We start from the raw sequence: 56,941 nt of genomic DNA on the forward strand, positions 1-56,941 counted from the left end.
CTTGCGGCTGACCCTACGGTCGGCGAGCTTGGTCGGAACGGACGGAATTCCGAGAGAAATCGCAGTCATGCGCTGAGCATCCCCAAGGTGTGGATCAAGGTCCCGAGATCGGCGGGCTCCGGCCTTCGAGGTTACGGCACCGGAGGCGGCGCGGAGCACACCGCGTACGGGAGTGCCACACAAAAGCGACGGCCCGGACACACACTGTGTGCCGGGCCGTCACTCGTGGTGCATGTGGTGCTCGGTGGGTCAGGAGATCTTGACCGGATTCACGATGTCGGCGACGAGCACCAGCAGTGTGAAGCAGATGAAGACCCCGGCGACGACATAGGCGACCGGCATCAGCTTGGCCACGTCGAACGGGCCCGGGTCGGGGCGCCGGAAGACCCGGGCCAGATTGCGGCGCAGGGCCTCCCAGAGCGCTCCGGCGATGTGCCCGCCGTCGAGCGGCAGCAACGGGAGCATGTTGAAGAGGAACAGCGACAGGTTGAAGCCGGCCAGCAGGAACAGCATCATCGCGATCTGGTTCTGCGCCGGTACGTCCAGCGTCATCACCTCGCCGCCGATCCTGGCCGCGCCGACCACACCGACCGGGGAGTCCGCCGCCCGTTCGCCGTCGCCGAAGGCCGCGTCCCACAGGCCCGGGATCTTGGACGGGAGGGCGATGATCGAGTCGACACCGTTCTCGATCATGTCTCCCATGCGGAGGACCGAGTCACCGAAGGAGAGCGGGACGATCTCGGTCTGGGCGGCGAAGCCGAGGTAGCCGGCCTGCACGAAGTCGCCGGGGACCACTTCGCCCTTGGAGTCCTTCTTCGCCACCAGGTTCTTCTTGAGGACGGCGTGGAGGGTCTTCTCCTGGCCGTCGCGCCGGACCGTGATGGTGGCGGGGCCGATGGTGTCGCGGATCCTGTCGGAGAGCGTGGCCCAGTCGTCGACCTTCTGTCCGTCGAAGGCGACGATCGTGTCGCCCTTCTTGAGCCCGGCCGCCAGTGCGGGCGAGACCGGGTCGGACTTCTTGCACTTGTCGCGGTTCTCGCTCTGCTCGATCACGCACTTCTGGACACCGGCCACCTCGGTGGTCTGGGTCTGGAAGCCGAAGGTCATCGCCACGCCCAGGAAGATCGCGACCGCGAGGACCAGGTTCATGAACGGTCCGGCGAACATCACGATGACGCGCTTCCACGGCTTGCGCGTGTAGAACAGGCGCTTCTCGTCACCCGGTTCGAGCTCTTCGAAGGCGGCGGACCTGGCGTCCTCGATCATGCCGCGCCAGGGCGAGGTGGACCGCGCCTCCAGGCGCCCGTCCGGTCCGGGCGGGAACATGCCGATCATGCGGATGTAGCCGCCGGCCGGGATGGCCTTGATCCCGTACTCGGTGTCGCCCTTCTTCCGGGACCAGACCGTCGGCCCGAAGCCCACCATGTACTGGGGGACGCGGATGCCGAAGAGCTTCGCGGTCGACAGGTGCCCCAGCTCGTGCCAGGCGATCGAGAACAGCAGACCGATGGCGAAGACGACGATGCCCAGAATCGTCAGCAGGACCGTCGTAATACTCATGCGCGCGCCTCCGCTGTCGCTTTCGCCGAGAGTTCACGGGCCCGGGCTCGTGCCCAGGTCTCCGCTTCCAGGACGTCTGCGACCGTGAGCGAAGTTCCCGTGGCGGGGGTGCCGTGTTCGGCCACCACCGCCGTGACCGTATCCATGATTCCGTTGAACGGCAGCCGTCCTGCGAGGAATGCGTCGACACATTCCTCGTTGGCGGCGTTGAAGACGGCCGGTGCGGTGGCGCCGAGGGTGCCGACGTGCCTGGCCAGGCCCACGGACGGGAAGGCCTCGTCGTCGAGCGGGAAGAACTCCCAGCTGGACGCCTTCGACCAGTCGAAGGCGGGCGCGGCGTCCGGGACGCGCCGGGGCCAGCCGAGGCCGATGGCGATCGGGCCGCACATGTCCGGGGGTGTGGCCTGGGCGAGGGTGGAGCCGTCGGTGAACTCCACCATGGAGTGGACGTACGACTGGGGGTGGACCACGACCTCGATCCGGTCGAACGGGATGTCGTACAGGAGATGCGCCTCGATGACCTCAAGGCCCTTGTTGACCAGGGTGGCGGAGTTGACCGTGATGACCGGTCCCATGGCCCAGGTCGGGTGGGCGAGGGCCTGCTCGCGGGTGACGTCCGCCAGTTCGCTCCTGGTCCGTCCCCGGAAGGGGCCGCCGGAGGCGGTGACGACGAGCTTGCGTACGTCGGCGCGGGTGCCGGCGCCGAGCGCCTGGAAGAGTGCGGCGTGCTCGGAGTCGACCGGGATGATCTGGCCGGGCTTCGCCAGCGCCTTGACCAGCGGGCCGCCGACGATCAGCGACTCCTTGTTGGCCAGGGCGAGCGTGCGGCCCGCTTCGAGCGCGGCGAGGGTGGGGGCGAGTCCGATCGAGCCGGTGATTCCGTTGAGCACGGTGTGGCAGTCGCCCGCCGCCAGCTGCGCGGCCGCGTCGGGCCCTGCCAGGATCTCGGGGAGCGGCTCGCCCGTCCCGTACTGCTCCCGCAGCGCCTCGCGGAGGGCCGGTACGGCGTCCGGCGCGGCGACGGCGACGGTACGCACCCGCAGCCGGCGCGCCTGCTCGGCGAGGAGGGCGACCCGTCCGCCCGCGGCGGAGAGCGCGGTGACCCGGAAGAGGTCGGGGTTGCGCAGCACCAGGTCGATGGCCTGGGTGCCGATGGATCCGGTCGAGCCGAGGATGACGAGATCCCGGCGGCCTTCCGCGGCATCGAAGACGAGGTGCGGGTCGGCGAGGGGGGCAGGACTGTCGCTCATGCCCCCCATTGTTGCCGCATCGCCTGTGCGTGTGGACAGTGCGTCCCGTCCACCGGGGCGTTCGGGCCGGACGGGGCACGTCGGCGGATGGACGTGCCCCGTCCGGCGGCGGGTGGTTCAGCGGACGGTCCGGTGGACGTTCTCCCTGGTGGACGGTCCCGGGGTGGCGTCGGCGATCCAGGGTCCTTCGCCGCTCGGGTCGATGACGCCTTCTTCCAGCCAGGTGTACGCGCCGGACAGGACGCCGTCGACCAGGCGCCGGTCCAGGTCGTCGGTGTTGGACCACAGGCGGGTGAAGAGTTCCTCGACGCGGACCCGGGACTGGTGGCAGAACACGTCGGCGAGCCGGTAGGCCTCGCGTCCGTGGTCGTCCGTGGAGCGCAGCAGTTCGGCGCGGACGCAGGCGGCGCTCATCGCGAAGAGTTCGGCGCCGATGTCGACGATCCGGCCGAGGAAGCCCTGTTTGGTCTCCATCCGGCCCTGCCAGCGCGACATGGCGTAGAAGGTGGAGCGGGCCAGTCTGCGCGAGGCGCGTTCCACGTAGCGCAGATGGGCGGCCAGGTCGGGGTGGCCGGGAGGGTTGAACTCCCCGTACGTACGCGGCAGTTGCCCCGGTCCGGTGACGAGGCGGGGCAGCCAGCGGGCGTAGAAGCCGGCCGCGTTCGCGCCTGCCTTCGCCTTGGCGGAGAGGGGTTTGTCGGGGTCGATGATGTCCCCGGCGACCTTCAGATGGGCGTCGACGGCCTCGCGGGCGATCAGCAGATGCATGATCTCGGTGGAGCCCTCGAAGATCCGGTTGATCCGCAGGTCGCGCAGGAGTTGTTCGGCGGGTACGGCCCGCTCGCCGCGGGCGGCGAGGGAGTCGGCGGTCTCGAAGCCGCGGCCGCCCCGGATCTGGACGAGCTCGTCCGCCATCAGGCAGCCCATCTCGGAGCCGTAGAGCTTGGCCAGGGCCGCTTCGATGCGGATGTCGTTGCGGTTCTCGTCGGCCATCTGGGAGGCGAGGTCGACCACCGCTTCGAGGGCGAAGGTGGTCGCGGCGATGAAGGAGATCTTGGCACCGACGGCCTCGTGCCGGGCGACCGGTCTGCCCCACTGCTCGCGGACCGCGGACCATTCGCGGGCGATCTTCAGGCACCACTTCCCGGCGCCGACGCACATGGCGGGCAGCGAGAGCCGACCCGTGTTGAGCGTGGTGAGGGCGATCTTGAGCCCGGCGCCCTCGGGGCCGATGCGGTTGGCGGCCGGGACCCGGACCCGGTGGAAGCGGGTGACGCCGTTCTCCAGTCCGCGCAGGCCCATGAAGGCGTTGCGGTTCTCGACGGTGATGCCCGGGGAGTCCGCCTCGACGACGAAGGCCGTGATGCCGCCCTTGTGGCCTTCCGACTCGGGCACCCGGGCCATCACGACGAGCAGGTCGGCGACGACGCCGTTGGTCGTCCAGAGCTTCACCCCGTCCAGGACGTAGTCGGGCCCGTCCGGGACGGCCGAGGTGGCGAGCCGGGCCGGGTCGGAGCCGACGTCCGGTTCGGTGAGGAGGAACGCCGAGATGTCGGTACGGGCCAGCCGGGGCAGGAAGGTGTCCTTCTGCTCCTGGCTGCCGAAGATCTTCAACGGCTGCGGCACACCGATGGACTGGTGGGCGGAGAGCAGCGCGCCGATGGCCGGGCTGACGGAGCCGACCAGGGCGAGGGCCTTGTTGTAGTAGACCTGGGTGAGGCCGAGGCCGCCGTACTTGGGGTCGATCTTCATCCCGAGCGCGCCGAGTTCCTTGAGGCCGCTGATCACCTCGTCGGGGATTCTCGCCTCGCGCTCGATCAGGGCGCTGTCGATCCTCGTCTCGCAGAACTCGCGCAGCCGGGAGAGGAACGCCTCGCCTCGCCGGACGTCGTCCGCGGGTGGCAGCGGATGCGGGTGGATCAGGTCCAGCCGGAAGCGCCCGAGGAAGAGTTCCTTGGCGAAGCTGGGCTTGTGCCAGTCCTGTTCGCGTGCGGCCTCGGCCACTTGGCGTGCTTCGCGTTCGGTGACCCGGGGCGTGTTCTTCGGTGCGGATGGTGCGGACATGAGGAGCTCACCTCGCCGCGCTGTGAGTGGGTGGACGCGGCCGGTCCGCGGGGGAAGCACCCACGGGTACCAACCGGCTCTACTCGTCCGTATGTACCCGATTCCCGGCACCCCCACCATCCCCAGGGCGCCGATCGGGTCGGGGGCCACTCCACTGACCCGCCTGCGGTGGCGGACACGGCGGAAAGACGGAGATGGCCTGAACCCCCGCACAGTGGGTTCAGGCCATCTCGCTGTCGCCTGCTGTCGTGCTGTCCAGGCGGAACACAGGCGACGTCGGTGGATCGGTCTCGATCCTGTTCGCGGACTACAGGGCGAGGCCGGTGAGGACCAGCACGCGCTCGTAGGTGTAGTCGTCCATGGCGTAGCGGACGCCCTCGCGGCCGACGCCGGACTGCTTGGCGCCGCCGTACGGCATCTGGTCCGCGCGGTAGGAGGGGACGTCGCCGATGATCACGCCGCCGACCTCAAGGGCGCGGTGGGCGCGGAAGGCGGTCTGCAGGTCGTGCGTGAACACGCCTGCCTGCAGGCCGTACTTGGAGGAGTTGACGGCCTCGAACGCCTCGGCCTCGCCGTCCACCTTCTGCACGGACAGCACCGGTCCGAAGACCTCCTCGCAGGAGAGGGTGACGTTGTCCGGGAGCTCGGCGAGCACGGTCGGCGCGTAGGTGGCGCCGTCGCGCTTGCCGCCGGTGAGCAGCTGGGCGCCGGCCCGGACGGCCTCGTCGACCCAGGACTCGACGCGCTTGGCGGCGTCCTCGCTGACCAGCGGGCCGACGTCGGTGGCGGCGTCCGACGGGTCGCCGGTGACCTGGGCCTCGACGGCCGCGACGATCTTCGGGAGCAGCCGGTCGTAGACCGAGGCGTCCGCGATGACGCGCTGCACCGAGATGCAGGACTGGCCGCCCTGGTAGTTGGAGAAGGTCGCGATCCGGGTCGCGGCCCAGTCCAGGTCCTGGTCCGAGGCGTAGTCGCCGAGGACGACCGCCGCGCCGTTGCCGCCGAGCTCCAGGGTGCAGTGCTTGCGGGGCACCGACTCCAGGATCGAGTAGCCGACCGGGCCGGAGCCGGTGAAGGAGATGACCGGGAGGCGCTCGTCCTGGACCAGGGCGGGCATGCGGTCGTTGGGGACGGTCAGCACGGACCACGAACCGGCCGGCAGGTCGGTCTCGGCCAGCAGCTCGCCGAGGATCAGCGAGGAGATCGGCGTGGCCGGGGCGGGCTTCAGGATGATCGGCGCACCGACGGCGATGGCCGGGGCCACCTTGTGGGCGCTCAGGTTCAGCGGGAAGTTGAAGGGCGCGATGCCGAGGACCGTGCCGCGCGGGAAGCGGCGGGTCAGGCCGAGCCGGCCGGTGCCGCCGGCGTCGGTGTCCAGGCGCTGGGCGTCGCCGCCGTTGAAGCGGCGGGCCTCCTCCGAGGCGAACCGGAACACGGAGACGGCGCGGCCGACCTCGCCGCGGGCCCACTTGATGGGCTTGCCGTTCTCGGCGGAGATCAGCTGGGCGATCTCCTCGGTGCGCTCCACCAGACGCCGTACGACGTGGTCGAGTGCGGCGGCCCGGACGTGGGCCGGGGTCGCGGCGAACTCCTCGCGCACGGCGTGCGCGGCCGCGACGGCCTCCTCGATCTGGGCGTCGGTCGGCACGCTGACGGTGCCGACGAGACGGCCGTCCCAGGGGTTGGTGACGTCGAAGCTGTCCTCGCCGGTGGCCTGGCGGCCGGCGAGCCAGAAGGCGTGGGTGGAGGTCATGGAGGTTCCGGCCCTTCGGAGCGGTGGGGATTTCCTGCCCCCACCGTAGGGCCGCACGGCCGTCCTGGCGTTTGTCCGGGGTGGAGCAGTGCGCGCCGGGGACGCTCCGGTTTGTCGGAGGCGGCCGGAACGGATGGCTCCGGTGCGGTGGCTACGCCTCCGGTGCCGACGGGGCGCCGGTCGCCTTGAGCGCCAGCCACAGCTCCATCCGGACGTCCGGGTCGTCCAGCGAGCGGCCCAGGATCTCCTCGACCCGGCGCATCCGGTAGCGCAGGGTGTGGCGGTGCACCCCCAGGTCCGCGGCGGCGGCGTCCCACTGGCCGTGGTGGGCGAGCCAGGCCCGCAGCGAGGCGACGAGGTCGCCGCGTCCCTTGGCGTCGTGCTCGTGCAGGGCGCGGAGCATTCCGTCGGCGAAGGCCCGTACCGCGTCGTCGGCGAGCAGCGGCAGCACCGAGCCGGCCGCCAGTTCCTCGTGCTCGACCAGTGCCCTGCCCCGGCGGCGGGCCACCGACAGGGCCTGCTCGGCCTGCTTGTACGCGGCGGAGACGGCGATCGGGCCGGCCGGTGCGGAGAGGCCCACGACCACCTGGTCCTCCTCCGGCTTGGCCCCTTCGGCGGGCGCCCGCGCCTCCTGGGCCTCCGCGTGGGCCGTGCAGGCGGCGACCGCGGCGCCGCCGTCCGCGGCCAGGACGACGAGCCGGTCGCCCTCGGGGACGGTCAGCAGGGTCTCGCCGGTCCGCAGTGCCGCCGCCTCCATCACCTCGCCGAGCGACGCGGGGGCGGCCGGGTCGGACCCCTCCGCGATGAGCAGCCGGAACGGGGCGTCGAGCAGCCCCCCGTACAGGTCTCCGGCGACGGCCCGGGCGTGGTCCGGCTGGCCGGCGAGCAGCATCCGAAGCACCGCCGCGCCGAGCCGCTGTTCGGCGCCCTGGAGGGACCGGGAGCGGGCGGTTATCAGGGTCAGCAGGGCGACGGCCGAGTGCACGGCGTACCGGTCGGCGGTGCCGAGCGCCGCTCCGGTGCCCACGGCCAGCGCTCCCCTGCCCCGGCGGCCGGTGCCCAGGGACTGGAGTTCGATCCGGTCGTCGGTGTCGCCGACGACGATGCTGGCGGGGGCCGGGCGGTCCCGCAGCCGTTCCACGTCGGGGGTGAGCCGGGCGGCGCGGCGGGCGGCCCATTCGGGGGCGGCGGCGACGACCTGGCCGGCCGCGTCGTACAGCGCGGCCCAGCCGTCGAGGTGGGCGGCGAGCCGGGTGAGGAGTTCGCCGGGTCCGTCGCCCGCGAGGGCGGCCCTGGTCAGTTCCCGCTGCACCTCGAAACCGGCGGTCACGGCCCGGTACTGTTCCTCGGCGATCGCCGAGGAGACGGCCTTGGCGATGGCGATGAACGGGGTGCGGCGGGGTACTTCGAGGAGCGGCAGCTTCGCCTCCTCGGCCGCGTCGATCAGCGCCTGCGGCACTTCGTCGTAGTTGACGCCGACGGCGAAGCCCAGGCCGACGACCCCGGCCCCGGCCAGCCGGCGCACGTACCGCCGCATCGCCTCGGGGTTCTCGGCGTCGAGGTTGGTGGCGGTGACGAGCAGGAACTCGCCGCCCTCCATGTACGGCACGGGGTCGGTCAGCTCGCTGGCGTGTGCCCAGCGCACGGGCGCGTCGAGCCGGTCCGCCCCCGCGCGCACGGTGAGTCTGAGCGCCGAGTGCTGGACGAGCGAGGCGAGAGTGAGGGGCATGGGGACCGCTGGACCTCGGGGAGTCGGTTTTCGCCGTCCCGTATGAACGACTCCTGCCAATTCTGCCAGAGCGGCAGGGTCCGGCATGACCACGGCCAGCGGCGGGGCACGGGCCGTGCCCCGCGCCGCTCAGCCGTTCAGATCCACCAGCAGCGGGGGCACGTGCTCACCGTCGACCGTCGTCATGGAGAGGACCGCGTGGCCCGCGGGCAGCTCGTAGGCCAGTGCGGAGGCGGACCAGCGCTCGCGCTCCACCTGCCGCACGGTGACCGCGTCGACGGTGACCGCCTTGCCGGTGGCGAGCTTGCGCAGCGCGTGCATGGCGCGGGTGAACGGCTGGTCGGCGAAGACCCCGTGCTGGGCCACCTCGCGGACGGAGACCCACTCCTTGCCCCAGGCCTCCGAGAACCGCTTGCCGTCCCAGGTGGTGACACCCGGGAAGATCATGCCGCATCCCACCGCGCCCAGCAGGGCCGCGTGCAGCCCCTCGGGAACGTCGTCGAGGGTGCGCAGCGCGAGTACGGCACCGGCGTTCACCGACCGGAGCCGCCTGATTCCCTGGACGGTCTCGGTGGTGATGGTGTGGGTCGCGTCGTCCAGCACCAGAGAGGCGAAGACCGATCGGTCGGTACGGGCGGCGACGATCGTGTTGAACTGTGCGAGGACGAGGCGGGCCAGCACCCTGGACGCCCCCGCGTGAGCACGTTCCGGAAGGTCGATCCGAACCCTCAGTGGGTGCTGCCCCAGGGAGCGGAGGGAGAAGGGGCGGGCCTCCGCACCGGTGGCGAAGAACCCGGCGAACGCCGGCCGGTCGAGGAGGGCGATGCGATCGGCCAGCAGCGATGCGGGCCCTCCCGGGCCGCCCTCCTGCCGGGTCCGGGTGTCCAGCTCACGGAGCATGGCCGAGTGACCGCCCGTTTCCAGGCAACGACGCAGCTCACCGAGGGTGGACTCGTCCCCGGCCAGCAGTTCCCGCAGCACCGGAACCGCCGGGAAGTGTCCGTGCACGGCTCGATAGGGGCCGAGCAGCTGGGCCAGGACCAGGGCCGCGCGTCGGCCGTCCAGGCCGGGAACATCCCCGGCCAGCCCCTCCGCGAGCGTGGCGGCGGCCTCATCGGGGTCGGTCGCCCCGCCGTACAGATCGAAGTCGTGGACGGACGAGGAATCACCGATCTTCACGACGACGTCGTACGCGTCGTCGGGCCCGAGCTGAGCCCCTGCGGCGCCGACCGCGAGCACCGCCGCCCGGCCCGTCAGGGCCTGAAGCGCCAGACTCTCCACGACCGGACGCACCAGCCTCGCCGTCTTGCCCGCGCCGGGCGGGCCGACCGCCAGCAGGGACGCGCCCAGGACGGCGGTGTCCAGTGCCGTCCCCGAGCCCCTGCGCGCGTACGGATTGCGTTCGTCGTCCGGGCAGCAGCCGATGCGGACCTGGCCGAGCAGCAGGTCGTGGCGTGCGGTCCGGAGCGGGAGGTCCCGGCGCCCCGAGGGGTGCAGGAAGGCGTCCGCCCCCCGGCGCACGACCGTTTCACCGAAGGACACCGGGCCGTCGTGACGGGTCCGCGCCCGCTCCCAGGCACGGTTCACCCGTACGCAGTCCACGTCGTTCATGCGCCCGGCACGCACGGCCGACGTGAGCACCTCCGCCGCGTCGGCGAGACCTGCGGCGCGCAGCTCCGGCCAGGTCGCCGCCTCTGTCCCGGTCGTGGTCGCGGGCGACGGACTGTCCGCGCCCTGCGAGCCGGTGGCCGCCCGCCGCGCCCGAAGACCACGGAGAGCGGCGCCCCAGTGCCCGGCCCGGCCGAACGGCAGCACGACGACGGCGACGGCCAGCGCGTAGGAGCCGTAGGCCGCCAGGGTGGCCAGCAGTTGGTTCCCGCTGAACAGCCAGCCCCTCACCCAGTAGAAGAAGACGTCCAGCAGCGGCACCTTCTGGGTCCAGATCAGCCACAGGGCCAGCAGCGCACCGAAGCCCGAGAGCATCAGCCGGACACGTTCCAGCCGGGGGCCCGCCCAGTACCGGACGAGCCCGGCCCAGTTGCCGACGCGGGCGGCCCACAGCCCCGCGAGCAGCACCAGCAGCTGGTGGTAGAGCGTCTCGATGCTGTACGCGGCGGCCGGGACCGACCCGGCCCGCAGAGTGTCGAAGAACCACCAGCTCCCCGGCGTGACCGCCTCCAGGGGCACCTTCACGTACGGGATCCGGAAGTCCGCCAGCAGCGCCCAGAGCACCAGCCAGAGCACCAGGGCGAGCAGCGGCCCGAGCAGCGAGGGGCGCGGCGGCCGCTCGGCGGCGCGCGGCACATGTCCGTACCGCCAGACGCCGGGCGCGGCGGCGGGGCGCAGGGCGTTCAGCCACTGCGCGGTCGACGGACCGGTCCCGGGAAGCCCGGCCGGCCTCGGCGGGGCGGCCGGCTGCCCGCTCCGGGGAGCACCGATGGGCATCGGCGGGGCGGCGGGCGGCGGCCCGGCCGGGCGCGGCACCGGAGGGCGGGGCACATCGGGCCGGCCGCCCTCCCCCTCGGTACCGCTCGTGCCCCGCGCACCGCGCGCGTCGTCGCTCTTCATGAACCGTTGCCCCCTGACCGGCCGGGTCCGTCCGTCTGCCCCGGTCAATCTAGTGGGCCCGCAGGGCGAGTTCAGCAAGGCACCGGCACCGGACCGCACGGTTTCGCCGCCCGCCCCGCCCCCTCGCTATGTCCGTGGCGGACAACGGCGCGCGACCACCACTCCCGAACGGAACATGCCGTACCCCCGGCCTCGCCCATAGCCTGGCCCAGAAGCGTCCGAAACATCCCCCCAGGAGCCCCTCATGACCGAAATCCCGCAGGAGCGCCGCGTCGTCACTGCCATTCCCGGCCCGAAGTCGGTGGAGCTGCAGGCCCGCCGTCTGGAGACGGTTGCCGCAGGTGTGGGCTCCACCCTGCCGGTGTTCACCGCCCGCGCCGGTGGCGGGATCATCGAGGACGTGGACGGCAACCGGCTGATCGACCTCGGCTCCGGTATCGCCGTGACGTCGGTCGGCGCCTCCGCCGAGGCCGTGGTGCGCCGCGCGTCCGCGCAGCTCGCCGACTTCACCCACACCTGTTTCATGGTCACGCCGTACGAGGGGTACGTCGAGGTCTGCGAGCAGCTCGCCGAGCTGACGCCGGGCGACCACGCCAAGAAGTCCGCGCTGTTCAACTCGGGCGCCGAGGCCGTCGAGAACGCGGTGAAGATCGCCCGCATCCACACCAAGCGCACCGCGGTCGTCGTCTTCGACCACGGCTACCACGGCCGCACCAACCTCACGATGGCGCTGACCGCCAAGAACATGCCGTACAAGCAGGGCTTCGGCCCGTTCGCGCCCGAGGTCTACCGGGTGCCGGTGGCGTACGGCTACCGCTGGCCGACCGGTGCCGAGAACGCCGGTGCCGAGGCGTCCGCCCAGGCCATCGACCAGATCAACAAGCAGATCGGCGCGGAGAACGTCGCCGCGATCATCATCGAGCCGGTGCTCGGCGAGGGCGGCTTCATCGAGCCGGCCAAGGGCTTCCTCCCGGCGATCGCCCAGTTCGCCAAGGACAACGGCATCGTCTTCGTCGCCGACGAGATCCAGTCCGGCTTCTGCCGTACCGGCCAGTGGTTCGCCTGCGAGGACGAGGGCATCGTCCCGGACCTGATCACCACCGCCAAGGGCATCGCGGGCGGTCTGCCGCTCTCCGCCGTGACCGGCCGCGCCGAGATCATGGACTCCGCCCACTCCGGCGGCCTCGGCGGCACCTACGGCGGCAACCCGGTCGCCTGCGCGGGTGCGCTCGGCGCCATCGAGACGATGCGCGAGCTGGACCTGAACGGGAAGGCCAGGCGCATCGAGGAGGTCATGAAGGGCCGCCTCGCCGAGATGCAGTCGAAGCTCGACAACGGCGACATCATCGGTGACATCCGCGGCCGCGGCGCGATGATCGCGATCGAGCTGGTGCAGTCCGGCACGAAGGACCCGAACCCGCAGGCCGCCGCGGCCCTCGCCAAGGCCTGCCACGCGGAGGGCGTGCTGGTCCTCACCTGCGGCACGTACGGCAACGTCCTGCGCTTCCTCCCGCCGCTGGTGATCGGCGAGGACCTGCTGAACGAGGCGCTCGACGTCATCGAGCAGGCTTTCGGCCGGATCTGACCTGTGCGAACCCCGGCGGCCGCGAACCGCGCTCTCGCAGGGGTTACGAGGGGCCCGCGTGAGGGCCTGTGAAGAACGTGTGCGGGGCCGATGGCGGGATCTGTTTCCCGCTGTCGGTCCCCCATCGGCTGCCGTACGGTTTCTGCAGATGAGAGAAACACCCCGCCCGCAGGGGACTGCGGGCGATGCCGGGCCGGAGCTTCCCCAGCGCCGTCCTGGCCGTGCCTTCGCGCACGCGGCTGGAGCCTCCGGCTCCGGAACTCCTCACCGATCGGATGGCCGCTCGCCCCAGACCCCCCGGGGCGTGCGGCAAACCGGTCCGACCGGCCGCCCCGGAACCACCCCCCCCTGTTCCCGGGCGGCCGGCTCATTTCCTCTTCACGGCCCTGTCGGCCGTGTTCCTCCTGGTGCTCTTCGCGCTCACGGCCTGGCAGGTCGCCGCCGGCGGTCCGCTGCGCGGACCGGACGAGCGGGCCGGCCGGGCCGTCGTCGGCCACGGGCCCGCCGGGCCGGCCGAATTCCTCGCCGATCTCGGCAATACGCAGATCGCGCTCCCGGTGCTGGGCTGCGCGATCGTGTGGACCCTGGTGCGCGGTGCTCGCCGTGCTCCGCTGTACGCGGCGCTCGCCATGGGCGCGGTGCCCCTGCTGGTCGTTCCGCTGAAGGCGTGGATCGCCCGTCCGGGACCGCTGACGGAGGCCACCGGCTACTTCCCGTCCGGTCATGCGGCGACGGCCGTGGTGGCGTACGGGGCGGCGGCGCTGCTGGTCGCGCCGTACGTGAGGCGACCGTGGTCGTGGATGATGCCCGTCGCCGCTGTCCTGCTGACCACGGCGACGGGCATCGGTCTGGTGCTGCGCGGCTATCACTGGCCGCTGGATGTGCTGGGCAGTTGGTTCCTGTGCGGGGCGGTGCTGCTGCCGTTGAGGGCTGTCCGGAACTCTCAGCCGCCGAAGTAGGCGTCGAAGTTCTTCGAGAACTCCCCGTTGTTGAAGCGGTCCCAGTTGATCGACCACGTCATCAGTCCGCGCAGCGCGGGCCAGGTCCCGTGGGTGGTGTAGGAGCCGCAGTCGGTCTTCTTCATCAGGCAGTTCAGCGCCTTGGTGACCTCGGCGGGCGAGGTGTGGCCGTTGCCCGCCTGGGTGGAGGCCGGCAGTCCGATGGCGACCTGGTCGGGGCGGAGCGCCGGGAAGACCTTGTTCTGGTCGCCCGCCACCGGGAAGCCGGTGAGCAGCATGTCGGTCATGGCGATGTGGAAGTCCGCGCCGCCCATCGAGTGGTACTGGTTGTCCAGGCCCATGATCGAGCCCGAGTTGTAGTCCTGGACGTGCAGCAGGGTCAGCTCGTCGCGCAGCGCGTGGATGACCGGGAGGTAGGCACCGGCCCGGGGGTCCTGGCCGCCCCAGGGGCCCGAGCCGTAGTACTGGTAGCCGAGCTGGACGAAGAAGGTCTCGGGGGCCATGGTCAGGACGAACTTGTCGCCGTACTTGGCCTTGAGGGACTTCACCGCGGAGATCAGGTTGACGACGACCGGGGTGGTGGGGTTGCGGAAGTCGGTGTCCCCGGTGTTCAGAGAGAGCGAGTGGCCCTCGAAGTCGATGTCGAGGCCGTCCAGACCGTACTCGTCGATGATCTTGCCGACGGAGGAGACGAACATGTCGCGGGCGGCGGTGGTGGCGAGCTGGACCTGGCCGTTCTGGCCGCCGATGGAGATGAGCACCTTCTTGCCCGCGGCCTGCTTGGCCTTGATGGCCGCCTTGAACTCGGCCACCGACTCGACGTTCGGGCACTCGGTGACCGGGCAGAGCGAGAAGCGGATGTCGCCGGAGGTGACCGAGGTGGGTTCGCCGAAGGCCAGGTCGATGACGTCCCAGGAGTCGGGCACGTCCGCCATCCGGGTGTAGCCGGAGCCGTTGGCGAAGCTGGAGTGCAGATAGCCGACGAGCGCGTGGGCGGGCAGGCCGCCTCCCCCGCTCCCGCCGCCGCCCGCCGTGGTGGTGGCCTGGACGGGCGCGGACTTGGCGGACTCCCCTGCGGAGTTGGTCGCGGTGACCTGGAAGCCGTACGCGGTCGACGCGGCGAGCCCGGACACGGTGGCGGAGGTGCCGGTGACCGAGAGGACCTTGGTGTCGCCCCGGTAGACGTTGTAGCCGGTGGCCCCGGAGGAGCCGGTCCAGGAGAGGCCGACGGAGGAGGCGGTGACCGTGCCGGCCCTGAGCCCGGTGGGGGCGGCCGGGAGCTCCGCCGGGGCGCCGCCCGGACCGACGAGGGTGAGGTCGTCGGCGTAGTAGGCGGGGGTGCCGAACCAGCCGTGGGTGTAGACGGTGACCCTGGTGGTCGACGGGCCGGTCCTGAACGTCGTGGTGAGCTGCTTCCAGTCGGCCGACGACTGGGTCCAGGTGGACACGTCGGTGGTACCGGTGCCCTCCGCGCCGAGGTAGACGTAGGAGCCCTGTACCCAGGCGCTCAGCGTGTAGGTGGAGTCCGGCTGGACCGCCACCTGCTGGGAGCACTTGGCGTTGTCGGCGCCGGCCGGGGTGGCCTTCAGCGCCGAAGTGCCGTTGTGGGCCGGGGTGCTGACGGCTGCGCCGCTGTTGCCGGTGCAGCTCCAGCCGTCCAGGCCGGACTCGAAGCCGCCGTTGCGCGCCAGGTCGGTGTCGGCAGCGGCGGCGGACGGTGCGAGGGCGGTCAGACCGCCGGCGGCGAGCAGGGCCGCCGCGAAGGCGGCCACGACTCCGGTAGATCGGGCGGGGGGTCCCGTGCGTTCCACAACGGCCTCCGTGCATGGGGGAATTGAGTGCGGCCGCCACAACATGGTCCAGACCAATCGGGTTGTCAAGACCTCTGACGGTCCCGGCCCACCCGCCCGGCCCCCGGGCCGTCCGCCGTCAGCCCCCGCTCTCGGCCCGTCCGGCCGCCGCCTCGTGCATCGCCAGCTCCAGGAGTGTCGCGTCGATGAGGGTTCCCGAACCGTCGGGCGGGATCAGCCAGCGCACCCCGCTGCCGGCCGCCCGGCCCGGATGGGGCACCACGATCCAGGTCCCCTGCCCCGCGCCCCGTACGCCGGTGCCGACCCAGCGGGCGGTGGTGCCCGGGGCCACGAAGAAGCCCATGCGGGCATCGCCGAAGTCACCGAGGACGGGCCCGGGCCTGTCGATGAGCCGGGTCAGTACGTCGAGGGTGGGATGTCCCAGCTCCCCCGGAAGAATCAGCACGTCCCAGCGCCGGCCGGCCGGAAGGAGCGCGACCCCCCGGGGATTGCGCTCCCATTCCCACCGGCACGCGTCCGGATCCGGCGCCACCGATGCCAGCCATTCGACCGCTGCCTTGACCCCCGCGCCAGCCATGACCTGTCTCCTGTTCCGTGTGCACCGGCCATGCGGTGCCGGTGCGTGCAAACGGGAGAGAGCGGTGGCGCCGATCGATTACGCGGGTTCGGCCGACGAATTCACGACGAACGGGCCGGTCACTCCTGGGAGTGACCGGCCCGTTCGGATTCAGCTGTCGAAGCCGAGCCCCAGCCGGTCCATCGTCCGCAGCCAGAGATTGCGGTGGCCGCCGTTGGCGTCCGCCCTGGCCAGGGACCGCTTGGTGAGCTCGATCCCGGCCCAGGCGAAGGGCTCGGGCGGGAACGGCATCGGCTTGCTGCGGACCATTTCCAGCGCGGTCCGTTCGTTCTGCTCGCCCGCCAGCAGATCGAGCATCACATCGGCCCCGAAACGGGTGGCGCCGACGCCGAGTCCGGTGAATCCGGCGGCATAGGAGACCCGGCCCTGATGGGCCGTGCCGAAGAAAGCGGAAAAGCGCGAACAGGTGTCGATCGCCCCGCCCCAGGCATGGCTGAAACGCACCCCGGCCAATTGCGGGAAACAGTCGAAGAACTGGCCCGCGAGCTTGAGGAAGGTCTCCGGACGCTGGTCGAGATCGGCGCTCAGCCGGCCGCCGTACGGATAGATCGCGTCATAGCCGCCCCACAGGATCCGGTTGTCCGCCGACAGCCGGAAATAGTGGAACTGATTGGCGCTGTCGCCCAGCCCCTGCCGGTTCTTCCAGCCGATGGAGGCGAGCTGGTCGGCGGTGAGCGGCTCGGTCATCAGCGCGTAGTCGTAGACCGGCACGGTGTACGGGCGCACCCGCTTGACCAGCGACGGGAAGATGTTCGTACCGAGGGCCACCCGGCGTGCGAAGACCCTTCCGTACGGGGTGCGGACCGCCATTCCCGTGGTGGTCCTGGCCAGTTCGAGTCCCCGGGTGTGTTCGTACACCCGCACACCCAGGTCGGCGCAGGCCCGCTTGAGGCCCCAGGCCAGCTTGGCGGGGTTCAGCATGGCGACCCCGCGCCGGTCCCAGAGGCCGCCCAGGAAGGTCGGTGAGTCGACCTCGGCGCGCAGCGCGTCCCGGTCCAGGAACTCCACCCCGGTGAAGCCGAGCTTCTCCATCTCCTGGTGCCATTCACGGAGCTCTTCGAGCTGGTGGGGCTCGGTGGCGACGTCGATCTCGCCGGTCCGCTCGAATTCGCAGTCGATCGAGTAGCGGGCGACGGCGGCCTCGATGGCATCGAGGTTCCGCTCGCCGAGCTCCTCCAGCTTGTGGACCTCGTCCGGCCAGCGCTCCAGGCCGTTGGGCAGGCCGTGGGTGAGGGAGGCGGCGCAGAATCCGCCGTTGCGGCCCGAGGCGGCCCAGCCCACCTCGTGCCCCTCGATCAGTACGACGTCCCGTTCCGGGTCGCGTTCCTTGGCGATCAGCGCGGTCCACAGTCCGCTGTAGCCGCCGCCGACGACCAGCAGATCGCAGTGCTCGTCACCGGTGAGCGCGGGCAGCGCCTCGGGCTTGCCGGGGTCGTCCAGCCAGAACGGGACCGGCTTCGCGTCGGAGAGTGATTGTGCAGCAGTACGCATGGCAGCTGGGGCCATGGTTTCCAACTCCTTCAGGGCTTTCTATCGTGCGCTGTTCTTGCGCCGGTTCGCGATGAGCTGGCCGACGACCACCACCATCACGGCAATGATGAACATCGCCGTTCCGATGACGTTGATCTGCACGGGCGTGCCGCGCTGCGCCGATCCCCAGACGAACATGGGGAAGGTCACGGTGGAGCCCGCGTTGAAATTGGTGATGATGAAATCGTCGAACGAGAGCGCGAAGGCGAGCAGCGCTCCCGCCGCGATTCCGGGGGCGGCGATCGGCAGCGTCACCCGCAGGAAGGTCTGCACGGGTCCGGCGTACAGATCGCGGGCCGCCTCCTCCAGCCTCGGGTCCATCGACATCACGCGCGCCTTGACGGCCGTCACGACGAAGCTCAGACAGAACATGATGTGCGCGATGAGGATCGTCCAGAAGCCCAGCTGTGCGCCCATGTTGAGGAAGAGGGTGAGCAGCGAGGCGGCCATGACGACCTCGGGCATGGCCATCGGCAGGAAGATCAGCGAGTTGATCGCGCCGCGCGCCCGGAAGCGGTAGCGGACCAGCGCGAAGGAGATCATCGTGCCGAGGACGGTCGCGCCGACGGTGGCCCAGACGGCGATCTGCAGGGACAGCGAGAGCGAGCCGCACATGTCGGCGACGCCGCAGGGGTCCTTCCAGGCGTCCAGCGAGAAGCGCTGCCAGGAGTAGTTGAAGCGCCCGTTCGGCTTGTTGAACGAGAACACCATGACGACGACGTTCGGAAGGATCATGTACGCGAGGGTCAGCAGACCCGCGATGACGATCAGATTCCGGCGTATCCAGCGCAGTACGGGCATCAGACCAGGTCCTCCGTCCCGGAGCGGCGGATGTAGACGGTGACCATGATCAGGACGACCGCCATGAGGATGAAGGAGAGCGCGGCCGCCGTCGGGTAGTCCAGGACCCGCAGGAACTGGGTCTGGATGACGCTGCCGACCATCTTCGTGTCGGTGGAGCCCAGCAGTTCCGCGTTGACGTAGTCACCGCTGGCCGGGATGAAGGTGAGCAGCGTTCCGGAGACGACACCCGGCATGGAGAGCGGGAAGGTCACCTTGCGGAAGGTGGTGGCTGGGGTGGCGTACAGGTCGCCGGCCGCCTCGTGCAGCCTGCCGTCGATCCGCTCCAGCGAGGTGTAGAGCGGCAGGATCATGAACGGCAGGAAGTTGTACGTGAGACCGCAGACCACGGCCATCGGGGTGGCCAGCACCCGGTTGGACTCGGTCCAGCCGAGCCAGCTGGTGACGTCCAGGACGTGCAGGGTGTTCAGTACGTCGACGACCGCGCCGCCGTCCGCGAGGATCGTCTTCCAGGCGAGCGTGCGGATCAGGAAGCTGGTGAAGAACGGCGCGATGACCAGCACCAGGACGACGTTGCGCCAGCGGCCCGCCTTGAACGCGATGAGGTAGGCGAGCGGGTAGCCGAGCAGCAGGCACAGGATGGTGGCGGTGCCGGCGTACAGCAGGGACCGGATGAACTGCGGGTAGTAGTCGGTCAGCGCGTCCCAGTAGGTCTGGAAGTGCCAGGTGACCTCGAACCCCTTCTCCAGGGATCCGGTCTGCACGGAGGTCGACGCCTGGTAGACCAGCGGCAGCGCGAAGAAGACGATCAGCCACAGGATGCCGGGGAGCAGCAGCCAGTACGGGACGAGGCGCTTGCGGGTGGAGGGCTTGCGTATCGCCGGCTCCGCCGTGACGGGCGCCGGTGGCGCCTCCTTGGTGACGGTCACGCCGCGTCCTCCACCGTCTCCACACCGGCGTCGATGTCCTGGGCGGCGTCCAGCCCGAAGGTGTGCGCGGGGTTCCAGTGCAGGACGACCTCGGCGCCGACCACGAGTCCCGCGCGCCTCTCGACGTTTTGCTCGTACACATGAAGCGCCTTGCCCGCCGGGCTCTCCACCACGTACTGCGTGGACACTCCGATGAAGCTGGAGTCGACGATCCGGCCGGTGACCCGGTTGCGGCCGTCGGCGATCGCGTCCGCGTCGTCGGCGTGCGCGAGCGAGATCTTCTCCGGGCGGACACCGAGGAGCAGCTTGCCGCCGTCGGTGGTCGGGGCGGTACACCGGTCGGTGGGCAGCCGCAGCTTGCCGCCGCCCGCCGCCACCACGATGTCGGTGCCGGCGGAGACGATCTCGCCCTCGATGAGGTTGGAGGTGCCGAGGAAGTTGGCGACGAAGGTCGTCCTCGGGTTCTCGTACAGGTCGGCGGGGGCACCGAGCTGCTCGACCCGGCCCCCGTTCATCACCGCGACGGTGTCGGCCATGGTCATGGCCTCCTCCTGGTCGTGGGTGACGTGGATGAAGGTGATGCCGACCTCGGTCTGGATGCGCTTGAGCTCCAGCTGCATCTGGCGGCGCAGCTTGAGGTCGAGGGCGCCGAGCGGTTCGTCGAGCAGGAGCACCTGCGGGTGGTTGATCAGGGCGCGGGCGACGGCGACGCGCTGCTGCTGGCCGCCGGAGAGCTGGTGCGGCTTGCGCTTGGCGAAGTCGCCGAGCTGGACGAGGTCCAGCATCTCGTCGACCTGCTTCTTCACCGACTTGATGCCGCGCCGGCGCAGGCCGAAGGCGACGTTCTCGGTGATGTCGAGGTGCGGGAAGAGCGCGTAGCTCTGGAAGACCGTGTTGACGGGCCGTTTGTACGGGGGAAGCCCGGTGATGTCGCGGCCGCCGAGCGAGACCGTGCCGGTGGTCGCCTCCTCCAGGCCCGCGATCATCCGCAGGGTGGTGGTCTTGCCGCAGCCGGACGCGCCGAGCAGCGCGAAGAAGGAGCCCTGCGGGACGGTCAGATCGAGCGGCTTGACGGCTTCGAAGGAGCCGTACGTCTTGCTGATCCCGGTGAGGCGGACGTCGCCGCCTGTCTGCTGCTGTGTCATGGATCGCGGTCCCAGTGGTGTCAGAGGGGGATCGGGGCTGGAGAGGAGCGGCGGTCAGGCGCCGATGAGCTTGGCGAACTTCTCTTCGTACGCCGTCTCTTCCTTGGCGGTCAGGGAGCGGAAGGCGTGCGACCGGGACGCCATCTCCTTGTCCGGGAGGATCAGTACGTTGTCGGCCATCGCCTGATCGATCTTCGCCAGCTCGTCGCGGACCCCGTCGACCGGGCAGACGAAGTTGATGTACGCGGCGAGCTCCGCGGCGGCCGACGGCTCGTAGTAGTAGTCGATGAGCTTCTCGGCGTTGGTCTTGTGCCGTGCCTTCACCGGGACCAGCAGGTTGTCGCTGGATATGACGTAACCCGCGGCCGGAATCGCGTACTTGATGTCCGGGTTCCCGGCCTGGAGCTGGATGACGTCGCCGGCCCATCCGACGCAGGCGGCGATGTCGCCCTTGTCGAGGTCGGCGGTGTAGTCGTTGCCGGTGAAGCGGCGGATCTGGTTCTTGTCGACGCCCTTCTGGAGCCGGCCGATCGCGGCGTCGTAGTCGGCGTCGGTGAAGTTGCCGGGGTCCTTGCCCATGTCGAGCAGGGTCATGCCGACGGAGTCGCGCATCTCCGAGAGGAAGCTGACCCGGCCCTTGAGCTTCGGATCGTCGAGGAGCTGCGTGACGGAGTCGACCTTGCGGCCGCCGGTCGCCTTGGAGTTGTAGGCGATGACGGCCGGAATGCCTGCCCAGGGGTAGGAGTAGGCACGGCCCGGATCCCAGTCCGGGGAGCGGAACTGGGCCGACAGATTGGCGTAGGCGTGCGGCAGGTTCGACGCGTCGAGCTTCTGCGCCCAGCCGAGGCGGACGATGCGGGCGGCCAGCCAGTCGGTGACGCAGATGATGTCGCGGCCGGTGTCCTGGCCGGCCGCGAGCTGCGGCTTGATCTTGCCGAAGAACTCGACGTTGTCGTTGATGTCCTCGGTGTACTTGACCTTGATCCCGGTGCGTTTCGTGAACGCCTCCAGGGTGGGCCGGTGCTTGCCGTCATCGGTGACGTCCATGTACTCGGTCCAGTTGGAGAAGTTGATCTGCTTCTCCTCGGCCGAGTGGTCGTCGGACGCCGCGGCGGCGTCCCCCTCCCGCTTGGCGGGCGGGATGCCGCACGCGCTCAGCGTGCCCAGTCCGCCGACCGCCAGCGCCCCCATGCCGGAGGCGCGGATCAGCGATCGGCGGGTCAGGGCGCCCCGGCCGCTGGTGAGGCTGCGCCGCATCGCGGCGAGTTGGGCCGCGGAGAGGCGCTCGGGCTCGTACTGCTCCATGCGCGTTGCCCTTTCGGGTGTGTGTGGCCGGGGTCGGCCGGGTTATCGGTCCCCGAAGATCGTGCGGTGCCAGTCCTTGCGGGCGACCGCGGTGTTGTCGTACATGACGTGCTTGACCTGCGTGTACTCCTCGAAGGAGTACGAGGACATGTCCTTGCCGAAGCCGCTGGCCTTGTATCCGCCGTGCGGCATCTCGCTGATGATCGGGATGTGGTCGTTGACCCAGACGCAGCCCGCCTTGATCTCGCGGGTGGCGCGGTTGGCGCGGTACAGGTCCCGGCTCCAGGCGGAGGCGGCGAGTCCGTACGGGGTGTCGTTGGCGAGCCGGATGCCCTCGTCGTCGCTGTCGAAGGGCAGCACGACCAGGACCGGGCCGAAGATCTCCGACTGGACGATCTCGCTGTCCTGGGCCGCTCCGGCGACCAGCGTAGGCCGGTAGTAGGCGCCGGCCGCCAGTTCGCCGCCCGGGGCCTCGCCGCCGGTGACGACGGTGGCGTACGCGCGGGCCCGCTCGACGAATCCGGCGACCCGGTCCCGCTGGGCGTGGCTGATCAGCGGGCCGAGGTCGGTGGACGGGTCGAAGGGGTCACCGAGCCGGACGGTCTCCATCAGCTCCGCGACGCCCTGCACGAAGGCGTCGTACAGCGGGCGCTGGACGTAGGCGCGGGTGGCGGCGGTGCAGTCCTGGCCGGTGTTGATGAGCGCCCCGGCGACCGCGCCGTTGACCGCGGCTTCGAGGTCGGCGTCGTCGAAGACCACGAAGGGGGCCTTGCCGCCCAGTTCGAGGTGGAGGCGCTTGACCGTGGAGGTGGCGATCTCCGCGACCCGCTTGCCGACGGCGGTGGAGCCGGTGAAGGAGGTCATCACGACGTCCGGGTGGCCGACGAGATGCTCACCGGCGTCCTTGCCGGCGCCGGTGACGATGTTGACCACACCGTCCGGGATGCCCGCCTCGGTGGCTGCCTGGGCGAACATCAGCGAGGTGAGCGGGGTGATCTCGGCGGGCTTCAGCACGATCGTGTTGCCCGCCGCGATGGCCGGGAGGACCTTCCAGGCGGCCATCTGGAGCGGGTAGTTCCAGGGCGCGATGGAGCCGACGACGCCGATCGCCTCACGGCGTACGTAGGAGGTGTGGTCGCCGTCGTACTCGGCGGCCGACTTGCCCTCCAGATGGCGGGCGGCCCCGGCGAAGAAGGAGGTGTTGTCCACGGTGCCGGGCACATCGAACTCGGTGGAGAGCTTGATCGGCTTGCCGCACTGGAGGGACTCCACGTATGCGAAGTCGTCGGCCTGCTCGGCGAGGACGGCGGCGAAGCGGTGCATCAACTCGGCCCGCTCGGCGGGCGTCGCGCCCGACCAGCCGGGGAACGCCTCGCGGGCGGCCGCCACGGCGGCGTCCACGTCGGCGGTGCCCGCCAGCTCGTAGCTGTAGACGGTCTCGCCCGTGGCCGGGTTCACCACGTCGTGGTGACGTCCCGATGTTCCGGACCGCAGCTTTCCGCCGATGTACTGTGCGCCGTCCGCGAAGCGGTCCCGCACCTGGATGCCGTTGCCCATGACGATCTCCTCCGCCGCGCACCCGGAGTGCGGGGACGGCGTAGCCTCTGCTCGATTTGAGTGCCGATCCTGGCAGAGGGGGTCGACCCCAACAAGTGATTCCGTTGTTGCCTTTTGGTTACGCAACGGAATCTGTCGACCATGTGTCGCGTCGGTGCGGAAATCCCCGTACGTAGTGTCAGTGGCGAATGCCAGAATCGCATGTCATGGAACACATGGACGATCTCCTGGCGCGGACCGCGCGCGGTGAGAAAGTGAAGTACCTGCACTTCTGGGGGCACCGCCCCCGGCCCGACGGCCGGATCGGTGCGAGCTGCCTCAGTCAGTGGTGGCCCACGCGCTTCACGGTCGACGGTGTGACGTACGCGTCGGCGGAGCACTGGATGATGGCCGGCAAGGCGCGGCTGTTCGGCGACGCGGAGTCGGAGGCCGCGGCGGTGGCGGCGAAGAGCCCGGCGGTGGCGAAGAAGGTGGGCCGGCTGGTCCGCGGTTTCGACGACGCGGTGTGGCAGCGCGAGCGGTACGCACTGGTGGTGGCCGGCAGTGTGCACAAGTTCGGCGGCGACCCGGAGCTGCGGGAGTTCCTGCTGAACACCGGGGACCGGGTGCTGGTCGAGGCGAGCCCGATGGACCGGATATGGGGCATCGGGCTGGCTGCGGACGACCCCCGGGCGGAGAATCCGGCGAGCTGGCGGGGGCTGAATCTGCTGGGGTTCGCGCTGATGGACGCGCGGGCGGAGCTGCGCGCGTCATGAGGGGCCCGGTGCGCCCGGTGGCCCGGCGGACCGATGGCCCGGCCGCGCGGGGCCGGGCCATCGGGAGCGGGACGGACCGCGGGAGCGGCCGGGGCCGGTCCGGCGGGCTCAGGGCCTAACGCGTGACCTCGACGACCAGGGACGTCGAGTACGGATCGTCGTTGTAGCCGCTGTCCTCGAATTCTTCGGCGTGGGAGACGAACAGCCAGATGAAGAAGCTGATGATCGCCACACCGAAGAAGATGCCGATGGATCCCGTGATGATCCCGGCGAGCGCCTGACCGCCGTTGGTCGCCTCACCGCGCTGCACCCGCTTGCGGCCGAGGATGCCGAAGATCAGGGCCAGCACGCCCAGGACCAGGCTGGGTATCCCGTAGACGCAGAACAGGCAGATGGCCAGGATGCCCAGCACCATGGCCGCGGTGCCCATGCCGTTGGAGGGCGGCGGACCGCCCCAGGGGGCCTGGTTGTAGCCGGGGTACCCCGGGTAGCCGCCGTACTGCGCGGGGGGCGCGGCCGGGTAGCCGTACTGGCCCGCGACCGGCGGGACCGGCTGGCCCGGTCCGTTCGGCCCGACCGGTGGCGGCGGGACCTCACCGGGACCGGGACCGAATCCGGTGCCGGGCACAGGCCCGTTCTGCGCCGGCGAACCGAATCCCGGCGGCGGTGCGTCGGCCGGTGCGGGGCCGTCCCCGACGCCCGGCATCGAGGTGACCGTGGGCTGGCTGTGCACAGCGGGCGGGCGGGGATCGCCGGCCTGCTTCTCCAGCGGCACCCTGCTGTCCGGCGGAGCCCACGGATCGCGCGGCGCGGCCCCGCCCTCTGGCTGCTCTGTGTTGTCTGACATGGGCCTCCCCCATCGTGATCCCGTCATGCTACGGCCCCTCCGTATACCGGTGGGCCCGGCCTACGATGATCCCCGTCCCCTGCCCGGCCGACCGTGCCCGGCACCCGAACCGTCCCACGCCCCGGAGAGTCCGATGACCGATCTGCACCCCTTCATCGCGGGGCTGCCCAAGGCGGAACTGCATGTCCACCATGTCGGATCCGCCTCCCCCCGCATCGTCGCCGAGCTGGCCGCGCACCACCCCGACTCCAGGGTCCCCACCGACCCGGAGGCGCTCGCCGACTACTTCACCTTCACGGACTTCGGGCACTTCATCGAGGTGTACCTCTCCGTCGTGGACCTGATCCGCACCCCGGAGGACGTCCGCCTGCTGACCTTCGAGGTCGCCCGCGACATGGCCCGGCAGAACATCCGTTACGCGGAGCTGACGGTGACCCCGTTCTCCTCGACCCGGCGCGGCATCCCCGAGCAGGCGTTCATGGAGGCCATAGAGGACGCCCGCAAGGCCGCCGAGGCCGAGCTGGGTGTCGTGCTGCGCTGGTGCTTCGACATCCCCGGTGAGGCCGGGCTCGAAGCGGCCGAGGAGACCGCCCGGCTCGCCGTGGACCTGCGGCCCGAGGGGCTCGTCTCGTTCGGTCTCGGCGGTCCGGAGATCGGGGTGGAGCGCCCGCAGTTCAAGCCCTACTTCGACCGGGCGATCGCCGCGGGCCTGCACTCCGTGCCGCATGCCGGGGAGACCACCGGGCCGCAGACCGTCTGGGACGCGCTGACCCACCTGCGCGCCGAGCGCATCGGTCACGGCACCAGCTCCGTCCAGGACCCGAAGCTGCTCGCCCACCTCGCCGAGCACCGCATCCCGCTGGAGGTCTGCCCGACCTCGAACATCGCGACCCGGGCCGTGGCGGACATCGAGCAGCACCCGGTCAGGGAGATGGTGGACGCCGGCGTCCTGGTCACCATCAACAGCGACGACCCGCCGATGTTCGGCACCGACCTCAACAACGAGTACGCGGTGGCCGCCCGCCTCCTCGCCCTGGACGAGCGGGGTCTCGCTTCGCTGGCGAAGAACGCCGTCGAGGCGTCGTACCTCGACGCCGCCGGCAAGCGGACGCTGGCCGCCGAGATCGACACGTACACGACGAACTGGCTGGAGCGCACCGCCCGGTGACCCTGTGGTCACAATGACCCCATGGTCACCTCAGTCACCGCCGTGGCCCACCGCGGCGATCCCTACCGTGTCCGCGAGAACACCCTGCCCTCGATCCGCTCCGCGCTCGGACGAGGGGCGGACGCGGTCGAGATCGATGTGCGGCTCACCCGCGACGGTGTGCCGGTCCTGCTGCACGACGCCACGCTGAAGCGGCTGTGGGGTCATGAGGTGCGGCTGGACCGGCTGACCCACGCGGAGCTCACCGAACTGACCCGGGGCGGTGTCCCCACCCTGCGCGAGGCGCTGCTCGCCGCCGGGGCCCACCGTGTGATGGTCGATCTGCCGGACTCCACCGACGGTTCCGTGCCGAGGATCGTCGGGGTGGTGCGCGAGTGCGGGGCCGGCGAGCGGGCGTACTACTGCGCCGGTCCCGGGGCGATGCTCCGGGTACGGGCCGCCGACCCCGAGGCCGAGATCGCCATGACCTGGACGACTCTCGCGCCGCCGCGCGCCGCGCTGCTCGACGCGGTGCGGCCGCGCTGGCTGAACTACCGGTTCGGTCTGGTGGACCCGGAACTGACGGACCGGCTGCACCGCGACGGGCTGCTGGTCTCCGCCTGGACGGCCGACACCAGGCGGACCATGCGCCGCCTGGTCCGGCACGGCGTCGACTCGATCACCACCAACCGGGTCGACGTCCTGCACGACGTCATCGCCAACTCCCCGGCGCACGGCCACCGTTGACCGGTCCGGCATCATGGGCCCGCCCCGTCGTCCGTGATGCGGGCCCGGCGCAGGAGGAGCAGCGACATGACCGATCCCCGCACCACCCCCGCCCCCGAGGGCGTACGTACCGACGTCGCACACAACGCGCGGGTCTGGAACCACTGGCTGGGCGGCACGGACAACCACCCCGTGGACCGGGCGGTCGGCGACCGGGTCACCGCCATGTACCCGAGCATCGGCGAAGTGGCCCGCGCCGACCGGGCGTTCCTGGGGCGGGCGGTCCGGTATCTGGCGGGTGAGGCGGGGATCCGGCAGTTCCTGGACATCGGCACCGGCCTGCCGAGCGCCGGCAACACCCACGAGGTCGCCCGGCGCACCGCGCCCGGCTGCCGCGTCGTGTACGTCGACAACGATCCGGCGGTACTGGCGCTCGCCCGGACGCTGCTGGCCGGATCGCAGCCGGGCACGACCGAGTACGTCGACGCGGACGCCCGCGATCCGGAGCGGATCCTGCGGGCGTCCGCGTCCACGCTCGACCTGGAGCGGCCGGTCGCGGTCATGCTTCTGGGCATCCTGAACTTCGTACTCGACACCGACGAGGCCCGGCGGATCGTGCGCACGCTGATGGACGCGCTGCCCTCCGGCAGCCATGTGGTGCTCACCCATCCCACGCTGGAGCTGGGCGGCGAGGGCAACGAGGCGGCGATGCGGTTCTGGAACGAGAACGCCACCCCGCCGATCACCGCCCGCACCCGAGCCGAGTTCGCCGCGTTCCTGACCGGGCTCGATCCGGTGGACCCGGGCATCGTGTCGTGCGCGCACTGGCGCGGCGAGCCCGGCGCGGTGCGGGTCGCGCAGTTCGGCGCAGTGGCGCGGAAGCCCTGAGGGCGCCGGTCCGATGCGCATACGGGACATCACCGCGAGAGTGCCGGGACTCGCCCCGGGGATCGGCCCCCTCGGCGTGGACCTGCTCGTCGCCCTGCTGGTCCAGGCCGCGATGACCATGCCGTTCGTCGTCCCGCGCGCCCCGGAACTGCCGGAGGCGACGTGGACGTCGTACGGGCTGACCACGCTGACGGTGCTGCCGCTGGTGGCCCGCCGCCGGGCGCCGGTCGCGGTCCTCATCGCGGTGCTGACCGCCGGCGCCGTGTACACGTTCGCCGTCGACGGGCCGGGACAGCCGCTCCCGTACACCGGTCTCGTGGCGTTCTGCACGGTGGCGGAGCTCTCCTCGCCGCCGAAGCGGATCGGGGTCGCGGCGCTCACGGTGGCGGCGGTGCTGGTCTCGGTCGGACTCGACGGCGAAGACATGCGGGAGCTGTTCTTCTCCCTGTTCGTGTTCGCGGCGGCCTACGCCTTCGGCCGGTTCACGGTGACGCGCAGGGCCTATCTGCGCGCGGTGGAGGACCGGGCCCGTCAGCTGGAGCGGACGCACCGGATCGAGGCCGAACAGGCGGCGGCCCGCGAACGGGCCCGGATCGCCCGGGAGATGCACGACATCCTGTCCCATGCGGTGAGCCTGATGATCGTGCAGGCGGAGGCGGGACCGGTGGCGGTCCGCACGGCGCCGGAGCGTGCCGAGGCTGCCTTCGACGCGATCTCCGAGGCGGGCCGGGACGCGATGGCGCAGCTGCGCCGGATGCTCGGGGTGCTGCGCGAGAACGAGGGCGCGCCCCACGCGCCGCGGGAACCCCAGCCCTCGCTGGCCGGACTGCCGGGCCTGGTGGAGCGGGTGCGCGGCAGCGGTCCGGCGGTCTCGTACGAGGTCACGGGCAGCCCCGGCTCGCCGGGCCCGGCGGTCGAGGCGACCGTCTACCGGATCGTGCAGGAAGCGCTGACGAACGTGGTCAGGCACGCGGACGCGAGCACGGTGGGCGTCCGGCTGGAGCACGGCCCCGAGGCGCTGACGCTCACCGTCACCGACGACGGACGGGGACCCGGGGGCGGCTCGGGGCTGGGGCTGATCGGCATCCGGGAGCGTGCCGCCGCGCACGGCGGCACGGCCGGGACCGGCGCCGGTCCGGGCGGCCGGGGGTTCCGGGTCCGGGTGACGATCCCGCGGGCCCGGCCGGAGACGGATACTGAGCAGGGAACAGAGGTGGGAAGTTGACGATCCGTGTGGTGGTGGCCGACGACCAGGAGCTGGTACGCAGCGGCTTCGCGATGATCCTGGACGCGCAGCCGGACATCGAGGTGGTGGCCGAGGCGGGCGACGGCCGGGCCGCGGTCGAGGCGGTACGGCGACTGGCCCCCGACGTGGCGCTGCTCGACATCCGGATGCCCGGCACGGACGGCATCGAGGCCTGCCGCGCCATCGGCGCCGGGACCGGCTGCCGGACGGTCATGCTGACCACCTTCGACTCCGACGAGTACGTCTACGAGGCGCTGCACGCGGGCGCGAGCGGCTTCCTGCTCAAGGACGTCCGCCGCGACGACCTGGTGCACGCGGTACGGGTGGTGGCCGCCGGGGACTCGTTGCTGGCTCCTTCGGTGGCGCGCCGGCTGATCGCCGAGTACACCTCGCGCCCGCCGGCCGCGGCCGTGGCACCGTCGGCGCGCCTGGACGTACTGACCGCCCGGGAGCGCGAGACGCTGCTGCACCTGGCCCGCGGGCTGTCGAACGCGGAGATCGCGGCGGCGCTGGTCGTCAGCGAGCACACGGTGAAGACCCATGTCGGCAATGTGCTGTCCAAGCTGGGGCTGCGCGACCGGATCCAGGCGGTGATCTGCGCGTACGAGTGCGGTGTCGTGACTCCCTCTCCGGCCGCGGCCCCTTCTCCGGCCGCGGCTCCCCCTCCGGAGGGAGGTCCGGCGTCCGGCTCCCCCGCGCGGGGGAGCCAATCTCCCTCCGGCAAACCCCCGGGCGGGGGATCCGCCCGGGCGGGCCGGTCAACAGGATGGAGTTCGTGAGCAGTTGAGGATTCCACGCCCAGGAGGCACCCGTCATGAACGTCCGCATGTCCGGCACCGCCCTCGCAGCCGCGCTCGTCCTCGGCCTCGCCGCCGGCCCCGCCTCACCGGCCCTGGCGGCGGCCGGTACCGGTGCCCCGGCGACCGCGGGCCATGGGGCCCAGCAGGAAGCCACCGGGCAGGCCCCGGACGTCGAGGCCCTACGCACCGCGGTCCAGGGGCTCCCGAAGGACGACGTCACGGCCGCGCTGGTGCGGGTCTCGGGCTCCGGGGGCGACTGGCGGGGCGCCTCCGGCGTCCACGACCTGGCCTCCGGCCGGCCGGCAGACCCGGACGGCCGCTTCCGGGCCGGCTCGGTGACCAAGGTCTTCACGGCGGCCGTCGTGCTGCAACTGGCCGGGGAGGGCAGGCTCGGCCTGGACCGCCCGGTCCGGCGCTACCTGCCGGATCTGATCCCGGCGGCGTACGAGGACGTCACGGTGCGCCAGTTGCTGAACCACACGAGCGGCATCCCGTCCGTCGGCTCCGGCGGCGGCCTGGACGACGCGTACGCACACCGCTTCGACCTGCGCGACCCGGTGCGGACCGTGCGCGAAGCCACCTCCCGGGAGCCGGACTTCGTGCCCGGCACCCAGCAGCACTACGCCAACATCGGCTACACCGTGGCGGGCCTGCTGATCGAGCGGGTCACGGGTGACACGTACGCCTCGCAGGTCTCCCGACGCGTCCTGGAGCCCCTGCACCTCAAGGACACGTACTTCCCCGGCACCGACCCGGCGATCCGCGGCCCCCACAACCACGGCTACCAGCTCTTCGGCACGGGCGAGCTGCGCGATGTGACGGTGTGGGGGGCGACGGACGCCTGGGCTGCGGGAGACCTGATCTCGACCACCGCCGACCTGGAGCGTTTCACCCGGGCGCTGTTCGGCGGGCGGGTGGTGCGCGGTCCGCTGCTCCAGGAGATGTTCACGCTGCCCGACGCCTCGGTGCGTGAGTACGGCACGGGCAAGCCCGCCGCGTACAGCGCGGGTCTCTCGGTGATGCGGCTGGGCGGACGCGAGGTCTGGGGAAAGACGGGTGGCCGCTGGGGCTACAACACGGCCGTCGCGGCCACCCGTGATCTCTCCCGGACCCTCGTCTACAGCGTCAACTCGACGGACGCGAAGGGGGAAGGCATGAACCCCACGGCGTTGGACATAGTCGTGGCCGCCTTCGGCGCCCCGTCGGCCGGATGACTCAGAGAGCCTGCGCGGTCGTCGCGGCGGGCTCCGGCAGCGGTGTCCGCTCCAGCGCCTCCAGCCGCTTGATCATGCGGCGCACCACGAGCAGCGGGATCACCCCGAATACCCCGAACGACATGTCGATGACGGACCACCAGAAGGGGATGGCGCGGACGGGCCCGCAGATCAGCGCGAGCGGGATGATCCCGGCGCAGGCGATCATGCCGAATTCGATGACCCAGATGTTGCGGACCGGGTCGCGGTAGGGGCCGTAGAAGGCGACCGCGATGACGAGATGGGCGAAGGCCAGCCAGTCGGTGCCGTACAGCACGAAGGGGTACTTCGCGTCGGCCTCGTCGAGTCCGGTGCGGACCCTGGTGATCCACTCCATCAGAGCCGGGAAGTGCTCCGGAACGGGAGAGGCCGAGGACCTCAGCAGGTCCTCGGCCCAGTGGAGTTCGTGGACTAGCGGGAAGGCGGTCAGCCCACTCAGCACCAGACAGACGATAAAGACGACCAACCACACGCGTATGCGCCTCAGCAGGGCTCTTCGCTCGCTCATGTCCGCAGCGTACGCCCGGGTTTACCGGCCTTTTACGCCGCCCCTGGTACGGCTCACAACCCGACGATGGCGTTCCACTTCTTCGCGAAGTCGGTGCGTTCCTCGGACGTGATGTCGCGGGCGATCGCGAGCCGCTTGCGCATCGCGTCGTCGGGGAAGATCAGCGGGTCCTCGGCGAGTGCGGCGGTCTCCTTGTCCTTGGACGAGGCCAGCACCTCGCGGGCGGCCGGAACGGGACAGACGTAGTTGACCCAGGTCGCCAGCTCGGCGGCGACCTCCGGCTCGTAGTAGTAGTCGATGAGCCTCTCGGCGTTGCGCTTGTGGCGCGCGAGGTTGGGGATCATCAGTGATTCCGCCCAGAGCTCGGCCCCCTCCTCGGGGACCACGAACTCGATCTCCGGGTTGTCGGCCTGGAGCTGGATGACGTCGCCGGAGTAGGCCTGGCAGGCGAGCACATCGCCGGTCGACAGGTCCTTGATGTAGTCGTTGCCGGTGAAGCGGCGGATGTGCCGCTTCTTCACCAGCTTCTCGACCTGGTCGCACACCCGGTAGAAGTCGTCCCGCTGCCAGCGGGTGACGTCGACGCCGTTGCCCTGCATCAGCAGGGCCATGGACTCGTCGAGCCCGGACATCAGCGTCACCTTGCCGCGCAGGTCGTCCGCCCACAGATCGCTCAGGTGCTTGATCTCGCGGCCGAGCTTCTTGCGGTTGTAGGCGATGCCGGTGATCCCGGACTGCCAGGGGACGCTGTGCAGCCGGCCCTTGTCGAAGGCGGGCGAGCGCAGCTGCGGATCCAGGTACTTGGCGACGTTCGGCTGCTTGGCCCGGTCCATCTCCTGCACCCAGCCCAGCCGTACGAACCGGGCGGACATCCAGTCGCTGATGACGATCAGGTCCCGGCCGGTCTCCTGGTGGTTCATCAGCGCCGGACTGATCTTCCCGAAGAACTCGTCGTTGTCGTTGATCTCCTCGGTGTACGTGACGGAGATCCCGGTCCGCCTGGCGAACGCATCGAGGGTGGGCCGCTTCGACTCGTCCTCGTCGTCGGTGTCGATGTAGAGGGGCCAGTTCGCGAAGTGCAGGGCGTGGTCGCTCGCCGAGCTGTCGCGCCCGGCGCGGTCACCGGGCTCCACATAGGCGGCGGGCACTCCACAGCCGGCCAGCGTGACACCGGCCGCCGTGGCTCCGAAGGCGCGCAGCAGGGACCGGCGGGACATGGGGTTCTTCGGGGTTGCTCGCACCTGCGCAGGATGCCGGTCGGCCGGCGGCGGGGGCAATGGACCATCCGTCCAGCGGCACCCGTTCCGTCCGCACACCCTGTCGATACCCGGGGAACGGGCCGGCACCCGGGAACGGGCCGATGCCCGGGAACGGGCCGATGCCCGGGAACGGTCACGGCCCCGGGCGGGGAGCCCGGGGCCGTGATCTGCCTGCTGACGGGGTATCAGCCGTCGAGCGAGGTCATGACGTGCTTGATGCGGGTGTAGTCCTCGAAGCCGTAGGCGGAGAGGTCCTTGCCGTAGCCGGACTTCTTGAAGCCGCCGTGCGGCATCTCGGCGACCAGCGGGATGTGGGTGTTGATCCACACGCAGCCGAAGTCGAGGTTCTTGGACATCCGCATGGCGCGGGAGTGGTCCTTGGTCCACACCGAGGAGGCCAGGGCGTACTCGACGCCGTTGGCGTACTCCACGGCCTGGGCCTCGTCGGTGAACTTCTGGACGGTGATGACCGGGCCGAAGACCTCGTTCTGGATGATCTCGTCGTCCTGCTTGAGGCCGGAGACGACGGTCGGGGCGTAGAAGTAGCCCTTGTCGCCGACCCGGTGGCCGCCCGCCTCGACCTTGGCGTGGGCGGGGAGCCGCTCGATGAAGCCGCTGACCTGCTTGAGCTGGTTGGCGTTGTTGAGCGGGCCGTAGAGCACGTCCTCGTCGTCCGGCTGCCCCGTCTTGGTGTCGGCAGCGGCCTTGGCGAGCGCGGTGACGAACTCGTCGTGGATGGACTCGTGGACCAGGACGCGGGTCGCGGCCGTGCAGTCCTGGCCGGCGTTGAAGTAGCCCGCGACGGAGATTCCCTCGACGGCCTTGGCGATGTCGGTGTCCTCGAACACGACGACCGGGGCCTTGCCGCCGAGCTCCAGGTGGACCCGCTTGACGTCCTTGGAGGCGGACTCGGCGACCTGCATGCCGGCCCGTACCGAGCCGGTGATGGAGGCCATCGCCGGGGTCGGGTGCTCGACCATCGCGCGGCCGGTGTCCCGGTCGCCGCAGATGACGTTGAAGACGCCCTTGGGCAGGATCTGGCCGATGATCTCGGCGATCAGCACGGTCGACGCCGGGGTGGTGTCGGACGGCTTGATGACGACGGTGTTGCCCGCGGCGAGCGCCGGGGCGAACTTCCAGACGGCCATCATCATCGGGTAGTTCCACGGCGCGACCTGCGCGCAGACGCCGACCGGCTCACGCCGGATGATGGAGGTCAGACCCTCCATGTACTCGCCGGCCGAGCGGCCTTCGAGCAGCCGTGCCGCACCCGCGAAGAAGCGGATCTGGTCCACCATCGGCGGGACCTCTTCGGTACGGGTCAGTTCGAGCGGCTTGCCCGTGTTCTCCGACTCGGCGGCGATGAGGTCCTCGGCGCGCTCCTCGAAGGCGTCCGCGATCTTCAGCAGGGCCTTCTGGCGCTCGGCGGGCGTGGCGTCGCGCCAGGCGGGGAACGCGGCCGCGGCGGCGTCCATCGCGGCATCGACATCGGCCTGCCCGGAGAGCGGCGAGGTCGCGTAGACCTCTTCCGTGACCGGGTTGATCACATCGATGGTCCGCCCGTCAGCGGCGTCCCGGAATTCTCCGTTGATGTAGTTGCGCAGACGGCGCACCTCGGTGGTCACAACCACCCCTCCTGTCGACACGTCCAATGGGTGAGATGCCCAGGGTAGTCGCTCGGGTGTCGCTTTCGACATGCCCAACTGCCGTGAACTTCGGATTCAGTTAGATCTGCACCCTCAAACAACGAATTTCATCGATCTGGGGTTGCCAGACAGACGAGTCCCGGTGCACAGTGGATGCGTGGCCAGTCGCAGCGCAGACTCCAGGACCGGGAACGGATCGTCACCAGCGGTCGATGCCGTCTCCCTCGCAATCATCGAGCAGCTCCAGGAGGACGGACGCCGTCCGTACGCCGCGATCGGCAAGGCCGTCGGCCTCTCCGAGGCGGCCGTGCGACAGCGCGTCCAGAAGCTGCTCGATCAGGGCGTGATGCAGATCGTCGCCGTCACCGATCCCCTCACCGTGGGGTTCCGGCGGCAGGCGATGGTGGGCATCAACGTCGAGGGCGACCTCGACCCCGTCGCCGAGGCGCTGTCGGCCATGGCCGAGTGCGAGTACGTGGTGATGACCGCGGGCTCCTTCGACCTGATGGTGGAGATCGTCTGCGAGGACGACGACCACCTGCTGGAAACGATCAACAAACGCATCCGGGCCCTCCCCGGCGTGCGCTCCACCGAGAGCTTCGTGTACCTGAAGCTCAAGAAGCAGACCTATATGTGGGGAACCCGATAGCCGTGAGCAAGGACCTCAGCCGAACCGCGTACGACCACCTGTGGATGCACTTCACCCGCATGTCGGACTACGAGAACGCGCCCGTTCCCACCATCGTGCGTGGCGAGGGCACCTACATCTTCGACGACCAGGGCAAGCGTTACCTGGACGGCCTGTCCGGCCTGTTCGTGGTCAACGCCGGTCACGGCCGTCACGAGCTCGCCGAGGCGGCGTACAAGCAGGGCCAGGAGCTGGGCTTCTTCCCGGTGTGGTCCTACGCCCACCCGAAGGCCGTCGAGCTGGCCGAGCGTCTCGCCGACTACGCGCCGGGCGACCTCAACAAGGTCTTCTTCACCACCGGTGGCGGCGAGGCCGTCGAGACCGCCTGGAAGCTGGCCAAGCAGTACTTCAAGCTCCAGGGCAAGCCGACCAAGTACAAGGTCATCTCGCGTGCGGTCGCCTACCACGGCACCCCGCAGGGCGCCCTGTCCATCACCGGCCTGCCGGCCCTGAAGGCCCCCTTCGAGCCGCTGGTCCCCGGCGCGCACAAGGTGCCGAACACCAACATCTACCGCGCCCCGATCCACGGCGACGACCCCGAGGCCTTCGGCCGCTGGGCCGCCGACCAGATCGAGCAGGAGATCCTCTTCGAGGGCCCGGAGACCGTCGCCGCGGTCTTCCTGGAGCCGGTGCAGAACGCCGGTGGCTGCTTCCCGCCGCCGCCCGGCTACTTCCAGCGCGTGCGCGAGATCTGCGACAAGTACGACGTGCTGCTCGTCTCCGACGAGGTCATCTGCGCCTTCGGCCGTCTCGGCACGATGTTCGCCTGCGACAAGTTCGGCTACGTGCCGGACATGATCACCTGCGCCAAGGGCATGACCTCGGGCTACTCCCCGATCGGTGCCTGCATCGTCTCGGACCGCATCGCCGCGCCGTTCTACGAGGGTGACAACACCTTCCTGCACGGCTACACCTTCGGTGGCCACCCGGTCTCCGCGGCGGTCGGCCTCGCCAACCTCGACATCTTCGAGCGCGAGGGCCTCAACCAGCACGTCCTGGACAACGAGAACGCCTTCTTCACGACGCTGCAGAAGCTGCTCGACCTGCCGATCGTCGGCGACGTCCGCGGCAACGGCTTCTTCTACGGCATCGAGCTGGTGAAGGACAAGGCCACCAAGGAGACCTTCACCGACGAGGAGACCGAGCGCGTCCTGTACGGCTTCCTCTCCAAGGCGCTGTACGACAACGGCCTCTACTGCCGGGCCGACGACCGCGGCGACCCGGTCGTCCAGCTCGCGCCGCCGCTGGTCTCCGACCAGTCGACGTTCGACGAGATCGAGGGCATCCTGCGCACCGTCCTCACGGAGGCGTGGACCAAGCTCTGACCGGCACCTCGACCGGCGGCCCGCCACGGACCGGCCGCCGGTCGGACGGCTCCGTCGCTTGACCACTGCTTGACCACTACTTGACCGGCTTCCAGCCGTCATCCTCATACGGTCCACACGGCCCGGATGCGCCCATTCGAGTGGGAAGGGGCGCATCCGGGCCGTGTGCTGTGCGCTCACCGCGGTTCGAATCCCTACGGTGCCGAGTGACCGATCGGCCCCGCCTTCGTTCCCCCGTACGGGGGACGGGAATTACGATCTGAACCGAGGTGTACGCCATGGTGGCCCCGCCGGACAACGACGTGATCTGGGCGCGTTCCCTGCACCATTCCCACAACGGCTCACCCGCGCTCGGCGGCGTCTCCCTGGGCGTCCGCGACGGCGAGATCCTTGCCGTGACCGGCCCCCGGGGCTGCGGCAAGACCACCCTGCTGCACTGCCTGTCCGGCCAGCTGGTGCCCGAGCAGGGCGAGGTGTGGTTCAACAGCGTCCCCGTCCACACCATGGGCCCCCGGCTGCGCGAACGGCTGCGCCGCGACCGGTTCGGCTGGATCGCACCCGAACCCCAGCTGGTGCCCGAGCTGAACACCTGGGAGAACACCGCCCTTCCGCTGCTGCTGCGCGGCGCCTCGCACCGGGAGGCGAAGAAGACCGCCCTGGAGTGGCTGGAGCGGCTCGACATCGGCACCTGCGCCAGGCAGCGACCGCACACCCTGCTCCAGGGTCAGCGCCAGCGGATCGCCGTGGCCCGCGCCCTGGCGGCCACCCCCACGGTGATCTTCGCCGACGAGCCGACCGCGACCCTGCACCGCAGCGACCGGACGCATGTGCTGCGCACCCTCACCAGCGCGGCCCGTTCGCACGGCATCACGATCGTGCTCGCCACCCACGACGCGGAGATCGCCGCCCTCGCCGACCGCACGGTCCCGCTGCTGGACGGCCGCCGCGTCGCCACCGTCGCCCTGCCCGCCGTGTCCGATACGGAGGGCCGCGCGGCGTGCTCGCTCTCCGTCTAGCCCGGGGTTCCCATCCGCTGGTCCTGCTGCGGCGGCTGCTGGTCGCCGCCGCCTCCGCCGGCGTCGGCTTCCTGCTGCTGTGCGCCCTCGGTTACGCCTCGGGGCATCCGGCGCACTCCGCCGGGGCCGTGCTGCGCCTCCTGTGGTGCCTCGTGCCGTTCGCCGCCACCGTCCAGTTCGCGGTCGCGGTCGCGCGCACCGACCCGAGCACCCGGCCGCGCTCCGGACTGTCCGCCGTGGGCCTCGGGCCGGTCCGGCTCGCGGTGCTCGCCGCGGTCTCCACCGCCGTCTCCTGCACCCTCGGGTCGATGGTGGCGCTGCTGTTCTACCTGCATCTGCGCGGTGACCTGTCCGGGCTGCCGTTCGACGGCGCGGCGGCCGGGCTGCTCGACGCCGAGGCCCCGCTGCCGCTACCCGCCGCGCTGGTGCTGCTGGCCCTGGTGCCGCTGGCCGCGGCGGCGGGGAGCGCGTTCGCGCTGCGCGCCGAGCCGGTCTCGACGGCGGCCCCGGACGACGCCTCCTCGGAGGTCCTGACGGAGCCGGAGGCGCCCGGTCCCACGGCGCCGCCCACGGGGCTGCCGTGGGGTGTGGCGCTGACCGCGGCGGGCCTCGCCATCGAGGCGTACATGAGCCGGGGCGACGGCCGCAGCCTGCTCCCGCTGCCCGGCAGGCTCGACGCCACCCCGGCCGGGGTGCTGGCGGGATGGGCGCTGACCGCCGCCGGGCTGGCCGTGGCGGGCCCGGGGCTGGCCCATCTGTGCGGGCGGCTGCTCCAGGCGGCGCGCCCCGGCGCCGTACGGCTGCTGGCCGGCCGGGTGCTGATGGACGAGTCGCGGCGGATCGGCCGCCCGCTCGGGGTGGTCTGCGCGGTACTGGCCGCGGCGGCGGCCGCCTACGCGCTGTACGGGACTGCGCCCCGCCCGCTCGGCCCGCTGACGGTGCTGGGCGCGGTCCTCGTGCTCGGCTGCACGACGGCGACGCTGCTGACCTCGGCGCTGGAGGCCAGGCAGGCCCGCGAGCAGACGGCGCAGGCCCTGCTGCGGCTCGGCGCCCCGGTATCGGCACTGCGGGCCGCGACGGCCCTGCGCGCCGCCGCACTGCTGATCGTCTTCGCCCCGCTGACCTGGCTGATCTCGGAGCTGGCCGCACTGCCGCTGACGGTCTGAGGACGCGCGCCCCGGGCCGGGCGCCCGCACCCGGCGGCTACGTAGCATGACAGCGTGGACAATCCGGACGAAACCAGTCCCCCGCCCGGCCCCGAGATCGACTCGCTCGCCGCATTCGACGCGGCGGTCGCCTCGGGGTCGCTGGCCGGGCACCGGGTGCAGTCCGTCGACCTGACGGACCGCGGCGCCGCGCTACTGGCCGCCGACACGGCCGGCGCCGTCTTCCTCGGCTGCCGGATGGAGCCGGAGGCGGCGGCGAAGGTGCGGGCCGACGGCGCGTTCGTCTTCCCGCCGGTGCCCGGGCTCCCCTTCGATCCGTACCGTGGCCTGCTCTACACCCCCGACGCGCTCTACGAGGGGCTGGCGGGCTGCGGATACCCGGCGACGCCCGACGCCCGCGCGTACCGCTGGTTCCAGCAGACCCGGGCGAACGGCGACACCTTCGCCTCGATGCTCCGGGCGCTGCACGACGACGCGGTCTCCGACGCGCTGGACGAGTACCTCACCGGCGCCGCCGTGGTCGGGGTGATGGGCGGCCACGCGACGGCCCGCGGCAGCGCCCCGTACGCGGCCGCGGCCCGGCTGGGACGGACCCTGGCCCGGGACGGTCTGATGGTGGCCACCGGTGGCGGGCCGGGCGCGATGGAGGCGGCGAACCTCGGGGCGTACGCGGCGCCGCATCCCGATCCCGTGCTGGACGAGGCCTGCGCACTGCTGGCCGTGGCCCCCTCGTTCACCCCGTCGGTCACCGACTGGGCGCTGGCCGCCTTCGACGTGCGCCGGCGCTGGCCGGGTGGCGGCGGTTCCGTCTCGATCCCCACCTGGTTCTACGGGCACGAGCCGCCGAACCCCTTCGCGGACCGCATCGCCAAGTACTTCGCCAACGCGCTGCGCGAGGACGGACTGCTCAGCCGCTCCACGGCGGGCGTGATCTTCCTGCCCGGCGCGGCCGGCACCGTACAGGAGATCTTCGACAACGCGACGCCGAACTACTACGGCTCGCTCGGCGATCCGACCCCGATGGTGCTGGTCGGCCGCGCCCACTGGACGCGCGCCCTGCCCGCCTGGCCGCTGTTGCGCGCGCTCGCCGCGGGCCGGGCGATGGAGCCCCGGATCGCGCTCGTGGACACGGTGGACGAGGCCCCCGGGGCGCTGGCCCGGCTGTCGGCGAGGCCGTAGGCCGGGCTCAGAAGGACGCGAGCCGGGCCACGAGCGCGTCGAAGAAGGCCTCCCAGCCGTCCTCGGCGGCCGCGTACTGCTCGGCCGTGAGGTTGCCGCCGCGCTGCTGGAAGACCAGCTCGGTGGTCCCGCCCCGGCGCTCGGTGAAGGTGGCGGTGACGGTCTCGCCCTCGATGTCGGCGGGCGCGGAGGCGTCCTTCAGGGTGAACACCAGCTTCTCCGGGGCCACCACCTCCCGGTAGACCCCGTGGAACGGCATCTCGGTGCCCGGCACCACGATGACCAGGCTCCAGGCTCCGCCCGGCCTGACGTCCATCGACACCCGGTCGAGCGGCACCTCGGCGTCGCCGCCGTACCAGGCCGCGAAGTGCTCGGGCGTCGTCCAGGCCGCGAAGACCTTTTCCGGCGGGGCGTCGAGGATGCGGGTGATGTCGATGCCCTCGCGTGCTGACTCGGTCATGTCCCTGTCCTTCCCGGAGTCTTCCGGATCCGCTGCACGGCCCCGGGGCCGTCCGCGAGGACGTTCCAGGGGCTCCCCCGGGGGCGGCCGGCGCCGCACTCCGGGGCATCCGGCAATCCTCCGGCCGATGGGCCGCTCCCGCGACCGGTGGGCGCCGCCCCCGGGCCGCTCGCCCGGGGAGGGCGGTCGGGGCCGGGCGGGTCAGGGGCGGGCGGGCAGGACCACGGTCTCGGCCGCGTCGAAGCCGGCCCCGACCGTCGCACCCTCCTCGGGCGCGTCCCGCAGCGCGCACTCCGCCTCCAGCTCCGGACCGCCGTCCGGCACCAGCCGCACGGCGACGTGATTGCCCCGGAACGTGCGCGTCCCGACCACACAGCGCAGCCCCTGGTCCGGGGCGCCGATCCGGACCCCGGCAGGGCGCACCAGCAGATCGCACGCCCCCTGCGGCGAGCCCCCGGGCACCGGCACCTTGCCCCACACCGTGTCGGCGACGGTGCCGCTCACCGTCGCCCCGACCACGTTGTCGAAGCCGAGGAACCGGGCGACGAAGGCGGAGGCGGGCCGCTGCCAGACCTCCAGCGGGGTGCCCACCTGGGCGATCCGACCGTCCCGCATCACCACCACCCGGTCGGCCAGCGCGAACGCCTCTCCCTGGTCGTGGGTGACGGCCAGCACCGTGGTACCCAAGCGGCCGAAGAGCGTGCGCAGTTCGACGACGAGCCGCTCGCGCAGACCGCGGTCGAGCTGGCCGAGCGGCTCGTCCAGCATCAGCAGCTTGGGGCTCGGGGCGAGGGCCCGCGCGAGGGCGACGCGCTGCTGCTCACCGCCGGACAGGGCGGCGACGGCGCGGCGTTCGGCGCCGGGCAGGCCCACCAGGTCGAGGAGTTCGCCGACCCTGCGCTCCTGGTCGCGGCGCGACACCCCGCGTATCCGCAGCCCGAAGGCCACGTTGGCGCCGACATCGCGGTGCGGGAAGAGCTGGTGGTCCTGGAACATCAGACCGAGACCGCGCCGGTGCACCGGTACGCCGGCCTGGTCCGCGCCGTCCAGCAGCACCCGGCCGTCGTCCGGCGGGTGCAGTCCGGCGACCACCCGCAGCAGGGTGGACTTGCCGCTTCCGCTCGGCCCGAGCACGCACACGATCTCGTGCTCGGCGACCTTCAGGTCCACCGCGTCGAGCGCCGCCCGCTCGCCGAAGCGAACCGTGGCCGATTCCAGTGTCAGCATTTCTAGAACTCCCCGGACCGGTCCGTGCGGATACGTTCGAGCAGCAGCAGCGAGACGGCGCAGACCACCATCAGGATGGTGCTCAGGGCCATCGCCTGGCCGTAGTTGAGCTCCCCGGCCCGCCCCAGCAGCCGGGCCACGGCGACCGGCAGCGTCGGGCGGTCGGGCCGGGCGATGAACACCGTCGCACCGAACTCACCGAGCGAGACGGCGAACGCGAAACCGGCCGCGACCAGCAACGCCCGCCGCACCAGCGGCAGATCGACCTCCCGCCAGGCCCGCAGCGGCGAGGCGCCGAGCACCGCGGCCGCCTCCCTCAGCCGGCCGTCCACCGCGCGCAGGACCGGCAGCATGGTCCGTACGACGAACGGCACGCCGACCAGTGCCTGGGCGAGCGGCACCAGGATCCAGGAGGTCCGCAGGTCCAGCGGCGGCTTGTCCAGGGTGATCAGGAAACCGAAGCCGACGGTGACCGCGGACACCCCGAGCGGCAGCATCAGCAGCGCGTCGAAGCCGCGCACCAGCCGTCCGGCGCGCCGGGTCAGCGCCGCGGCGGCGAGCCCGCCGACGACCAGCGCGATGACCGTCGCGACCAGCGCGTACTGCACGGAGTTCCAGATCGCTTCGAGCGGCGCGACCAGGAACGTGCCGCCGCCCGCGTCCACGGACCCCAGCGCACGGTAGAAGTCGAGGCCGTGGCCGCCGGTGGTGTCCACGGAGCGCTCGACCAGCACCCCGAGCGGCAGCAGGATCAGCAGCAGCACGGTCAGCAGCACCCCGCAGAGCAGCGCCCACTGCCCGGCGCCGCGCGGCCTGCGGGCGGTCTGCGCGGGATCGACCAGCTTCAGCGCGGTCTCCCTGCGCCGTACGGTCCACGCGTGCACGGCGAGGATCGCGCCGACCGCGGCGAACTGCACCAGCGTCAGCACGGCGGCCGTCGGCAGGGCGAGCAGCTGCGCGGTCTGCCGGTAGATCTCCACTTCGAGGGTGGCGTAACCGGGACCGCCGAGGATCTGTACGACCCCGAAGGAGGTGAAGGTGAAGAGGAAGACCATCAGCGCGGCGGCGGCCACCGCGGGTGCCAGGGCCGGCAGGGTGACCCGCCGCCAGGCGGCGAACCGTCCCGCGCCGAGCACCCTGGCGGCCTCCTCCTGCCGGGGGTCGAGCTGGGACCACAGGCCGCCGACCGTCCGAACGACCACCGCGTAGTTGAAGAAGACATGGGCGAGCAGGATCGCCCAGACCGTGGTGTCGAGCCGTACGCCCCAGAGTTCGTCGAGGAATCCGCCGCGCCCCAGCAGCGCCAGGAAGGCCGTCCCGACGACCACGGTCGGCAGGACGAACGGCACCGTGACGACCGCCCGCAGCAATTGCTTGCCGGGGAAGTCGAAGCGGGCGAAGACATACGCCCCGGGCAGCGCGATCAGCAGGGTCAGCGCGGTCGAGGCGAGCGCCTGCCAGGTGGTGAACCAGAGGACCTCGCGGATGTCCGGCCGGGCCAGCACCTCGCCGATCCGGCCGAACTGCCAGACGCCGTCCGCCTTCAGGCCGCGGCCGACGATCGCGGCGACCGGATAGGCGAAGAACAGCGCGAAGAACGCCACGGGCACGGCCATCAGGCCGAGCCGCACCGCGCTCCCGCGCCGGGCCTTCGCGCGAGCCGTCCCCGGCCCGCGTGTGCGCTTTCCCGGTCCGCCCGTCCCGCCCGCTTCCGTTCCGCGTACGGGGCTCTTCGTTACTTCACTACGAGCGAGGACCACGACTGGACCCACTGCTCACGGTTCTTGGCGATCTTCTCCGGGGCCACGGTCGTCGGGCTGTCCACCGTCGCCCCGAACTTCGTGAAGAGCTCCGGCAGCGCCGCGTCCTTGGTGACCGGGTTGACGAACATGTTGAGCGGCATGTCCTCCTGGAACTTCTTGCTGATCAGGAAGTCCAGCAGGGCCTTGCCGCCCGCCTCGTTCTTCGCGCCCTTCAGCAGACCGGCGAACTCGATCTGCCGGAAGCAGGTCCCGGTGGCGACGCCGGTCGGTGCGGTCTTCGGCTGCGGCTTCGCGTACAGCACCTCGACGGGCGGGCTGGAGGCGTACGAGACGACGAGCGGCCGGTCCGCCTTGGCCTTCTTCCCGCCGGCCGATCCGGAGAACTCCTCGTTGTACGCCTGCTCCCAGCCGTCGACGACCTTGACGCCGTTGCGCTCCAGCTTCTTCCAGTAGTCCTGGTAGCCCTTCTCGCCGTAGGTGGCGACGGTGCCGAGGAGGAAGCCGAGACCGGGCGACGAGGTCCCGGCGTTCTCGGTGACGAGCAGGTCCTTGTACGCGGGCTTCGCCAGGTCGTCGAAGGACTGCGGCGGCGCGAGCTTCTTGTCCGCGAAGTACTTCTTGTCGTAGTTGACGCAGATGTCGCCGGTGTCGACCGGGGTGACCCGGTGCTTGTCGGCGTCGAGCCGGGTGTCCGCCGCGACCCGGTCGATGCCCTTCGCCTGGTACGGCGTGAAGAGCCCGCTGTCGAGGGCGCGGGAGAGCAGGGTGTTGTCGACGCCGAAGAACACGTCGCCGCGCGGTGAGCCCTTGGTCAGGATCTCCTGGTTGAGCGCGACCCCCGCGTCGCCGCTCTTGAGCACCTTGACGGTGTAGCCGGTCTCCTCGGTGAACTCCTTCAGTACGTCCTTGGAGGCGTTGAAGGAGTCGTGGCTGACGAGGGTCACGGTCTTGGAGCCCGAACCCTTCGTGCCGCCGGAACCGGCGGCCGAGTCGTCGGAGCTCCCGCAGCCGGCGAGTGCGGTGACGCCGAGCGCGGAGGCGACGGCCGACGCCGCAAGCTGCCTGGTCCTGCGCGTGGTGGTCATTGTGGATTTCCTCCTGGGTTTTGGCCAGGAAGAGACGCGGCCCTGCCCGCGGGAAGCGGGCAGGGCGCAACAGCATGAGTTGATGACCGAACTTCCTACCCGGAATGACCCGGGCGAGGTTCAGAGGGTCTGCGGCCGACCTGTCCTCGGTGCCGCACTCTCAGCGCTGTGGCGCTCCCCTGTCGGAATATGAAGTTGATTTCGGGCCCAGATTACACGGGCCGTATCCGCCTCAGCGCTCGGCTGCCGCCAGCTGCCCGCAAGCCCCGTCGATCTCCTGACCGCGAGTGTCCCGCACGGTGACCGGCACCCCGTGGGCGGCGATCGCCTCGACGAACGCCTTCTCGTCCTCGGGCCGCGAGGCGGTCCACTTGGAACCGGGCGTGGGGTTCAGCGGGATCAGGTTGACGTGCACCCGCTTGCCCTTGAGGAGCCGACCGAGCCGGTCTCCGCGCCACGCCTGGTCGTTGATGTCGCGGATCAGCGCGTACTCGATGGAGATGCGACGGCCGGACTTCTCCGCGTACTCCCACGCGGCGTCCAGCACCTCGCCGACCTTCCAGCGCGTGTTCACGGGTACGAGGGTGTCGCGCAGCTCGTCGTCCGGCGCGTGCAGCGAGACGGCGAGGCGGCACTTGAAGCCCTCGTCCGCGAAGCGGAGCATCGCGGGCACCAGGCCCACGGTGGAGACGGTGATCCCGCGCTGCGAGAGCCCCAGCCCGTCCGGCTCCGGGTCGGTCAGCCGGCGGATCGCGCCGACCACCCGGTTGTAGTTGGCGAGCGGCTCGCCCATGCCCATGAAGACGATGTTGGAGAGCCGCGCCGGACCGCCGGGGACCTCTCCGTCGCGCAGCGCCCGCATGCCGTCCACGATCTGGTGGACGATCTCGGCGGTCGACAGATTGCGGTCGAGGCCCGCCTGTCCCGTGGCGCAGAACGGGCAGTTCATCCCGCAGCCGGCCTGCGAGGAGATGCACATCGTGACCCGCTCCGGGTAACGCATCAGGACGGACTCGACGAGCGTCCCGTCGTGCAGCTTCCACAGGGTCTTGCGGGTGGTGTCGTCGTCGCAGCTGATGTGGCGGACCACCGACATCAGGTCGGGGAACATCGCCTCGGCGAGCTTGGTCCGCGATCCGGCCGGGATGTTGGTCCATTCCGCCGGGTCGTGCGCGTACCGCGCGAAGTAGTGCTGCGAGAGCTGCTGGGCGCGGAACGGCTTCTCGCCGATCGCGGCGACTGCTTCCTTGCGCTCGGCGGGCGTGAGGTCGGCGAGATGCCGCGGCGGCTTCTTGGCTCCGCGGGGCGCGACGAAAGTGAGTTCTCCGGGCTTAGGCATGGTTCTTCCAGTGTCGCAGACAGAACAGCGAGGGCCCGCCGTCCTGTGGACAGCGGGCCCTCACTCGTAAAATCCCAGGTCAGGACCCTGTTCTCAGCCGGAGCCGACGAACAGCACCAGCAGCAGCCAGACCACCGGGGCGGTCGGCAGCAGCGAGTCCAGCCGGTCCATGATGCCGCCGTGTCCCGGCAGCAGCGTGCCCATGTCCTTGATCCCGAGGTCCCGCTTGATCATCGACTCGCCCAGGTCCCCGAGGGTGGCGCTGGCCGCGACCGCGAGCCCGAGCAGCAGCCCCTGCCACCAGGAACCGCCGTCGATCAGGAACTGCATGCACAGCGCACCGGCGACCATCGCGAAGGCGACGGCCCCGAACAGGCCCTCCCGGGTCTTTCCGGGGCTGATCCGCGGCGCCAGCTTGTGCTTCCCGAAGCGCCAGCCGACGGCGTACGCACCCGTGTCGCTGACCACGGTCAGCAGCAGGAAGGTGAGCACCCGCTGCGGCCCGTCGTCGGCGGTCAGGAGCATCGCGACGAACGTGGCGAGGAACGGCACGTAGAACGCCGCGAACACACCGGCCGTGACGTCCCTGAGGTAGCCCTCGGGCGGTTCGGTCATCCGCCAGACGAGCACCGCCAGCGCGGTCAGTGCCGTAGCCGCCCAGGCGCCTTCGGCACCCCATGCGTAACCGGCGACGACCATCGCCGCGCCACCCACCGCCAGCGGGACGAGCGGCGCCTTGATGCCCTTGCGCTCCTGGAGCCGCGAGGTGAGCTCCCAGAGGCCCACGACGACGGCGACCACGATCACACCGACGAAGACGTCCTTGACGATGAACAGCGAGGCGACGATGAGGGCGCCGAGCCCCACACCGACCCCTATGGCGGATCGCAGATCACGGCCCGCACGTTTCTTCTGCGGGGGCGGCGGCGCGGTGGACATGGGCTCCTGCGGCTTCTCGTCACGGAACAGGGGGCCGCCGCTCAGGCGTCCGGCCCCCTGGTCCCGGTCATCACGGTCGTCAGCGTCTCTACCTGCGTCGGGATCGTCCGGCACGATGGGCATGGGCCGAGTCTGCTGGGCGTCATGCACATCGTAAGCAGGACCCGCCGGGGCAGCCCGCATCTCGGGCGCACCCCAGTGGCCGGCTCCCTGCGGGGCGCCCGAGGAAGAGTCGTTCATCAGACTTCGAGCAGCTCGGCTTCCTTGTGCTTCAGCAGCTCGTCGACCTGCGCGACGTACTTCGCGGTGGTGTCGTCGAGCTCCTTCTCGGCACGACGTACCTCGTCCTCGCCCGACTCCTTGTCCTTGACCAGCTTGTCGAGGGTCTCCTTGGCCTTGCGGCGCACCGCGCGGATGGAGATCTTGGAGTCCTCGGCCTTGCTCTTGGCGACCTTGATGTAGTCGCGGCGGCGCTCCTCGGTGAGCTCCGGGAAGGTCACCCGGATGATGTTGCCGTCGTTGCTCGGGTTGACGCCGAGGTCCGAGTCGCGGATGGCCTGCTCGATGTTGCGCAGCGCGGTCTTGTCGAACGGCGTCACGACGGCCATGCGCGGCTCGGGCACCGAGAACGAGGCGAGCTGGTTGATCGGGGTCAGCGCGCCGTAGTAGTCGGCGACGATCTTGTTGAACATCGCCGGGTGCGCACGGCCGGTACGGATCGCGGCGAAGTCCTCTTTCGCGACGACTACGGCCTTCTCCATCTTCTCCTCGGCCTCGAGGAGGGTTTCTTCGATCACCACGTGCTCCTGCGTGTCTTGAGTGGGCCCGTCGTGCTGGGGCCCGGCGGGTCCTGCGTCGCGTCCTCACCTGCACGGTGTCCGACCGGCAGGCCGTTGTCCATCCTTCGGGGCCGGTCCCGGGGGTTTCCCCGGGAGCCCGGACCTCCCCGTCGTACTCCGGGAAGGTCCCCCGGTCCTCAGGCCCGGGTGCTCCGGTCACTCACGAGCGTGCCGATCTTCTCACCCTTGACCGCGCGGGCGATATTGCCGGTGGCGGTCAGCTCGAAGACGAGGATCGGCAGGTCGTTGTCGCGGCAGAGCGTGATGGCGGTGGCGTCGGCGACCTTGAGATCGCGGGCGAGAACCTCGCTGTACTCGAGCGCGTCGAACTTCACCGCGTCGGGGTTGCTCTTCGGGTCGGAGTCGTAGACCCCGTCCACCCCGTTCTTGCCCATCAGGAGACCTTCGGCGTCGATCTCCAGGGCGCGCTGGGCGGCAGTGGTGTCGGTGGAGAAGTACGGCATCCCCATGCCCGCGCCGAAGATGACGACGCGGCCCTTCTCCAGGTGGCGCACGGCGCGCAGCGGGATGTACGGCTCCGCGACCTGCCCCATGGTGATGGCGGTCTGGACGCGGGAGTCGATGCCTTCCTTCTCCAGGAAGTCCTGGAGCGCCAGGCAGTTCATGACCGTGCCGAGCATGCCCATGTAGTCGGACCGGGCCCGGTCCATGCCGCGCTGCTGGAGCTCGGCGCCGCGGAAGAAGTTGCCGCCGCCGATGACGATCGCGATTTCCGCGCCGTCACGGACGACCGCCGCGATTTCCCGGGCAATGGCGTGTACGACGTCGGGGTCGACACCGAGACCCCCGCCGCCGGCGAACGCCTCTCCGGACAGCTTCAGCATGAAGCGTCCGGCCACCTTGCCGTCGTCGCGCTTGTGGTCACCTTTAGCGGCGTCCGCGCCCTTGTTCATGGAGATTCTCCTCGTGCACATACGAAGAAGGCCATTGCCGGTGGGTCTGGTGTCCCTCAGCGGCAATGGCCTCCTCGTCAGATCTGCGGTCGTACGGCGTGAGTGCGGCCGACGACTGCACTAGACCCTATCGGGGTCCACCGTGTTTCGCGGACGGACTCAGATGCCGACCTTGATGCGCGTGAAGCGCTTCAGGGTGACACCGGCCTCGTCCAGAACCTTCTGGACGGACTTCTTGTTGTCCAGCGCGTACGGCTGGCCAAGAAGGGTGGCCTCCTTGAAGAAGCCGTTGACGCGACCCTCGACGATCTTCGGGAGCGCGGCCTCGGGCTTGCCCTCGGCGCGCGTGGTCTCCTCGGCGACGCGGCGCTCGGCCTCGACGACCTCGGCCGGGACGTCCTCGCGGGACAGGTACTTCGGGGCGAACGCGGCGATGTGCTGCGCGATGCCCTTGGCCAGCTCGGCGTCGGCCTTGTCCAGCTCGACCAGAACACCGATCTGCGGCGGCAGGTCGGGCATGGTGCGGTGCATGTACGCGGAGACGTACGCGCCGGAGAACTGCGCGAAGCGGTCCAGGACGATCTTCTCGCCGAGGTTGGCGTTGGCCTCGTCGACGTACGCCTGGACGGTCTTGCCGGCCTCGATCTCGGAGGCGAGCAGCGCCTCCAGGTCGGCCGGGGAGGTCGCGGCGACGTGGGCGGCGAGCGTGTTGGCGACGGCCTGGAACTTCTCGCCCTTGGCGACGAAGTCCGTCTCGCACTTCAGCTCCAGCAGAACACCGGACGTCTGGTCCTCGGAGATGAGGGAGACGACGGCGCCGTTCTCGGCAGAACGGCCCTCGCGCTTGGCGACGCCCTTCTGACCCTTGATACGGAGCGCCTCGACGGCCTTGTCGACGTTGCCGTCGGCCTCGTCGAGCGCCTTCTTGCAGTCCATCATGCCGGCGCCGGTCAGCTCGCGGAGCTTCTTGACGTCAGCGGCGGTGTAGTTCGCCATGAGTCTGTGTTTCTCTCTCGAAGTCTGAAAGATCTACGGGTGAACGGCGGGGGCGGTGCTTGTGGCACCGGCCCCCGCCGTCATCAGCCGTGACGGGTGTCAGGCCTGCTCGGCGTCCGCGGCCGGGGCCTCGGCAGCGGGGGTCTCGACAGCGGCCTCGGCGGCGGGGGCCTCGGCGGCCTCGGCGTCCGCGACCTTCTCGGTCTCGGCGGAGGTCTGGACCTCGGCGTCGGCCTTCTTGTCGCCCTCGAGCAGGTCGCGCTCCCACTCGGCGAGCGGCTCGCCGGCGGCCTTCTCGCCCGGCTTCGAGTCACCGGTGGCGGCACCGGAACGGGCGATGAGGCCCTCGGCGACGGCGTCGGCGATCACACGGGTGAGCAGGGTGACGGAGCGGATCGCGTCGTCGTTGCCCGGAATCTTGTAGTCGACCTCGTCGGGGTCGCAGTTGGTGTCGAGGATCGCGACGACCGGGATGTGGAGCTTGCGCGCCTCACCGACGGCGATGTGCTCCTTCTTGGTGTCGACGATCCAGACGGCGCTCGGCACCTTCTGCATCTCGCGGATACCACCGAGGGTCTTCTCCAGCTTGGCCTTCTCGCGGGAGAGAACCAGGAGCTCCTTCTTGGTGAGGCCGGAGGCGGCCACGTCCTCGAAGTCGATGAGCTCAAGCTCCTTCAGACGCTGAAGGCGCTTGTAGACGGTGGAGAAGTTGGTGAGCATGCCACCGAGCCAACGCTGGTTGACGTACGGCATGCCGACGCGCGTCGCCTGCTCGGCGATGGCCTCCTGGGCCTGCTTCTTCGTACCCACGAACATGATGGAGCCGCCGTGGGCGACGGTCTCCTTGACGAACTCGTAGGCACGGTCGATGTACGACAGCGACTGGAGCAGGTCGATGATGTAGATGCCGTTGCGCTCGGTGAAGATGAAGCGCTTCATCTTCGGGTTCCAGCGACGGGTCTGGTGACCGAAGTGGACGCCGCTTTCCAGCAGCTCCCGCATCGTGACGACGGCCATGGCCGTACTCCTTGAGGTGCTCGGTTGTCGCGACCGCAGGATTGCTGTCGCGCCTGACGCCCCGACGCGCCGTGCCACGAGGGACCGAGGAGCGCGGCCACCGTCCGCGAAGAGGGAGGTGGCGGGGCGTGCGAAGTCGACCCGGTGACCCGGATCGCCATAGGAAGTGTACGGGACGGCCCGGGTGCCGGGTGACGGCGCTGTCCACAACCGGCTGGTTGTCCACAGATCCGGTTCATGATCCCCGCGGATCGGGACGCTGCGGGACGGTTCTGCCATGCGATGCACACCTGATCAGAACGGCCCGACCGACCCGACCGACCTGGTGGTTCCGGGCGCGGAAGCCCGTTGCGGCAGGCCTGCTCTCCGGGTGCGGGAGGTGCTTGTCGTGGCGGTGGCGGCCCTGCTGGCGGTGGTGATGTGCGGTTTGCCGGCCGGCGCGGCCGGCAAACCGACGCCGACACCCGCCCCTGCACCGGAGCCCGGGCCGGAGCCGGAGCCAGGGAGGGGGACAGGGGCGGTGCCGGGGCCAGGACCGGACGGCGACCGGAGCTGGCCGCTTGCCGGGCGGCCCGCGGTCCTGCGGAGCTGGGAGCCCCCGGCCGGCCCCTACGCGCGGGGTCACCGCGGGGTCGACCTGGCCACTGAGCCGGGTGCGGCGGTGCTCGCCGCCGCCTCGGGCCAGGTGTCGTTCGCGGGGCGGGTGGCGGGACGCGGGGTGCTGGCGATCGAGGTGGCCGGCAGCGGTGATCCGCCGCTGCGGACCACGTACGAACCGGTGCGCGCGCTCGTCGCGAAGGGGGAGAAGGTGACGGCGGGGCAGGTGGTGGCGGTCGTGGAGGCGGGGCCCTTCCACTGCGCGGCGGGCTGTCTGCACTGGGGCCTGCGGCGCGGTGACACGTATCTGGATCCGTTGTCGCTGCTGCCGCCGTCGCTGCTGCGGCGGGGTCCGTCCCGGCTGCTCCCGGTGTTCGGCGTACCCGAGCCCGGACCCGCGCACTCCGCCGGAGGGACCGGGGACGGGCTCGCCGCCCCCGGCGTTCTGCTCGCCGCCGCGATGCGGCGGCGTCAGCCCCGTGCGCCCTGGACGCCTCGGAGGATCATGGCGACGGCGGTGTCCGCGATCACGGCCGGCTCCTCGGCGACGGCCAGTTCGATACGTCGCACCGCGGCGTCCACCGAACCCTGGAGCAACATCGCCGCCAGCCTCGGCTGCGCGTGGCCGAGGTCGCCGAGCGCCTCGACGATCATGGCGATCAGCCCGCCGTGGGCGGCCCTGATCTTCTCGCGCGCGCCGGCGTCCAGCTCGCTCGCCGAAATGGCGACGACCGCGCGGTGGCGGCGGTCCCCGACGAGGTCGAGCTGCCGGCGCACATAGGCCTCGATCTTGCCCTCGGGCGTACTGGCCTGCTCCATCGCGTTCTCGACCTCGGCCGCCCAGACGGGGAAGTCGACGGCGCAGAGCTCTTCGACGACGGCCGCACGGGAGCGGAAGTATTCATACACGGACGACCTGGCGAGGCCCGTGCGCTCGGCGAGGGCGGGGAAGGTCAGCGCTTCCGTACCTCCCTCGGACAGCAGGGAGCGTGCGGCGTCCAGGAGGGCGCCGCGCTGCATGGTCCGGTGCTCGGCCACCGAGGCCGCTCGAATCCTGGGCACGCGTCCACTGTACGGCGACCGGTGTTCGAGAGGGCGGGTGCGGCCCGGATCAATGACCGAAGCAGCCATGGCCGGCGCCGGCCGCGAGCGGGGCTCAGCGTCCGGCGTCGGCCAGCTTGGCGCGCAGTTGCAGCACCGATTTGGTGTGGATCTGGCTGACCCGGCTCTCGGTGACTCCGAGGACATTGCCGATCTCGGCGAGGGTGAGGCCCTCGTAGTAGTAGAGCGTGACGACCGTCTTCTCACGCTCCGGAAGCGTGTTGATGGCCCCGGCCAGCAACCGTCTGAGCTCGCGGTCCTCGGCGACCTCCACCGGATTGTCGGCGGCGGTGTCCTCAAGAGTGTCCATCAGGCTGAGCCGGTCGCCGCCCTCACCGCCGACATGCAGCAGCTCCTCCAGCGCGACCACGTTCGCCAGCGACAACTGGCTGAAAACCGCGTGGAGTTCCTCCAGCGCGATGCCCATCTCCGCGGCGACCTCCGCCTCGGACGGAGTACGCCGCAACTGCGCCTCCAGCGTGGCGTAGGCGCGTTCCACCGCCCGCGCCTTCTGGCGCACCGAGCGCGGGATCCAGTCCAGTGCCCGGAGTTCGTCGATCATCGCGCCCCGGATGCGGGTGATCGCGTAGGTCTCGAACTTGATCGCGCGCTCGATGTCGAACTTCTCGATCGCGTCGATCAGTCCGAAGACCCCGGAGGAGACGAAGTCCGCCTGCTCGACATTGGAAGGCAGGCCCACGCTCACCCGGCCCGCAACGTACTTCACCAGCGGCGAGTAGTGCAGGATCAGCTGCTCCCGCAGCCGCTCGTCGCCCGTGGACTTGTACGAACGCCACAACTCGTCGAGCGAGGAAGGGGCGGGGGGACGCACAGTGCCACGCGCAGCCGGTGGTGCTGCCGCGCGGTCAGACCCGGAGGTGTGCTGGGGCATGTGGTGCCTTGAGCCGTTCTGCTGTGAAGTGCTGGGACGTATGTCTGAGTCGGAACCCTTGTGAGCGTAGCGTGACCACGATGTCGCGGTCCGCGCAGGATAGAGGATCGGCGCTGTGCGAATCCGGCCGGTCCGACATGGCTGAGGTCCGGGGCCGTCGCTGTGCGCGTCGGCCCCGGAGGCGTCACCGAAGGATCCGCCGAGGTCATCGGCATCACCTTTTCACCCGAATGCCCCAGGTCAAGTACCGCCTCGCCGCGCGTCGCCATTGCAAGTCGGCCGCGGCGTCAACTGCCATCCATCGCCATCCCGTTCGACGAACCCCAGTGAGTGCAGTTCGTACAGCCTGCCGAGCGCTTCGTCGGTGCTGGTTCCGGCGGTGCGGGCCACGTCCCGCCCGCTGAGGGCACCCCGGTACGGCAGGGCGTCGAGGACTCTGGCGGAGACCGCGTCGAGCAGGTCCCTGGGGTGCACGGGGCCGCGTCTGACCGGGGCCAGTTCGCCGATGTTCCCCACCAGTTCGGCCACTTCGGCGGCATCGGTCACCAGGACGCCCTCCCCGCGCAGGAGTTCATGGACCCCTGCCGACAGCCCGCTGGTGGCGGGCCCTGGCACGCCCATGGTGAAGCGGCCGAGCCGCTCTGCGCAGCGCGCGGTGACGAGCGAACCACTGCGGTATTCGGCCTCCACCACGACCGTCCCGCGCGTCAACGCGGCGATGACCCGGTTCCGGAGGATGAATCTGCTGCGGGTGGGATGATCGGACGGTGGTAATTCGCCGATGACGAGCCCCTGTTGCGCGATCCGTCCGATCAGCTCGGCGTGTCCCCGGGGGTAGGGGACGTCCACCCCGCAGGCCAGGACCGCCATCGTCGCCCCGCCGACGGCGAGCGCGCCGCGGTGCGCCGCCCCGTCGACCCCGAACGCGGCTCCGGACACGACCACCCACCCCAGCTCCGCGAGTCCCGAGCCGAGGCCGGCCGCCATGTGCGATCCGTAGGGAGTGCAGGCGCGTGCGCCGACCACGGCGACCGAGCGCAGTGCCCAGAGCCGCAGATCGCGGGGGCCCCGCACCCACAGGCCGGTCGGTCTGGCGTCCCCGAGGTCGTCGAGCTGGCTTGGCCACTCCCGGTCCCCTGGGCAGACGAACCGCCCGCCGAGCGCGGCGACCGCCGAGAGGTCCCGGCCGGGATCGACGCTCTCGGCGCGCAACCGGTACCCGGCGAGCCGCTTCGGGGTCATTCCGCTCAGCTGCTCCGCGGTGCCGTCCCCGGTGGTGATCCGCCGTATCAGCTCGACGGCGCCGCACTCGCGCAGCCAGCGGCCGCCGCGCTCGTCCCCCGGCTCGATGACGCGGGTCAGCGCGGCCCGCGCCAGCCGCTCCTGACCGCTCACCACCACCCCGGACCCTGTTCCGGTCCCCTGCCCCAGGCCGTGTTCCGGGCCCTGTTCCGGGCTCTGCCCCCGCACGTCCCTCACCTGGTCCGGCCCCCTCCCCGGCCCGCCGTCCGCCCGCAGCTTCATGTCTGCGTCCCGGCGTTCATCAGGGCACCCCGCGGAATCCCGGTGCGCAGTTCCAGCGCCACCGCGACGTCGGAGGCATCCGGGCGGTCGGCGCCGCGCAGATCGGCGACCGTCCACGCCACTCTGAGCACCCGGTCCAGGCCCCGCGCGGTGAGCAGGCCGCGTTCCATGTCCCGCTCGGCCTCCATGAGCGCGCCCGGGGCCGCGACCAGCCTGGTCCGCAACTCATGGCCGGGCACCTCGCTGTTGGTGGACCACGCGGTGCCCGCGAGCCGCGCCGCGGCCCGCGCCCTGGCCTGCCGGACCCGGGCCGCCACCGCGGCCGTCGACTCGCCCCGGCCGCCCTGCCCCATCAGGTCCTCACGCCTGACCGGGTCGACGAGCACCCGCAGATCCACCCGGTCGAGCAGCGGCCCGGAGAGTCTCGCCTGGTAGCGCCTGACCGCGGACGGCGGGCATTCGCAGCCGGCGCCGCTGAGGCTGTGCCGGCCGCACGGGCACGGGTTGGCCGCCAGCGCCATCAGAAATCTGGCGGGCAGCCGCACCACTCCGGCGCTCCGTGCCACCACCACATGCCCCGATTCCAGCGGCTGGCGCAGCGCGTCCAGCGCCCGCACGGAGAATTCGGGCGCCTCGTCCAGAAAAAGAATTCCCCGATGAGCCAGCGAGACCGCACCGGGCCTCGGCAGTCCGTTGCCCCCGCCGATCAGCGACTGCATCGTCGCCGAGTGGTGGGGTGCGCAGTAGGGCGGCCGGCTGACCAGGGGCTCCCCCGGCGGCAGGATGCCCGCCACCGAGTGGACCGCGGTCACCTCCAGGGATTCCTTCCTGGTCAGCTCCGGCAGGATGGCCGGCAGCCGCTCGGCCAGCATGGTCTTGCCTGCTCCCGGCGGCCCCGAGAGCAGGAGGTGGTGACCGCCCGCGGCGGCGACCTCAAGAGCCATGCGGGGCCGCTCCTGCCCCGCCACGTCCGCCAGATCCGGCAGATGTCCGTCGCCCTGCCCGGCGCCGCGGGCGAGGCCGGTGCCGATGCCCGCGCCGGGCACCATCAGCCCGGCCAGCATGGTGTCGGGGCGCCCCTCGTCGTGTGCCTGCCGCTCGTCGGGCACCGGCTCGTCGCAGAGCACCGCGATCAGCTGCCGCAGGCTCCGTACCCCGAGGACGGAGACTCCGGGGACCAGCGCCGCCTCGCCCGCGGTCTGTTCCGGCACGACGACCTGCCGGTATCCGGCCTCGGCCGCGGCGAGCACGGCGGGCAGCACCCCGCGCACCGGCCGCACCCGGCCGTCGAGCCCCAGCTCACCGATCATCACCACATCGGCGATGGAAGCCGGATCGATCCGCTCGGCCGCCCCCAGCACCGCACAGGCGACGGCGAGATCGAACCCGGATCCGCCCTTCGGCACCGAGGCCGGCGACAGGCCCACCGTGAGCTTCTTCTGCGGCCACTCGGCCCCCGAGTTCGCCACCGCGGCCCTGACCCGGTCGCGGCTCTCCACCAGGCTCTTGTCCGGCAGCCCCACCAGGGTGAACGCGGCCACCCCCGCCTCCAGGTCCGCCTGGACCTCCACCACCACACCCTCGACGCCGACCAGCGCCACCGAGCACGCCCGCGCGAACCCCATCAGGCCACCCCCCGCGCATGCTCGGCGACCGGTGCTCCGCGCCTGGGCAGCACCACGCCGACCAGATCGATCCGGACGCCGCCGGACGGCGGGCCGCCGTGCCGGTCGACCCAGATACCGGCCAGCCGCCGCAGCCGCTCCGCCTTGACCGGCGTGACGGCCGCCATCGGATGCTCGAACGCGCCCGCCCTGCGGGTCTTCACCTCGCAGACCACGAGCGCGTCGCCGTCCATCGCGACGATGTCGATCTCACCGGCGCGACACCGCCAGTTCCGTTCCAGTACGGACATGCCTGACTCGGCCAGCAGCCGCACCGCCAGATCCTCGCCGTACCGCCCGAGTGCCCCCCGTGCGTTCATTTCGGCACCACCTCCGGGACCGACTCTGACGCGTCCGGTCCCGATCGGTGGATCTTGGTGGAAAACCCCTGGATTGTGGATATCCCGGCCACCCGGAAGTGCGAATCAAGGGGCAGCCCAAGGTCGGGCCAAGGCCGAACCGGATCGACCCAGGGCCGAACCGAATCGAACCCAGGGCGGACCGAATCGGATCAGGGGCGAATCGACGCCCCCGGGAGTGGGCTCAGCCGCCCGGGAGTTCGAGATCGCTCTTGTTGAGCTCCTCGATGTTGACGTCCTTGAACGTCAGCACCCGGACCTGCTTGACGAACCGCGCAGGCCGGTACATGTCCCAGACCCAGGCATCCGCCATCGATACTTCGAAAAACACCTCGCCCTGGACCGAGTGCACCTGCATCTCGTAGTCGTTGGTGAGGTAGAAGCGCCGTTCGGTCTCGATCACATATTTGAACAGACCGACGACATCTCGGTACTCCCGGTAGAGCTTCAGCTCCATCTCGGTCTCGTACTTTTCGAGGTCCTCGGCGCTCATTGGCATGTTCCCCTTCAGCCGTGCGTCCCCCCATTGTGCGCCAGGCCCCCGGCCCCCCGGGCCCTTAGGCGATTTCGGGGTCGAGAACCAGCGGCGTACG

49 protein-coding genes, 1 pseudogene and 1 riboswitch (1 of these 51 running past the window's edge) are annotated in these 56,941 nt (G+C 71.0%); of the genes and pseudogenes, 15 read left to right on the forward strand and 35 right to left on the reverse strand.

All coding sequences use genetic code 11. The features are described 5' to 3' along the window. Positions 1–249 precede the first annotated feature (249 nt). The 6 genes from EES42_RS00235 to EES42_RS00260 form a co-directional block, all read right to left on the reverse strand. Positions 250–1,560 (reverse strand): M50 family metallopeptidase, encoded by a 1,311-nt coding sequence (locus EES42_RS00235; protein ID WP_124716087.1) that lies wholly within the window; start codon positions 1,558–1,560, stop codon positions 250–252. Further along, positions 1,557–2,810, reverse strand: a complete 1,254-nt coding sequence (gene dxr / locus EES42_RS00240; RefSeq protein ID WP_124716088.1) for a 1-deoxy-D-xylulose-5-phosphate reductoisomerase — start codon at positions 2,808–2,810, stop codon at positions 1,557–1,559. Before dxr ends, EES42_RS00235 begins: the two co-directional genes overlap by 4 nt. 117 nt (positions 2,811–2,927) lie before the next feature. Next, entirely contained in the window at positions 2,928–4,874 is a 1,947-nt protein-coding gene (locus EES42_RS00245) for an acyl-CoA dehydrogenase family protein (protein WP_124716089.1), read from the reverse strand. Positions 4,875–5,181: 307 nt separating this feature from the next. Next, positions 5,182–6,627 carry an aldehyde dehydrogenase family protein gene (locus EES42_RS00250; protein ID WP_124716090.1) on the reverse strand — a complete coding sequence of 482 codons (1,446 nt, stop codon included), beginning with the start codon at positions 6,625–6,627 and terminating at the stop codon, positions 5,182–5,184. A 151-nt stretch (positions 6,628–6,778) separates the two neighbouring features. Beyond that, complete coding sequence (locus EES42_RS00255; protein WP_124716091.1) at positions 6,779–8,356, reverse strand: PucR family transcriptional regulator; 1,578 nt, start codon at positions 8,354–8,356, stop codon at positions 6,779–6,781. Positions 8,357–8,485: 129 nt separating this feature from the next. Beyond that, positions 8,486–10,924 carry a type IV secretory system conjugative DNA transfer family protein gene (locus EES42_RS00260; RefSeq protein ID WP_124716092.1) on the reverse strand — a complete coding sequence of 813 codons (2,439 nt, stop codon included), beginning with the start codon at positions 10,922–10,924 and terminating at the stop codon, positions 8,486–8,488. A 244-nt stretch (positions 10,925–11,168) separates the two neighbouring features. Here EES42_RS00260 and gabT point away from each other — a divergent pair, with 244 nt between their 5' ends. Then, entirely contained in the window at positions 11,169–12,509 is a 1,341-nt protein-coding gene (gabT, locus tag EES42_RS00265) for a 4-aminobutyrate--2-oxoglutarate transaminase (protein WP_124716093.1), read from the forward strand. Between the two features lie 395 nt (positions 12,510–12,904). Continuing rightward, on the forward strand, positions 12,905–13,468 hold the full coding sequence (locus tag EES42_RS00270) for a phosphatase PAP2 family protein (protein ID WP_241196307.1): 564 nt from the start codon (positions 12,905–12,907) through the stop codon (positions 13,466–13,468). On the opposite strand, the gene EES42_RS00275 is transcribed toward EES42_RS00270, so the two are convergent. The 8 genes from EES42_RS00275 to EES42_RS00310 form a co-directional block, all read right to left on the reverse strand. Then, positions 13,453–15,279, reverse strand: a complete 1,827-nt coding sequence (locus EES42_RS00275; RefSeq protein WP_124716094.1) for a chitinase — start codon at positions 15,277–15,279, stop codon at positions 13,453–13,455. The genes EES42_RS00270 and EES42_RS00275 overlap by 16 nt on opposite strands. Before the next feature lie 118 nt (positions 15,280–15,397). Further along, positions 15,398–15,856 carry a bifunctional DNA primase/polymerase gene (locus EES42_RS00280; RefSeq protein WP_124716095.1) on the reverse strand — a complete coding sequence of 153 codons (459 nt, stop codon included), beginning with the start codon at positions 15,854–15,856 and terminating at the stop codon, positions 15,398–15,400. 150 nt (positions 15,857–16,006) lie between these two features. After that, positions 16,007–17,422, reverse strand: coding sequence for an NAD(P)/FAD-dependent oxidoreductase (locus EES42_RS00285; RefSeq protein WP_124716096.1), 1,416 nt, complete (start codon positions 17,420–17,422; stop codon positions 16,007–16,009). A gap of 24 nt (positions 17,423–17,446) precedes the next feature. Continuing rightward, a complete protein-coding gene (locus tag EES42_RS00290; protein ID WP_124716097.1) occupies positions 17,447–18,247 on the reverse strand; it encodes an ABC transporter permease in 801 nt (266 codons plus the stop codon). After that, positions 18,247–19,176 (reverse strand): ABC transporter permease, encoded by a 930-nt coding sequence (locus EES42_RS00295; RefSeq protein ID WP_124716098.1) that lies wholly within the window; start codon positions 19,174–19,176, stop codon positions 18,247–18,249. The genes EES42_RS00290 and EES42_RS00295 overlap by 1 nt, the downstream gene beginning before the upstream one ends. Beyond that, positions 19,173–20,321: an ABC transporter ATP-binding protein gene (locus EES42_RS00300; protein ID WP_124716099.1), complete on the reverse strand. Its 1,149-nt coding sequence runs from the start codon at positions 20,319–20,321 to the stop codon at positions 19,173–19,175. Before EES42_RS00300 ends, EES42_RS00295 begins: the two co-directional genes overlap by 4 nt. A gap of 54 nt (positions 20,322–20,375) precedes the next feature. Then, complete coding sequence (locus EES42_RS00305) at positions 20,376–21,626, reverse strand: ABC transporter substrate-binding protein (RefSeq protein ID WP_124716100.1); 1,251 nt, start codon at positions 21,624–21,626, stop codon at positions 20,376–20,378. A gap of 42 nt (positions 21,627–21,668) precedes the next feature. Beyond that, positions 21,669–23,183: a gamma-aminobutyraldehyde dehydrogenase gene (locus tag EES42_RS00310; RefSeq protein ID WP_124716101.1), complete on the reverse strand. Its 1,515-nt coding sequence runs from the start codon at positions 23,181–23,183 to the stop codon at positions 21,669–21,671. Positions 23,184–23,389: 206 nt separating this feature from the next. Here EES42_RS00310 and EES42_RS00315 point away from each other — a divergent pair, with 206 nt between their 5' ends. Continuing rightward, positions 23,390–23,938: an NADAR family protein gene (locus tag EES42_RS00315; protein WP_206433326.1), complete on the forward strand. Its 549-nt coding sequence runs from the start codon at positions 23,390–23,392 to the stop codon at positions 23,936–23,938. A gap of 115 nt (positions 23,939–24,053) precedes the next feature. Here EES42_RS00315 and EES42_RS00320 read toward each other — a convergent pair whose 3' ends face one another. Then, positions 24,054–24,785: a DUF4190 domain-containing protein gene (locus EES42_RS00320; RefSeq protein WP_124716102.1), complete on the reverse strand. Its 732-nt coding sequence runs from the start codon at positions 24,783–24,785 to the stop codon at positions 24,054–24,056. Positions 24,786–24,918: 133 nt separating this feature from the next. Here EES42_RS00320 and EES42_RS00325 point away from each other — a divergent pair, with 133 nt between their 5' ends. The 6 genes from EES42_RS00325 to EES42_RS00350 all read left to right on the forward strand — a co-directional run bounded on the left by EES42_RS00325 (position 24,919) and on the right by EES42_RS00350 (position 30,806). Next, positions 24,919–25,953 (forward strand): adenosine deaminase, encoded by a 1,035-nt coding sequence (locus EES42_RS00325; protein WP_124716103.1) that lies wholly within the window; start codon positions 24,919–24,921, stop codon positions 25,951–25,953. Between the two features lie 21 nt (positions 25,954–25,974). Then, complete coding sequence (locus tag EES42_RS00330; RefSeq protein ID WP_124716104.1) at positions 25,975–26,679, forward strand: glycerophosphodiester phosphodiesterase; 705 nt, start codon at positions 25,975–25,977, stop codon at positions 26,677–26,679. 66 nt (positions 26,680–26,745) lie between these two features. Beyond that, positions 26,746–27,546, forward strand: coding sequence for an SAM-dependent methyltransferase (locus EES42_RS00335; RefSeq protein WP_124716105.1), 801 nt, complete (start codon positions 26,746–26,748; stop codon positions 27,544–27,546). A 112-nt stretch (positions 27,547–27,658) separates the two neighbouring features. After that, positions 27,659–28,771, forward strand: a complete 1,113-nt coding sequence (locus tag EES42_RS00340; RefSeq protein ID WP_241196273.1) for a sensor histidine kinase — start codon at positions 27,659–27,661, stop codon at positions 28,769–28,771. Then, positions 28,768–29,571 carry a response regulator transcription factor gene (locus EES42_RS00345; RefSeq protein ID WP_124716107.1) on the forward strand — a complete coding sequence of 268 codons (804 nt, stop codon included), beginning with the start codon at positions 28,768–28,770 and terminating at the stop codon, positions 29,569–29,571. Before EES42_RS00340 ends, EES42_RS00345 begins: the two co-directional genes overlap by 4 nt. A gap of 35 nt (positions 29,572–29,606) precedes the next feature. Continuing rightward, positions 29,607–30,806: a serine hydrolase domain-containing protein gene (locus tag EES42_RS00350; protein ID WP_124716108.1), complete on the forward strand. Its 1,200-nt coding sequence runs from the start codon at positions 29,607–29,609 to the stop codon at positions 30,804–30,806. A gap of 1 nt (position 30,807) precedes the next feature. Here the strand turns inward: EES42_RS00350 and EES42_RS00355 are convergent, their stop codons facing one another. The 3 genes from EES42_RS00355 to EES42_RS00365 form a co-directional block, all read right to left on the reverse strand. Then, the gene (locus EES42_RS00355; protein ID WP_206433327.1) at positions 30,808–31,353 is read right to left on the reverse strand and encodes a hypothetical protein; all 546 of its coding nucleotides are present in this window, start codon (positions 31,351–31,353) and stop codon (positions 30,808–30,810) included. A gap of 53 nt (positions 31,354–31,406) precedes the next feature. Then, positions 31,407–32,570 carry an ABC transporter substrate-binding protein gene (locus EES42_RS00360; RefSeq protein WP_124717321.1) on the reverse strand — a complete coding sequence of 388 codons (1,164 nt, stop codon included), beginning with the start codon at positions 32,568–32,570 and terminating at the stop codon, positions 31,407–31,409. Positions 32,571–32,797: 227 nt separating this feature from the next. Beyond that, entirely contained in the window at positions 32,798–34,237 is a 1,440-nt protein-coding gene (locus EES42_RS00365; protein WP_124716109.1) for a gamma-aminobutyraldehyde dehydrogenase, read from the reverse strand. A gap of 178 nt (positions 34,238–34,415) precedes the next feature. Here EES42_RS00365 and EES42_RS00370 point away from each other — a divergent pair, with 178 nt between their 5' ends. From EES42_RS00370 to EES42_RS00390, 5 genes are all read left to right on the forward strand, one after another. Then, positions 34,416–34,907, forward strand: coding sequence for an Lrp/AsnC family transcriptional regulator (locus EES42_RS00370; protein WP_176729251.1), 492 nt, complete (start codon positions 34,416–34,418; stop codon positions 34,905–34,907). Beyond that, complete coding sequence (locus EES42_RS00375; RefSeq protein WP_072487209.1) at positions 34,892–36,271, forward strand: aspartate aminotransferase family protein; 1,380 nt, start codon at positions 34,892–34,894, stop codon at positions 36,269–36,271. The genes EES42_RS00370 and EES42_RS00375 overlap by 16 nt, the downstream gene beginning before the upstream one ends. Positions 36,272–36,549: 278 nt before the next feature. After that, positions 36,550–37,287 (forward strand): ABC transporter ATP-binding protein, encoded by a 738-nt coding sequence (locus EES42_RS00380; RefSeq protein ID WP_124716110.1) that lies wholly within the window; start codon positions 36,550–36,552, stop codon positions 37,285–37,287. Next, complete coding sequence (locus EES42_RS00385) at positions 37,269–38,453, forward strand: hypothetical protein (RefSeq protein ID WP_124716111.1); 1,185 nt, start codon at positions 37,269–37,271, stop codon at positions 38,451–38,453. Before EES42_RS00380 ends, EES42_RS00385 begins: the two co-directional genes overlap by 19 nt. Positions 38,454–38,507: 54 nt before the next feature. Then, the gene (locus tag EES42_RS00390; protein ID WP_124716112.1) at positions 38,508–39,632 is read left to right on the forward strand and encodes an LOG family protein; all 1,125 of its coding nucleotides are present in this window, start codon (positions 38,508–38,510) and stop codon (positions 39,630–39,632) included. Positions 39,633–39,639: 7 nt separating this feature from the next. Here the strand turns inward: EES42_RS00390 and EES42_RS00395 are convergent, their stop codons facing one another. The 10 genes from EES42_RS00395 to rpsB form a co-directional block, all read right to left on the reverse strand. Next, positions 39,640–40,092, reverse strand: coding sequence for an SRPBCC family protein (locus tag EES42_RS00395; protein WP_124716113.1), 453 nt, complete (start codon positions 40,090–40,092; stop codon positions 39,640–39,642). A gap of 201 nt (positions 40,093–40,293) precedes the next feature. Beyond that, on the reverse strand, positions 40,294–41,319 hold the full coding sequence (locus EES42_RS00400) for an ABC transporter ATP-binding protein (protein WP_124716114.1): 1,026 nt from the start codon (positions 41,317–41,319) through the stop codon (positions 40,294–40,296). A 2-nt stretch (positions 41,320–41,321) separates the two neighbouring features. Next, a complete protein-coding gene (locus EES42_RS00405; RefSeq protein ID WP_124716115.1) occupies positions 41,322–42,935 on the reverse strand; it encodes an ABC transporter permease in 1,614 nt (537 codons plus the stop codon). Between the two features lie 119 nt (positions 42,936–43,054). Further along, positions 43,055–44,167: a thiamine ABC transporter substrate-binding protein gene (locus tag EES42_RS00410; RefSeq protein ID WP_124716116.1), complete on the reverse strand. Its 1,113-nt coding sequence runs from the start codon at positions 44,165–44,167 to the stop codon at positions 43,055–43,057. 74 nt (positions 44,168–44,241) lie between these two features. Beyond that, a riboswitch (TPP riboswitch) is annotated at positions 44,242–44,358 on the reverse strand. A 41-nt stretch (positions 44,359–44,399) separates the two neighbouring features. Further along, positions 44,400–45,506 (reverse strand): dual-specificity RNA methyltransferase RlmN, encoded by a 1,107-nt coding sequence (rlmN, locus tag EES42_RS00415; RefSeq protein WP_124716117.1) that lies wholly within the window; start codon positions 45,504–45,506, stop codon positions 44,400–44,402. 93 nt (positions 45,507–45,599) lie between these two features. Beyond that, a complete protein-coding gene (locus EES42_RS00420) occupies positions 45,600–46,685 on the reverse strand; it encodes a phosphatidate cytidylyltransferase (RefSeq protein ID WP_124716118.1) in 1,086 nt (361 codons plus the stop codon). Beyond that, a complete protein-coding gene (gene frr / locus EES42_RS00425) occupies positions 46,685–47,242 on the reverse strand; it encodes a ribosome recycling factor (protein WP_093545310.1) in 558 nt (185 codons plus the stop codon). The genes EES42_RS00420 and frr overlap by 1 nt, the downstream gene beginning before the upstream one ends. Positions 47,243–47,421: 179 nt before the next feature. Then, positions 47,422–48,198: a UMP kinase gene (gene pyrH / locus EES42_RS00430; RefSeq protein ID WP_124716119.1), complete on the reverse strand. Its 777-nt coding sequence runs from the start codon at positions 48,196–48,198 to the stop codon at positions 47,422–47,424. Between the two features lie 159 nt (positions 48,199–48,357). Continuing rightward, on the reverse strand, positions 48,358–49,194 hold the full coding sequence (gene tsf, locus EES42_RS00435) for a translation elongation factor Ts (RefSeq protein WP_124716120.1): 837 nt from the start codon (positions 49,192–49,194) through the stop codon (positions 48,358–48,360). A 99-nt stretch (positions 49,195–49,293) separates the two neighbouring features. Beyond that, positions 49,294–50,211 (reverse strand): 30S ribosomal protein S2, encoded by a 918-nt coding sequence (gene rpsB / locus EES42_RS00440; protein WP_124716121.1) that lies wholly within the window; start codon positions 50,209–50,211, stop codon positions 49,294–49,296. A 418-nt stretch (positions 50,212–50,629) separates the two neighbouring features. On the opposite strand from rpsB, the pseudogene EES42_RS00445 reads away from it, so the two are divergent. Continuing rightward, positions 50,630–51,199, forward strand: a pseudogene (locus tag EES42_RS00445) (M23 family metallopeptidase); the annotation flags it as partial. 80 nt (positions 51,200–51,279) lie between these two features. Here the strand turns inward: EES42_RS00445 and EES42_RS00450 are convergent. From EES42_RS00450 to EES42_RS00480, 7 genes are all read right to left on the reverse strand, one after another. After that, positions 51,280–51,846, reverse strand: a complete 567-nt coding sequence (locus tag EES42_RS00450) for a TetR/AcrR family transcriptional regulator (protein ID WP_124717322.1) — start codon at positions 51,844–51,846, stop codon at positions 51,280–51,282. A 118-nt stretch (positions 51,847–51,964) separates the two neighbouring features. Beyond that, a complete protein-coding gene (whiG, locus tag EES42_RS00455; RefSeq protein WP_124716122.1) occupies positions 51,965–52,801 on the reverse strand; it encodes an RNA polymerase sigma factor WhiG in 837 nt (278 codons plus the stop codon). A 240-nt stretch (positions 52,802–53,041) separates the two neighbouring features. Then, the gene (dprA, locus tag EES42_RS00460) at positions 53,042–54,196 is read right to left on the reverse strand and encodes a DNA-processing protein DprA (RefSeq protein ID WP_241196274.1); all 1,155 of its coding nucleotides are present in this window, start codon (positions 54,194–54,196) and stop codon (positions 53,042–53,044) included. A 125-nt stretch (positions 54,197–54,321) separates the two neighbouring features. Next, entirely contained in the window at positions 54,322–55,950 is a 1,629-nt protein-coding gene (locus EES42_RS00465; RefSeq protein ID WP_124716124.1) for a YifB family Mg chelatase-like AAA ATPase, read from the reverse strand. Further along, entirely contained in the window at positions 55,950–56,309 is a 360-nt protein-coding gene (locus tag EES42_RS00470) for a YraN family protein (RefSeq protein ID WP_124716125.1), read from the reverse strand. Before EES42_RS00470 ends, EES42_RS00465 begins: the two co-directional genes overlap by 1 nt. A gap of 223 nt (positions 56,310–56,532) precedes the next feature. Beyond that, positions 56,533–56,841 (reverse strand): DUF2469 domain-containing protein, encoded by a 309-nt coding sequence (locus EES42_RS00475; protein ID WP_003965949.1) that lies wholly within the window; start codon positions 56,839–56,841, stop codon positions 56,533–56,535. A gap of 64 nt (positions 56,842–56,905) precedes the next feature. Continuing rightward, a protein-coding gene (locus tag EES42_RS00480; RefSeq protein WP_124716126.1) for an NUDIX hydrolase crosses the window boundary here: on the reverse strand, positions 56,906–56,941 show its end. Its footprint extends 453 nt past the window's final position; the window shows 36 of its 489 coding nt (coding positions 454–489); its start codon lies beyond the right edge, outside the window; the stop codon is at positions 56,906–56,908.

It is taken from the genome of Streptomyces sp. ADI95-17, assembly GCF_003846175.1.
Lineage (GTDB): Bacteria > Actinomycetota > Actinomycetes > Streptomycetales > Streptomycetaceae > Streptomyces > Streptomyces sanglieri.

What these genes read in the sequence shown, in the direction of transcription:
- EES42_RS00305 (WP_124716100.1), bottom strand. Translation starts at nt 21,626, where the DNA reads ATGGAGCAGTACGAGCCCGAGCGCCTCTCCGCGGCCCAACTCGCCGCG.
- EES42_RS00300 (WP_124716099.1), bottom strand. Translation starts at nt 20,321, where the DNA reads ATGACACAGCAGCAGACAGGCGGCGACGTCCGCCTCACCGGGATCAGC.
- EES42_RS00260 (WP_124716092.1), bottom strand. Translation starts at nt 10,924, where the DNA reads ATGAAGAGCGACGACGCGCGCGGTGCGCGGGGCACGAGCGGTACCGAG.
- EES42_RS00255 (WP_124716091.1), bottom strand. Translation starts at nt 8,356, where the DNA reads ATGCCCCTCACTCTCGCCTCGCTCGTCCAGCACTCGGCGCTCAGACTC.
- rlmN (WP_124716117.1), bottom strand. Translation starts at nt 45,506, where the DNA reads ATGCCTAAGCCCGGAGAACTCACTTTCGTCGCGCCCCGCGGAGCCAAG.
- EES42_RS00420 (WP_124716118.1), bottom strand. Translation starts at nt 46,685, where the DNA reads ATGAACGACTCTTCCTCGGGCGCCCCGCAGGGAGCCGGCCACTGGGGT.
- EES42_RS00280 (WP_124716095.1), bottom strand. Translation starts at nt 15,856, where the DNA reads ATGGCTGGCGCGGGGGTCAAGGCAGCGGTCGAATGGCTGGCATCGGTG.
- EES42_RS00380 (WP_124716110.1), top strand. Translation starts at nt 36,550, where the DNA reads ATGGTGGCCCCGCCGGACAACGACGTGATCTGGGCGCGTTCCCTGCAC.
- EES42_RS00245 (WP_124716089.1), bottom strand. Translation starts at nt 4,874, where the DNA reads ATGTCCGCACCATCCGCACCGAAGAACACGCCCCGGGTCACCGAACGC.
- EES42_RS00400 (WP_124716114.1), bottom strand. Translation starts at nt 41,319, where the DNA reads ATGCTGACACTGGAATCGGCCACGGTTCGCTTCGGCGAGCGGGCGGCG.
- EES42_RS00250 (WP_124716090.1), bottom strand. Translation starts at nt 6,627, where the DNA reads ATGACCTCCACCCACGCCTTCTGGCTCGCCGGCCGCCAGGCCACCGGC.
- gabT (WP_124716093.1), top strand. Translation starts at nt 11,169, where the DNA reads ATGACCGAAATCCCGCAGGAGCGCCGCGTCGTCACTGCCATTCCCGGC.
- EES42_RS00330 (WP_124716104.1), top strand. Translation starts at nt 25,975, where the DNA reads ATGGTCACCTCAGTCACCGCCGTGGCCCACCGCGGCGATCCCTACCGT.
- EES42_RS00320 (WP_124716102.1), bottom strand. Translation starts at nt 24,785, where the DNA reads ATGTCAGACAACACAGAGCAGCCAGAGGGCGGGGCCGCGCCGCGCGAT.
- EES42_RS00350 (WP_124716108.1), top strand. Translation starts at nt 29,607, where the DNA reads ATGAACGTCCGCATGTCCGGCACCGCCCTCGCAGCCGCGCTCGTCCTC.
- pyrH (WP_124716119.1), bottom strand. Translation starts at nt 48,198, where the DNA reads ATGAACAAGGGCGCGGACGCCGCTAAAGGTGACCACAAGCGCGACGAC.
- EES42_RS00335 (WP_124716105.1), top strand. Translation starts at nt 26,746, where the DNA reads ATGACCGATCCCCGCACCACCCCCGCCCCCGAGGGCGTACGTACCGAC.
- EES42_RS00315 (WP_206433326.1), top strand. Translation starts at nt 23,390, where the DNA reads ATGGAACACATGGACGATCTCCTGGCGCGGACCGCGCGCGGTGAGAAA.
- EES42_RS00285 (WP_124716096.1), bottom strand. Translation starts at nt 17,422, where the DNA reads ATGGCCCCAGCTGCCATGCGTACTGCTGCACAATCACTCTCCGACGCG.
- tsf (WP_124716120.1), bottom strand. Translation starts at nt 49,194, where the DNA reads ATGGCGAACTACACCGCCGCTGACGTCAAGAAGCTCCGCGAGCTGACC.
- EES42_RS00340 (WP_241196273.1), top strand. Translation starts at nt 27,659, where the DNA reads ATGACCATGCCGTTCGTCGTCCCGCGCGCCCCGGAACTGCCGGAGGCG.
- whiG (WP_124716122.1), bottom strand. Translation starts at nt 52,801, where the DNA reads ATGCCCCAGCACACCTCCGGGTCTGACCGCGCGGCAGCACCACCGGCT.
- EES42_RS00355 (WP_206433327.1), bottom strand. Translation starts at nt 31,353, where the DNA reads ATGAGCGAGCGAAGAGCCCTGCTGAGGCGCATACGCGTGTGGTTGGTC.
- EES42_RS00465 (WP_124716124.1), bottom strand. Translation starts at nt 55,950, where the DNA reads ATGGGGTTCGCGCGGGCGTGCTCGGTGGCGCTGGTCGGCGTCGAGGGT.
- EES42_RS00395 (WP_124716113.1), bottom strand. Translation starts at nt 40,092, where the DNA reads ATGACCGAGTCAGCACGCGAGGGCATCGACATCACCCGCATCCTCGAC.
- dxr (WP_124716088.1), bottom strand. Translation starts at nt 2,810, where the DNA reads ATGAGCGACAGTCCTGCCCCCCTCGCCGACCCGCACCTCGTCTTCGAT.
- EES42_RS00410 (WP_124716116.1), bottom strand. Translation starts at nt 44,167, where the DNA reads ATGACCACCACGCGCAGGACCAGGCAGCTTGCGGCGTCGGCCGTCGCC.
- EES42_RS00325 (WP_124716103.1), top strand. Translation starts at nt 24,919, where the DNA reads ATGACCGATCTGCACCCCTTCATCGCGGGGCTGCCCAAGGCGGAACTG.
- EES42_RS00405 (WP_124716115.1), bottom strand. Translation starts at nt 42,935, where the DNA reads ATGGCCGTGCCCGTGGCGTTCTTCGCGCTGTTCTTCGCCTATCCGGTC.
- EES42_RS00360 (WP_124717321.1), bottom strand. Translation starts at nt 32,570, where the DNA reads ATGTCCCGCCGGTCCCTGCTGCGCGCCTTCGGAGCCACGGCGGCCGGT.
- EES42_RS00290 (WP_124716097.1), bottom strand. Translation starts at nt 18,247, where the DNA reads ATGCCCGTACTGCGCTGGATACGCCGGAATCTGATCGTCATCGCGGGT.
- EES42_RS00235 (WP_124716087.1), bottom strand. Translation starts at nt 1,560, where the DNA reads ATGAGTATTACGACGGTCCTGCTGACGATTCTGGGCATCGTCGTCTTC.
- EES42_RS00475 (WP_003965949.1), bottom strand. Translation starts at nt 56,841, where the DNA reads ATGAGCGCCGAGGACCTCGAAAAGTACGAGACCGAGATGGAGCTGAAG.
- rpsB (WP_124716121.1), bottom strand. Translation starts at nt 50,211, where the DNA reads ATGGCCGTCGTCACGATGCGGGAGCTGCTGGAAAGCGGCGTCCACTTC.
- EES42_RS00470 (WP_124716125.1), bottom strand. Translation starts at nt 56,309, where the DNA reads ATGAACGCACGGGGGGCACTCGGGCGGTACGGCGAGGATCTGGCGGTG.
- EES42_RS00310 (WP_124716101.1), bottom strand. Translation starts at nt 23,183, where the DNA reads ATGGGCAACGGCATCCAGGTGCGGGACCGCTTCGCGGACGGCGCACAG.